Source organism: Flavobacterium foetidum (genome assembly GCF_004634245.1).
In the GTDB taxonomy this organism is placed as follows: Bacteria; Bacteroidota; Bacteroidia; order Flavobacteriales; family Flavobacteriaceae; genus Flavobacterium; species Flavobacterium foetidum.
Genome location: NZ_SJTF01000003.1, coordinates 1 through 57,671, shown reverse-complemented (window position 1 = coordinate 57,671; position 57,671 = coordinate 1). Strand labels below are relative to the sequence as shown.

The window sequence follows — 57,671 nt, the reverse complement described above, 5'->3', positions numbered from 1 at the left end:
TTTTTAGTACTCTTCGTGGAGCGGGAGCATTTTTTTTTAAAGTTCAGCTCTGTAAATATTGATAGTTATTTGTTTGAGATCATCACCCTCATCTGTTTTAATTTCAATACTGCCTTTTTTTTGAAATGTAATTTTGTTAGTCATTTCGATGATTGTAGAATTCAGAGATTTACTATTTCTTTTCTCTATTTTCCAATTCTTAAAAGTTCCATTTTCGTTTAACCATGCTTTTGCCACTTCAAATTCGTTATCTTCTTCAATGGCTTTGTATATTGAATTCATAAATTTATATTTAATTTTCAGGATATTATTTTAAATGTATTGTACGTTTCAATTTATTATTATTAATATATTTACCTCATTTTCAAATGTTTGCTGTCTATCATATGCATATTCAAGAAACTGCAAAATTAAATTTTCATCATTTGGTAAAATCACAAACTCATTGGTTTCAAATAAATCTTGTATTTCCTCTTTTTCTGATTTTTTCTTTTCTGATTCGCTTTCATTTGAATACAGATAAATGTCTAAAAATTGTTTTTCCGAATCAGGAACAAATCTTAAGATGAAAAAATCATCTGCTCTTATTTCAGTAATAAATGGCTTTGCATATTTATATTTTCCTTTTCTTGATCCAACAAGAACAATTTTACCTTTTTTATCGATTTGGATGTCTGGATTAGTACCAACTTTATGTTCATAGTTTCTTTTTCCAACTTGATTTAAAATTTGTTGTTTTACTCCGTCAGGTTTATGAAAATCATCTTCATGTTTATTGTCTGAATGATTTTTAGTCTGCCAACGCCCAATTTTAAAATGTAAAATTTCATTAAAATTCATTTTGTGTAATTTTTGCTATTGCTACATCGATATCCCTCCGCTACCTCACGAATCCTTTCGTGTGGTAAGCTTTTTTGTTGTTTAATTAAATGCAAACCGCACACGAAAGGATTCGTGCGGGAGCGGGGATTTAATCAATATCGCTAAATATTGGTTCTTCTTCCTCTTCTACTATAATTTCAATTACTGGTTGTTGATAATGTCTTTCAATTCCCCAATTTTGAATTATCCAGTTTGTTAATTCGTCACGCCTTTTGTTGCAGCTTTCAGCAACCCACTCATCATATTCAGCTATTTTTCTTTCTTGTCTTATGTCTGAATTTGAATAAGAAAAGCCAGTGCCTGCTATTCCTTTTTTTCTTTCAAATTCAAAGTTACTATAGCGTGAATTATCTTTAGTAAGTACTAGGTTAGATAGGTCATGAGTAAACTTTTCTCTTTCTTCTTTGGTCCATTTGATAAGCCAGTTTGAATTTGGATCAGGATTTTGTGGTAGAATATGTTCGATTGTTGAGTCTGTCAAATCTTCCCAATTTAATTTTGGCGGATTTTTGCCTTGTAGTAAAAAGAGCTCATACTCAAAAAGAGTGTATTTCAATAATCTTCTGTGATGATACCATGTAAAAAAATGATCTGTTAAAGATTTTCTGAAATCATTTTCGGGAGAATACCAGTTAATTGTTCCATAAATCCAGTCTGTAACTGATTTTAGAGAATGCTTAGAATGAAATACGTCATCAGACCATCGGTAGAATTTTGATAAAGCGGCATTGCTTCGTTTTCCTTCCCAAAGAAAAACTCTGTAAGAAAAGATTTCTATTGATTTTAAGAAATCAATATAATCGGTATTTTGTACTTCACCATTTTCATATTTGATTCTGGCAGCCACCAACAAAGGAAGATAGTTTGCAATATTTCCTGCATTCTTAATTTTGGTAAGCAGATTGAATTCACTTTCTTTAAGAGGAATATTGATAGGTTTAATAATTGCTGAATAATGTTTTGAGATTAATGCAAGACCATTTAAAAATTTTAAAAGAAAGTCTTTTACTTCATTTTTACTCTTAATTGAAAAATTTCGTAAAGGAATTACGTCATCAGTTTTAAAACCGCTGTAGCCTTCCCAGTTTTTTGGAGTATAGCTTACAAATAATGTCCATGCGATGCGTAAACACTGGCTTTCACTACCACTACATTTTGCTATATTTACATAAACTTCTTTCCAGGTTTTATTTATTAATTTAGTATAGTCTTCTTTTTCTGAAGCATCTGGAATGTTTCTATATACCCAATACATAAGATAATTTTTGAGTAGTTCCATTGAGGATAAATCTTTTCCTCTAGAATTCATAAGCTCAAAGGTCATTCCTATTTCACTTTCTACTTCGATAGGATAAAACGAAAAGTTTAATTTACGAATAATAGCATCAAATAAATCTCTTAAATAATTTTCACCTTTTTCTGCTCTTAATTCCAGCTGTTCTTCAATGTGTCTTTTCAAAAAAGAATATGCATCGTAAACTCTTTGTTGATGAATAGAATTTGGTTCCAAATTGCTAACTCCTTTTGATATTAAATCATAGTAGAAATCAGCTGTATCATTATTTAAGTTTAGTTTACATTTGCTTCCGGAAAAAAGATAAATAGGAACTTCAGAATTAAAATCAGCAGATATTTTAATAAGTTCTTTTAGAATAATTGATAAGTATATGCTGCAAGTTGTTAATCTTTGCTGTCCGTCAACTATGTCTACTATTTCAAGTTTTTTTGTACCATAATTTTCAGTTGGTTTGAAAATAGGCTGGTAGATAACAATAGTTCCTGTGTAGTGGTTAATAATCTTGTCATCGATTAAGGCATCAATATCTTGAACAAAATCTTTCCATTGTTTTATCTCCCAAGCATATCCTCTTTGGTAATCAGGTATTTGAAAAATCTTTCCTTCCAGAATATTTGATAAAGTTTTTTTCTCCATAAATTTCTTGTGTATGCATTGTAATGGTTGTTATAATAATGTTTATTGCGACGATAAAAAGAAACAAAAATCGTATTTTATTTAAACAAACTTCTGAGTAAAAACCCCCTGATTTGTTAAAAAAAGTAAAGCAAAGTTTATGTAGTTGAAACTTATTTAATCTTCTTCAACATTGCAAGCAATTCAGGAATTTTATTTACTTGAGATTCTGTCCAGAAATAGCGTCTATAATCGGTCAAACCATTATCTTTAAGATATATTGATATTCTTCTAGAGGTATTTTGAATATAAAAGCTAAATGTTATTTCTTTGGAATTAAATATATATGTGGTTGATTGATTCTTTTCGGTTTTATCTTTTAGATTTGGAATAACGTACTGTTCAAGAAATAAAACAAATTCTTCAACTTCATTTAAATCAATCCAAGAAGATTTAAAATAATTGTCGGTTAATGCCATTTCTACTTGCAATGCCTTTATTTTATTGTGTGATTTTAAATCAATTGCTTCAACAGGAAAGAAAACTAACACTTCTTTCAATCCAGTAGTAAATTCGGCTTTTATATTCCAATCCTTATTTATTTGCATGATTTCTGCATTCTCGATAAACTGTCGGGCTTCAGAATTCTTATTTTGAGAATAATTTTGGGTAATTATAAAAATAAGCAAGAATGTGAATAGCTTTTTCATTTTAAAATTTATGGTTGTTAGTTGAGTATGGTTTTCAAAACTAAGGACTTAAAATCTAAAAACATTACGGAAAACCATAATCGTTATTTTAAAAACCAAAACCCTAGCCCTGATAGCAGCGGCATCCTTTTTAGGCAAACGAAAAAGAGCTTATTAAACCGTAAACCTTCTGCCTAAAAAGATATAGCGGATAGCAGGAACTTGCTCCTAAAAACCAACATAATTCCACTAAATAGTCAACTGAAATCCCTCAAAAAATAACCACTAGAATTTTCCACAAAAATTTTGTAATTTTGCCGTCCAATAAAAGGAATTAGAAAATGTTAGATAGACTTCAATATGTAAAGCAGCGTTTTGATGAGATTTCGGATTTGATCATCCAGCCGGATGTTATTTCTGATCAAAAACGTTATAAACAGCTTAATCAGGAATATAAAGGCATAAAAGCGCTGGTTGAAAAGAGAGAAGAATACATTATAGTTTTGGCAAATATCGAGGAGGCTAACGAAATCATTGCAGACGGTAGCGATGCCGAAATGGTGGAAATGGCCAAAATGCAGCTGGATGAAGCAAAGGAGCGTTTGCCGGAGCTTGAGGAGGAAATCAAATTTATGCTGATTCCGAAAGACCCTGAAGATGCGAAAAACGTTATGGTCGAAATCCGTGCCGGAACGGGTGGAGATGAAGCGAGTATTTTTGCTGGAGACTTGTTTAGAATGTACACGAAATACTGCGAAACAATGGGCTGGAGAACATCTGTTGTAGATATGAACGAGGGTACTTCTGGTGGTTTTAAAGAGATTATTTTTGAAGTGACAGGAGAAGATGTGTACGGAACTTTGAAGTTTGAAGCGGGCGTACACCGTGTACAGCGTGTGCCACAAACCGAAACGCAAGGGCGTGTGCATACATCGGCTGCAACGGTTATGGTTTTGCCAGAAGCTGAGGAGTTTGATGTTCAGGTAGATATGAACGACGTTCGGGTCGATTTCTTCTGTTCGTCTGGACCTGGAGGACAGTCGGTAAATACTACGAAATCGGCTGTACGTTTAACGCACATTCCAACCGGATTGGTGGCGCAGTGTCAGGACGAGAAATCGCAACACAAAAATAAAGATAAGGCTTTGACGGTTTTACGTTCTCGTTTATACGAAATGGAATTGGCCAAAAAGCAAGAGGAAGATGCTAAAAAACGTAGTTCTCAGGTAAGTTCTGGAGACCGTTCGGCTAAAATTCGTACCTACAACTACGCACAAGGTCGTGTGACGGATCACAGAATCGGTCTTACGCTTTACGATTTAGGAAACATCATGAACGGTGATATCCAGAAAATCGTTGCCGAACTGCAGCTGGTAAATAATATGGAGAAATTGAAGGAAGCTTCGGAGGTTTACTAATTTTTTTAAGCTTCTAAGGTGCTAAGTTTCTTAGGACTAAGGTTTTTCTTAGATTCTGAAATTTTATCAGTTTTTTTTAAAAAATATTTAAGCCGGATAATGTCCGGCTTTTTCATTTTAATTTAAGGACAATACTACACTTTTTTATCACGAAGTAAGATTTATTAGTTTTTTCTAAAACTTAGCAACTTAGAAGCTTCGTACCTTAGCATCTTTAAAAAAAGACAGCCGATTTGTAAAATCGGATTGTCTTTTTTTTTGACTTTTTTTAGTTCATATTTGTTAATCCTATTTTTAAAAGTAAGAATTAACAGCCAACCAACTAAAAGAATTTTATGAAAAAAACTTTACACTTTTGCTGCTTCTTATGCGGCTTTTTTTATGCGCAAGGTCAGTCTTATTTTGGATTTCGTGATGATAATTATGCCGGTATTCAGGGCGTGTTATTCAATCCATCCGCTATTGTAGACTCGAAGTACAGGGCCGATGTTACTCTTTTTTCTGCCAGCGGTACCGCACAGAACGATTTATACGGAGTTAATTTTAACGATTTCCTGAAAAGCAATTATGATATTGACAAGCAGGCGAGCAAACATTTCAAGAGCAATAACAACGGAAATATGAATATTGATATTCTGGGACCTTCGTTTATGCTGAATATCACGCCAATACACAGTATTGCGGTTTTTTCGAGGGTTAGGAGCATTACCAACGTTGTAAACGTAAATGGCGAACTCATTGATGAGGTAAACAAAGATATCGATGCTTCGAACAGTTTTATGCTTTCGGGCGGGAGTCCGAATGGTGTTACGAATTCGTGGGCAGAGATTGGCGTGGGCTACGGAACGGTTTTAATGGATCGCGACGAGCATTTTATAAAGGGTGGAATCACACTAAAATACCTGATGTCGGGTGTAAACGGCTACATCAGCGGAAGCGATTTAAGCGTAGCTTTTACTAGAAACAATGCTTTTCCGGAATTGAGCGAATATTATTCGACTGGAACTTTAAAAACCGCTGCGAGTTATGATTATGCGAGCGGAAACGATCCAAAGTTTGACGGCAGCCCTGCTGGTATTGGTGCCGATTTGGGTTTTACTTACGAATACCGCACCAACTGCCATACTTGTATCGGAAACCGCTATAAATTTAAAGCCGCAGCCTCGATTACTGATATTGGAAAAATCAATTACAAAAACCTCGTTGAAAATACTTATGATCTTACAGGACGTGTAAATCAACAAGATATTGATGATGCCGACGATATTTTTGAATTTTTTGATGAAAATTATACTAAAGTTTCTTCAAGAAAAGGGGTAAAGGCCAACCTGCCAACAGCACTGCACACAAGTTTTGACTGGAATATCGATAATAAATTTTATCTGAACCTGAGCGGCGATTTCAGCTTGGTTGATGCCAACAAGGTAAACAGAATCTCGATTGCCAATTCGATTACTTTTACGCCAAGATACGAAACTCGACAATTCAGCTTTTATGTTCCTGTAACCTGGATGGAATACAGCGGTACGCAAATTGGAGCTGGTTTTAGGGCTGGCCCGCTATTTGTAGGTTCTGGTTCTCTGGTTTCTAATTTCTTATCAAACAATTCTAAAGCTACGAATGTCTATATAGGGTTGAAACTTCCTATTTATCAGAATTATAAGTAGGGGTTTTAAAGCTGCTAAGGTTCTAAGCTTCTGAGGTTCTAAGTTTTTGAGCTTCTACTAGACTAAATGATAATCATTTTGCATGAAAAACATAGCCCGTGGTTTCAACCACGGGAACGTGTAGTGGGTTGCGTTCCAATTTGAAGTAATACATTATGCTGCATAATTTCGTGTTATATTCGTTTCGTACAATGTTTGAAATTATTGTTTAAGCTGCTAAGCTTCTAAGTTTCTAATACACTAAATGATAATCATTTTGCATGAAAAATATAGCCCGTGGTTTCAACCACGGGAACGTATAGTGGGGTGCGTACCAATTGGAAATAATGTATTACACTACAAGATTGCGGTCTATATTGCGTCGGAACCACGAGGACTGCGTATTAAGGAATAGAACATTATCCGTGGTAAGTCAAAGATAAAAAACTCAGAAACTTAGCTCCTCAGAAACTTATCATCTTTAAAATAAAAAAAAGCAAAATGTACTAAAAAGTTCATTTTGCTTTTTCTCTAAGGCTCTAATTATAAAATTAGATTTATAGTGATGGTCTTATCTCTATTAACCGTTTTTCTAGAACGTATAATAGATGTTAGATTCCCAGAAATACTCTTGTATATTCAAAACATTTATATAGGTTAGAGTAGATTGTTACACCATTTTTGATAATTATTGTATTTAACTTTTCCATAATGCATGTATTTAAGTTAGACAATTACTCTTGCGATGGTTCGTATTTAGATGATTCTTCTTCATCTTCGGAAGACTCATGCGGTTTCGAAACCAGGTTAGTAACAATCAGCTGCACCACAGATCCTAAAATTCCTTTAAACATAGAATCTCCTTTTCCGACTATAAATCTCTTAGCCAGATAGCCGATTGCGATACTAATTGCCGACTGTGCCATATGGCTTTTAAAACCAACAGTTTCGTTGATTTCCTCAACCGTGTTTCTGATTAAGTTAAGAGGTTTTAGATTCTCTTTAATTTCATCAACATGATTTTTGATGGCGCACCATTCGGCATCTTGGCGGGTTTCTAAATATTTAATTCTCTGATTCAACTGATCAATAGTGTAAATAGGCTCCATAGACTTTTTAGATATTAATTAGCAAATCAGTTTTGTTTCTCTTTTAAGATACTCGATATAATCGAGTTTCCGATTGGAGTCTTAATTAGTCTATGATGTGCTTTGTGCACTATAACGGCTACAATCAGATAGAAAAGCGCCATTACAAAAAAGCCTAAATAATATTCTCCAAGTTCCTTTCCAATCCATAAGCTCAATCCCACATTCAAGAAAAGAGTGAAAAATGCAACAACAATACCGACTGCTATCTTAGAAGCTAATGATGAAACACCATCGGCTACTGAACATACCGTTTTAAGTTTGAGTAATTCTAAACTCGTTTTTGTATAATTTTCAGCTTTTTCATAAAGATTTAAATTCTCGTTTGTTGTTGCATTTGGTTCCATGATATAGGGTTTTATGGTTTGAAAAAATCACTTATATTTTAGTAGTTCGTTTTTACAGCTTTCGCTTCATCTTTGATAGAATTGAAATCGTCTTTAACTTGGTTAAGTTTAGATTTTCCTTCTTCAATGATTTCTTTACCGTTAGAAGTGATTGTGTTTACAATACCATCAAATTTTGTTTTGATATTATCGCTGTAATCTTTCGATTTATCTTTGATTTTTTTTCTTGTGTTAGAACCTTTGTCTGGAGCAAATAAAACTCCTAATAATGCTCCTGCTGCAGCGGCTGCTGCTATTCCTAAAATTGTGCTACTAGCTTTCATAATAAATTGATTTAATGATTAATATTTAATATTTGTTGATATTTTTTAAACTTCCCTGCCTTTGATAAGTCTAAGCAGAATTGCGATGATCGCGATAACAAGCAGTATATGGATAATGCTTCCAAAACTGTACACAAAGAACCCAAGAGCCCATAGTATAACCAGAATTACCGCTACGGTGTATAATAAGTTTGACATGGTTTTTATATTTTAGGTTAATAATTAATTTTGCGGTATGCTATTAGTTTAACTTATACGATAAGTATAATGTTAAGTTGCTGTTTTTTGCATCAGGATAAGTAAAAGTTGTTCCCGCAACTGTTCTTTCTTTCCCCACGGTTGTTAAACCATAATTGTAACGTAAACCAATACTTACTGGGTTAAAATCTACTCCTATACCTGCAGAAATACCAGCGTCAAATTTGTTTAAATCGTCAGTGTCGATATCTTCATCAAAATCAAAGGTTCCGCTTCCTGTTACTTTAGAACTTACTAAATACGAGGCATAACCACCGGCGTGTATATTAAAGTTTTTCGTAACATTTACTCTAACCAAAAGAGGAAGTTCGATATAATTCAATCTGAATTTGGCGTCTCCGCTTGCAAAAGCGTTGTTGTATTCTAATTCAGCACCTTTTGTAGTAAACAAAAGCTCTGGCTGAATGGCTACGAAATCTGAAATAGGCAGCGTAGCATAAACCCCGGCATTAAAACCGTATAAAATATTATTGTCATCTACATCTTCACCGCTTCCGTATAGGTTAGACATGTTGAAACCTCCTTTTACACCAAACTCTGTGTTTACATTATTGTCTTGAGCGTGCAGCATTCCAAATGAAGCTGTCAAAAAAAGTGTTAAGGCGCATAAAAAATTTGATTGCATTTTCATAGTTAAAAAATTTAGTTAATTAAATGTTGGCTTTTACTTGATTCCTGAGGCTCTCGGTTTCCCTTAAGAGCTTATAATGTTCAGGTAAATAATGCAATACTAGCTGTAAAATCGTTTTATCATTTGTTTCTTTAGAAATGGACTCAAATAATTCAATCTGTTCACTCAAAGACTTTGTCAGAGAATCTAAATATTCGTTATTAAAATTAGATCCATCGGCATCGATAAGATCATATAAATATCGTTTGTGCGTGGCGTTGATTTCTGTTATGACAATGAGCCTTGATGTTGCCATCTTTGATATTTCTCCCAGTAATTGATTCTCATGAATTTCGATTTTTCTGCTCAATTGTTGTATTGTACTGTCTGAACTTTTTTGTTGTGCAATTTGACTTTTAGAAATAATAGACTTACTCACATTTGCGGTCGAAATGAAAAAAAAAGCTTCTACTTCTTCTTTATCATTTTTAAAAAAAACGTCATTTTTTAAAGAGCTTTCTATCGTGCTGTTTTTTCTGCAAGACGTGATGCAGATAAGTATCACAAATAAAAAAAAGACCTTACAAATTGCCGTCTTAAATAGAGGACCTGCTTTCATTTTTACTTCTTAAAGTATTACATTACAAAGATGCTAACGAATACAAGATTTTGCTTTACACCATAAAAAAGAAACGTTATATAATTCCCATAACGGATTTATATAACGTTTTTTATGTGTTTTTAAAGGGGTTTTAATCGGGAAGGAATACCGTAAAAACAGAACCTTGATCGAGTGTACTGTCGGCTGTAATATGACCTTTATGGTTCTCTACGATTTTCTTACAAATTGCAAGTCCGATTCCGGTGCCAGGATAATCTGTTTTAGAATGAAGTCTCTGAAAAAGAATAAAAATGGTTTCTTTGAACTGAGGATCAAATCCCATTCCGTTATCGGTAAAAGTTATTTTGTGGAATTTCTTTACAGTTTGCTCTAAGATTTCAGGATAGTCGGCAGCATTTACTTTTTCGCTAGAAATCGTAACTTCTGGTGCAACATCTGGTCGGCTGTATTTTAATGAATTTCCAATTAAATTAATGAATAACTGTTCAATCTGATACGGAATAACCGATAGTTTCGGAAGTTTAGAAGCTGTAATTACAGCTTTTTTTTCTTCTATAACCTCTCCAAGTTCAGATTCGGCATTGCTCAAAAGTTCATTGAGATTTACTTTAATAAATTCTTTTTTGGTGGTATTTGTTCTAGAGAATAACAAAAGATCGTCAATAAGCACACGCATTCTTTTGGCAGATGCCTCTATTTTGGTAATATAATTTTTGCCGCTTTCAGACATTACCGCCTTGTCTGCATCGGAAACTCGAGAAATAAAAGTTTGGATTTTTCGAAGCGGTTCTTGCAAGTCATGACTGGCAACATGATTAAAAGAAGCCAGTTCTTTATTGCTTTTTTCGAGTTCTTTGTTTCGTTCCTGAAGTTCAATATTCAATAGATGCTCATCGGTAATATCAAAATTGATTCCGAGAAGTATTTTGCTTCCCTGTTGATCGGTAAGTAATTTTCCGGTCGACTTAAAATATCTGATTTCATGATCCGGACGCACTATTTTATAGTATACAAACGGAAGAGTGCCTTTTTCGATAATGCCGTCCATAGATTCGGCTACAGTCTGTTTGTCGTCTTGATGCACAAAATTCAGGAATGTTCCTTTTTCGGGTACAAAAGAGCCAGGCTCAAAACCCAGTAATCGATATTGGTTATCAGAATAGTCAATTTTATGAGTGTCTAAATCCCATTGCCAAGTGCTAAATTTACCAATGGTTTCAGATTCTGCAATCAGGCCGCTAGAGATAAGAAGTTTTTTGTTGTAGATTTTAAGGCGTTCAAAATCACGGCTGATTTGTCTATAAGCCAATAAAATAAAACTCAGCGCAACCAAAAATAAGGAAATCGAGAAAAGCGGACTTAAAGATATTTCGGCATCGTAAATTTTAAGCCTTTTTTTTAGATAGGCTTTTTCGATGTCGTTCATTTCATCGACTTTGAAACGAATGTTTTCCATCAGAATTCGTCCTCCAAACATATGATTGTCGAGTTTTCTTTTGTCATATGTTTTTGGGTCACTGTATTTCAGGCAGTTTTCAAAAGAAACAAAACGCTGATTAATGAGTTTGAATAGTTTTTCGAGATTTTTCTGCTGTTCAGGATTATCAGCAGTAAGCTTTTTTAGAGTGATAAAAGAGGTGTTTACTTTATCACGAGAATAAATGTAAGGCGTCAGGAAACGGGCATTGCGCGTTATGATATAGCCGCGCTGGCCCGTTTCTGCATCTTTTATGGCCGACATGAGTCGTTCGAGCTGAATGTTTATTTCGTAGGTATGCATCACCAGCTTACTCGATTCATTCAGATCCTGATTGTGTTTGTAAGCAATGGAAGAAAGAAATAACAGAATGAAAACTGCGATTACAAAAATAACTCTCAAAGAGTTTGAAGAATTAAAATTTGGTATCCATTTCATTATTTGGCTCTTATTTTAGTCGCAGCAAGAAATTATCACGGTTTAAACCAGATGTGTGATAGTGCCAGTTTACTGTCACGACTTCATTAATTATTTTTTTGAGTGTATTAAAATCACTAGGCTTTTTAATATATATATTGGCACCTTGTATAAAGGTGTCTTCAATATCTTCTTCTGAAGAAGATGTTGAGTAAATGGCAATAATAATATTTTTTAAATGTTCTGTTTTTTTAATTTCGATCAGACATTCCTTTCCTGTTTTTTTCGGCATATTCAAATCCAGAAACAAAATATCCGGAAGTTTATTGTCGGGATTTAGTAAGTGGTCCATCAGTTGCATTCCATCATGTACGAAATTAACATTGGTTTGGATTTTGATTTCTTCAAAAGCATCTTTAAAAAAAAGACGGTCATCTTCATCATCATCCGCCAATAAAATATTTAATGCGTTTTTCTGCATTTTAGTGTAGTATTTGGTTTTTTATTTTAAATTTTCTCTTCGTTTCTTAATTATTCTCTGAAAAGCCGACGGTGTAATTCCTGTAGTATTTTTAAATTGTGTGCTCAAATGCGCCACACTAGAGTAGTTGAGTAAGAATGCAATCTCGGTCAAACTCATTTCATTAATAATAATCAGTTGCTTGGCTCTTTCTATTTTCTGTAAAATGATAAAATTCTCGATAGAAGAATAGGTTACTTCTGAGAAAACGTTTGATAAATAACCATAGCTGTGGTTTAGTTTTTCGGCTAGAAAAACAGAACTTTTGTAGTTGTTGCTGTCGTCCATAAATACCAGTTCCGTAATGGCGTCTTTTATTTTCTGGACAAGAACACTTTTCTGATTTTCAACAATCTCAAAACCGCAAGGGGCGAGTTTGTTTTTTAGTTCTTCTAAAGCTTCTGCATCAAGATTATTTTCAATATCAATTTCTCCAAATCCGAGTGTACTAAAACTTATGTTATTTTCTTCTAAATTTTGTTTCAAATAAAGAGAACAGATTGTGTTAATGTCGAATTTTATGAATAGTTTCATTATATAGAAATTTGGTTAAAGATACTTAATTTATTTTTTGTTACAGCTTTAATAGTGGGCAGAATTTGCAGAATCATGTATTTTTTTAATAAAAGCTTAAAAAAATACCGCCTAATATTTTTACTAGACGGTATTTCCTGATTGAGTTATAAGGATTTACAAATCTGAGAGGATTTGATGAAATTCTTCTTTTGTTTTTCCTAATTTTTGCTGAAGTCTTCCGTACATTTCGTCTTCTTTTCCTTCAGCAAACATCAAATCGTCATCAGTTAACTCTGCGTACTTTTGTTTTAGTTTTCCTTTTAACTCATTCCAGTTTCCTTTTATTTCTGTAGTATTCATGATATTTGTCTTTTGTTTGTTATGTAAAATTCGATATTTGATCGCGACTTTTCGTTATATGAATTTTAAAAGTCGCTGCATAATTCACATTTGTGACTTGGAAAGTTTTTTGAGTTTCAAGTTTCAGGTTTCAAGTTTGAAGTTTCAAGTTTGAGGTTGAATCTAAAATCTTAAAAACAACTCATTCCTGATAACGTCTTAAAATCCAAGCCATTTTTTCGTGTTCCTGCAATAATCCAGTTACGAAATCTGCAGAACCGGCATCGTTTGTCTCGTCAAAAGCAGGAATATAACCTCTAAACTCGGTAACGAGCTGTTCGTGGTTTTCTAGCAATTCAGACAGCATATTTTTTTGAGAAGCGTATTCTTTTGGAGATTCTTTCAGGGTAGAATTTTCGATAAATTCTTTCATGGTCCCAATTGTTTTTTCGCCTAGCTGACTGATTCTTTCAGCAACTTCGTCAATATTGGCTTCAAGGATTCTGTATTGCTCTTCAAATAATTTATGAAGTTCCATAAAACTGTTTCCTGAAATGTTCCAATGAAATTTTCTGGTTTTCACATAAAGAGTCATTTCATTAGACAAAATCGTAGCTAGTATGGTAGCGCTTTTTTTTAGGTTTTTTGGAGTAATTCCGATATTGGGAGTCATAATCTGCTTTATTAATGTTGTTTTTTCAAAGTTACAGGCGGCGTTCGTAAATTTCTTTATATAATTTTTTTAAGAAATTACAGGAATTCAATGTTAGCCTAAATTCGCATTCCAATTATATTATTTGTAATTTTGCCGCACTAGCGAAAAACGATATGACAACACAGCAATTACACGAGCAGATTCTTCAAAAAAAATCATTTCTATGCGTTGGATTAGATCCTGATTTGACCAAAATACCGTCTCATTTGTTAGACAGCGAAGATCCTATATTTGAATTCAATAAAGCGATAATCGATGCAACACATGACCTAACTGTAGGTTACAAACCCAATACAGCATTTTTTGAGGCGTATGGAATAAAAGGCTGGATGTCTCTGCAAAAAACAATCAATTATATCAACGAAAATTACCCTGATATTTTCACTATTGCAGACGCAAAACGCGGCGATATCGGAAATACATCAAGCATGTATGCGAAGGCTTTTTTTGAGGATCTGAATTTTGATAGTGTCACTGTTGCTCCATATATGGGAAAAGATTCTGTCGAGCCTTTTTTGGCTTTTGGAAATAAGCACACTATTATGCTGGCCCTGACTTCTAACGAAGGGGCATTTGATTTCCAGACTTTAAATACAAACGGAACCCGAGGCGAAGCCGAACAGAGCGGAGCTAAAGAACTGTACAAACAGGTTTTGGAAACTTCTAAGACATGGAAGAACAGCGAAAACCTTATGTATGTGGTGGGAGCGACAAAAGCTGAATATTTTACCGAAGTCAGAAAAATTGTTCCGGATAGCTTTTTATTAGTTCCGGGTATCGGCGCTCAAGGCGGAAGCTTATCTGAAGTCTGCAAGTATGGAATGAATGATAAAGTCGGACTTTTGGTAAATTCTGCAAGAGCAATCATCTATGCTTCTAAAGGAACTGATTTTGCCGAAAAAGCCAGAGAGGAGGCTTTAAAGGTTCAGAAAGAAATGGAGGAAATTATTGGCGTAAAGTTTCAGGTTTAAAGTTTCAAGTTTTCTTTACTTTGAAATTGAATTCAACCGCAAAGTTCGCAAGGTTTTTTCGCAGAGTTCGCAAATTTTTGTGCGTTCATAGCATAAATCTGAGCGAACTTTGCAGTAAAAGACACCCAATAAACCTGAACTTGAAACCTGAAACAAAAAAATAAATGAAACAATTAACCGATCAAATAGGAACGATTCACTCTTTTGCAACTGCTCCAAAACGAATCATCTCTCTTGTGCCTTCGCAAACCGAATTGTTGTACGATTTAGGTCTGCAAGACAGAATTATCGGAATAACCAAGTTCTGCGTTCATCCGTTTCATTTTAAGTCGACTAAAAAGATTGTTGGCGGCACTAAGAAGATTCATTTTGAAAAAATAAAACTTCTGGAGCCGGATATTATTATCTGTAATAAAGAGGAAAACACTCCTGAAATTGTCGCACAGTTGAGCGCCATTTGTCCGGTTTGGGTAACCAATATCATTTCTATCGAAGATAATTTTCAGATGATCTCAGATTTTGGACAAATGTTCAATTGCAGAACCGAAGCTCAGAAGTGGAATGACAAATTAGCTTTCGCCTTGAGCGATTTCAAAAAATATGTAGAGAATATTGAAATCAGAAAAGTGGCTTATTTTATTTGGAAAAATCCTTATATGGTAGCAGGAAATGACACCTATATAAATGAATTGCTAAAGCTAAATCATTTTAAAAATATTTATGAAGATAAAGGTCGTTATCCAGAAATCGAATTGAAAAAAATGCGTCTCGATGGCGACCCCGATATTGTTTTGCTTTCTTCTGAACCTTATCCTTTTAAGGAAGAAGATGCTTTTGAAATAGGAAGATTTACCCATCACGCCAAAACGATATTTGTAGACGGAGAAATGTTCTCTTGGCACGGAAGCAGGTTGTTGAAAGCTTTTACGTATTTTAAATTACTTCATGAGAGGATAAAGAATTAGTTTCAGGTTTTAGTTGGTTTCAGGTTGGCTTTAGAATAATTTGATTTAACCGCAAGGCACGCTAAGATTTACGCAAGGTTCGCAAAGTTTTTATACAAAGCTTTGCGAACTTTACGTTTTAATATTTTAAAATCTAAATCTCGGTTTTGCTTTACCTCAAGGCACCCCAAGTTTTTCGCAAGGCACGCTAAGTTTTTACACAAAGTTTTTATACAAAGCTTTGCGAACTTTGCGTTTATAATCGACAGTACTTGGCAAAAAATCTTAGCGTGCCTTGCGGTTAATCAAAAAAGCGTGCCTTGCGGTTAAATAAAAAAAATGCCGACATCTCTAAGACGCCGGCATTGTTTAACTAACCAAAACCAAAATAATAAATAACCAGTTTATTACATTACAAATGTCCGACATAAATCAATATAATGTTGTTAAGGTCCTGTTATTACTTTGTTGAATATAAGTTAATGTCTGAAGAAGAGATTCTAATATTTAATTTCAGTTTTTGTTAACCGCAAGGTACGCTAAGTTTTACGCAAGGCACGCAAAGTTTTGACACAAAGTTTTGACACAAAGCTTTGCGAACTTTGCGTTTATAATCGGCAGTACTTGGCAAAAAATCTTAGCGTGCCTTGCGGTTAATCAAAAAACAGAGCCGACATAGCCACAAGGTACGCTAAGATTTACGCAAGGTGCGCAAAGTTTTTACACAAAGCTTTGCGAACTTTGCGTTATAATCGACAGTACTTGGCAAAAAAATCTTAGCGTGCCTTGCGGTTAATCAAAAAAGCATGCCTTTCGGTTAAATCAAAAAAAATGCCGGCATCTCGAAGACGCCGGCATCATTTAACTAACCAAAACCAAAATAATAAATAACCAGTTTATTACATTACAAATGTCCGACATATATCAATCTTTTGCTGTTAAGGTTTTGTTATTACTTTGTTGGACTAAAGTTAAGATTTGTAAATCACGCTTTTTGAGCATTCTACAGCATTAAATAATTTTTGATTATTAAAATATAATAACAATCAATTTTGTTTATTAGTCTTCTAATGATTTGTTTGTATATTTGATAAAACATTAAATATCAGCAATATGGAATCAAACAAAAAATTAACAACCGTAACGGGTGCACCCGTTCCAGACAATCAAAACATTCAGACAGCTGGCCCTCGTGGACCTGTTTTACTCCAAGATTTTTGGTTTTTAGAAAAAATGGCACATTTTGACCGTGAAGTGATTCCAGAAAGGAGAATGCACGCAAAAGGATCTGGAGCTTACGGAACTTTTACCGTAACACATGACATCACTAAATACACCAAAGCCGATATATTTTCGGAAATTGGAAAAAAAACTGAAATGTTTGTGCGTTTCTCTACTGTTGCAGGAGAGAGAGGTGCAGCCGACGCCGAAAGAGATATTCGTGGTTTTGCCATGAAATTCTATACTAATGAAGGAAACTGGGATTTGGTCGGTAATAATACCCCTGTGTTCTTTTTCCGCGATCCTATGAAATTCCCAGATTTGAACCATGCTGTAAAACGTGATCCAAAAACCAATTTAAGAAGTGCTGATAACAATTGGGATTTTTGGACCTTACTGCCAGAGGCGCTTCATCAGGTTACGATTGTAATGAGCGATAGAGGAATTCCGAGGTCATACCGCCAAATGCATGGTTTTGGGAGCCACACTTTTAGTTTCATAAATGCACAAAACGAAAGACACTGGGTAAAATTCCACCTAGTTTCGCAACAAGGAATTGAAAATTTATCTGATGAAGAAGCGGCCGTGCTCGTAGGAGGAGACCGCGAAAGCCATCAGAGAGATTTGTTTAATGCTATTGAAGAAGGAAACTTCCCAAAATGGAAAATGTTTGTTCAGATCATGTCTGAAGAGCAGGCGAGAACATATCGTTTTCATCCTTTTGATTTGACTAAAGTTTGGTTAAAAGGCGATTTTCCGCTTATACCAGTCGGAGAATTTGAATTGAATAAAAACCCTGAGAATTATTTTGCCGAAGTAGAGCAAGCGGCTTTCAATCCGGCGCATGTAGTTCCAGGAATTGGCTTTTCTCCAGACAAAATGCTTCAGGGACGTTTGTTCTCTTACGGAGATGCACATCGCTACCGATTAGGAGTAAACAATTATCAGATTCCGGTAAATTCATCAAGATGCCCTTACAACAGTTTCCACAGAGATGGTGCGATGCGAGTAGACGGCAATTTTGGAGGAAGAAAACACTACGAGCCAAACAGTTTTGGTGAATGGCAAGAACAGCCAGAACACAAAGAACCACCATTGGCAATTTATGGTGATGCTTATGCACACAATTTCAGAGAAGACGATAATGATTATTTTACGCAACCAGGACTTTTGTTCAGACTGCTGACCGATGAAAAAAAGCAATTATTGTTTAAAAATACAGCAGCACAGGTAGGAGGAGCACAGAAATTTATTCAAGTGCGTCACATCAGAAACTGTTATCAAGCCGACCCTGCCTACGGAGAAGGAGTTGCAAACGCTCTTGGCATGACAATGGAAGAAGTAAATGCTTTTGATGATCCTAGATTGGCGATTAGAGCGAGATAGTTTTTTTTAAAGTTGCTAAGTTTGTGAGCTTCTGAGGTTCTAAGTTTTGAACTTTACCTATAAAACATACCCGACAGTTTTAGCCTGTCGGGTTTGTTAATTTGTATTGAAAGTAAAAAACTGCATTCTCATTAACAAGTAAAAATACTCGTAAAGATTTAAAAATTCAGAAGCTCAGAATCTTATCAACTAAAATACACAAAGATCTAAAAACTTAGAACCTCAGAACCTCAGAAGCTCAGAACCTCAGAAGCTCAGAACCTCAGAAGCTCAGAACCTCAGCAACTTAACACCTCCTAAGAAAAAACCACCGTCTTATTGCTATAAACCATCGTTTTTCTTTCTGCATGAAGTTTGATTGCTCTGGCTAGAACGATCCGTTCTAGATCACGACCTTTCATGATGAAGTCTTCAACAGAATGAATATGAGAGACTCTTGCGATATCTTGCTCAATAATCGGACCTTCGTCGAGTTCTTCTGTGACGTAATGACTTGTTGCCCCGATAATCTTTACACCGCGTTTAAAAGCGGAATGGTATGGTTTTGCGCCTGGAAAGGCTGGCAAGAATGAATGATGAATATTGATAATTTTATTTTCGTAAAGCGAAATCAATTTAGGGGTTATGATCTGCATGTAGCGCGCCAAAACTATAAAATTGATTTCATATCTTTTGAGCAATTCTATTTGTCGTGCCTCTCCTTCTTCTTTATTGTCTTTCGTAAAAGGAACATAGTGAAACGGAATGTCAAAGCGTTCCGCCACAGAGCGTAAATCATTATGATTGCTGATGATTAAGGGAATTTCGACACCCAGTTCATCGGCACTGTAACGTCCTAAAATATCAAAAAGACAATGGTCGTATTTGGAAACAAACAAAGCCATTTTTGGTTTTTGTTCCTGATTGTACAAGTCCCAAGACATATTAAAATCACTCGCCAAAGTCTGGCTGAATTCTTCTTTTATGTTTTCGATGCTTCTGTTGTGATTTGAAAATTCACATTCCAAACGCATAAAAAATACATTTTGCTCTCGATCAACATGCTGGTCGATGTAGATAATGTTTCCTTCAACTTTGGCAATAAACGTAGTCACTGCGGCAATAATACCTTTTTGGTCTTTGCAGTGAATTAAGATGGTTATTTTTTGCATTTTTTTGGTTAGTTTTTTTGGTTAGCCACAAAGGCGCTAAGACACTATTTTTTTGAGTTAAGAAACTTAAGAAACTTAGCATCTTAGTAGCTTAGTAGCTTAAGAATTACTTCCCATCCTGCATTGCAAAAACCTTTTGCAACAAAGGCGTTGTTCGTGCAGAAATGTCGTTTCTAATTTCTTTTTCTTCAACAGCAATCATTTTAAATACACCTGTTAGGGCTTGATTTGTGGTATAGTCCGTCAAATCCGGATTTATTTTTTTCACAAGTGGGATAGTGTTGTATTTGGTTATAATTTTTGTCCAGACAGCATCTGCACCTACCTTGGCAAAAGAATTCTTGATTACCGGACTAAATTTTCCGTACAAAGCTGTTGTTGTGCTGTTTTGTAGATAACTTGTAGCGGCGCTGTCGTTCCCTAAAAGGATGTTTTTAGCGTCAGTAAAAGTCATATTCTTAACTGCTGAAACAAAGATTGGAGTAGCTTCTTTTACGGCATCTTCGGCGGCGCGGTTCAGCATTTTGATTCCTTCATCGGCCAGCGAGCTTAAGCCGACTTTGCGCAAAGTGGCGTCAACTTTCTGTAATTCTTCGGGCATTAAGATCTTAACGGCTTCGTTTTTATAAAATCCGTCAACAGCAGTTAATTTGCTTACTTGTTCTGTAATTCCTTTGTTTAGAGCCTCTTTAAGGCCTGCGGCAATGTCTACGTTTCCAGCAGGAAGCTGAGAAGCAATCTGCGGTAACTGATTTAGAATCTGCGGAACCTGAGCACAGGAGTTAAGAGTAAAGGCTATTAAAAGAATAATAATTTTTTTCATTAGAAATGGAGTTTTTATAGGTTTCAAAAGTAACACTTATTCAAAAATAAAGCCATAATTTTATTATTTGTAATGCAAGATTTTGTTTAATAAATAACAGATTTGATTCTAAACAAAAAATCATCTTAAGAAAGATGATTAGATGCGTATTCTAAAATGCTTTTGTTTAGGATTATTTCATGAGCAAATCAATTTCGTCGTCCGTTTTTTCAATATAAACAACCATTTCGCTGTATTTCCATTTCACGCGTTTTGTTCCGGTAACAAAGATGATTCCCGTGCCTTTTGGTCCTTTTATCGGAATTTGGATATTACAGTTCCCAGAATGGTCGTTCACTTGAATTTTTCCTGAAACCATACCGTCGCCTTCTATGGGAGTTCCTAATTGAGCAATAACTTCTTTGTTGATTTTGGCTTTTGCCATTGCATCTTTATAGGCATCCGATTCCTTCATTAGAGAGGTCACGCCAAAAAATATTCCTCCAACAAATAGAACAAAGAGCACAATAATGCTCAGACATCCTGTAGGAACAAACCATTTCCAGTTTCTGTCCCACCAGCTTTTCTTAGGTTGATAATCTTCTTGCATAAATTAAGGGGTAATTAATAGATTTGGGATTTAAGTTTGAAAGATAGTTTTTTCTCTCAAAATTATAAACCAAATTCTTTTAAAATTACCCCTAAAGTTTAAATAAAACTATTTTGAGTGTTTATTGTTCTAATGCTACGCTTAATTCTTTAGTTAATTCAGCATCTTTTTCGTAAACATCTTTAAAGAAACCAATTTCTCCTTTATCATTTACCAACGAGGTAAAATAGGTAATGTAAATAGGCACTTTTTTAGACAATTTAAAACTGTTTTCTACTTTACCAGCCATAGCTTTGTCAATTTTAGCCTGAGTCCATTCTGGATAATCTTGAAGCATAGCCACCGCTAGTTCCTTTGCCATTTTTACGTTGATACAACCATGACTGAACGTTCTTTTTTCGAAATCGAACAATGTTTTAGACGGTGTGTCGTGCATGTAGATATCGTCTGGATTTGGAAACATAAATTTTACCAATCCTAAAGAATTGTCTGGACCTGGTTTTTGTCTTACTTGTCCGTTAACCATTTCCATATTTTTTTCTGCCAGATAATTAGGGTCAGCAGCAATTTTAGACTTCAATTCGTTTTGTACAATACTTTGAGGAACTGTCCAATAAGGGCTGAAAACGATTCGGTCGATTTCACCATTAAAAATGGTTGTCTTAGTTAATGGCGCTCCCACAAATACTGGTGAAGTCAACTGTACTTTTCCGTTTTTTACATACACCAATTCATAAGATGGCACATTTACAAGAACATACTCATCGCTGTTTGCCATTTGCGCTGCAATGGTACGGCATCTCTCCATATTAAGTTTTAAAGTCTGCATTTTTTCAGAAAGTGGCGTATTCATTTCCTGAATATGTTCTTCCGCAAGAATGTAATTCGGTTTAAATCCGTTACGAACTTTATATTTCATGACAGCATCCATCAGCTCGCGATCATAAACATTGCTTTTAGAGTCGCTTTTTAAATCACCCATTAAATACAAATGAGTTCTTACTTGTGCAATAGTGCTAGAAACAGCGTCTGGTCGTAAATCTTTATAAGGACTTTCTTCCGGAACAATGGCTTTCCATTTATGAGATCGATCAAGCTTTTTGTATTTCTTAAGAACATCTTCTAATTTGTAATATTGATCGTACTGCACTTTAACGTCTGCAGAGTTTGAAGCTGTAGCTTCTTCGATTGTACTGTAATTCAAAAAGTCTTTTAACATGGCATCGTATGAGACCTTTTTCTTAGTATCGGAAATGTTTTTTTTGGCGTACACTATATATAATGAACTTAAAAGCATGTCGGCATCTGTTTTAGAAATGCTGTTTTCTGACGAATTGTCAAAAAGTTTATCAATTTCGGCTTGGTACGGAATCGACAAATCATTTGTCTGTTTTGCTTTTTCGTATAAAACAGTACCAAATTCGTTGATTTCATTTTCGTCGTGCCAAATGCTTCCAAGGCTTCTGTGTTTGTATAAAGACATTACATCAGACTTGTATTTTTTTAATTCAGAATACCTCTTGAAGAAGTCATTAGAAATACTTTCTTTTACATTATCATTGTCTGAATTGTAAGAAGAAGTTTTGTTTGTGTTTTTATGTGAAGTATTGTTTTCAATTCTATTAAAAGAAGATACAAAAAAACTCAAACTTAAAATTACGGTGAATAAATTAAATGTTCTCATTTTTTAAAATTTTTACATTATTACTTTTCATTTTCATTACTACTTTTTCATTTAAGTGCCAGGTAAAAATTTGGGGCTTTTCTACAATGCTAAATTACTTTAGGAGTGCTCAAAAGGTGTTTTTTGATTTTATTTAAATGTTTCGAAATTGCCATGTCTTTAAGCTTTCTTTAACTAAATCAATCAGTTACCGGAATTGTTACCCTTTTGGCGTGCGAAATCGATTTATTTTTTGTTAACATAAAGCTATAGTATCAATCAAATGTTAAAATATTTTGTAAATTGCCTCCATAAAATTATCATATTCATAAAATGGAACAACAAATACCATATATTCCTAAAAATAAAGTAAGAATTGTTACTGCTGCTTCGCTTTTTGACGGACATGATGCTGCCATTAATATCATGCGCCGTATCATTCAGTCCACAGGAGTTGAAGTAATTCACTTGGGTCACGATAGAAGTGTTGAAGAAGTGGTAAACACCGCCATTCAAGAAGATGCGAATGCTATTGCGATGACTTCCTATCAAGGAGGACATAATGAATACTTTAAATATATGTACGATCTGCTTCACGAAAAAGGAGCAGGACACATTAAAATCTTCGGAGGAGGAGGAGGTGTAATTCTGCCAAGCGAAATTGAAGAATTACATGAATATGGTATTACCAGAATTTATTCTCCGGATGACGGCCGTTCTCTTGGTTTACAGGGAATGATTAATGATTTGGTACAACGTGCCGATTTTCCTATTGGAGATAAATTAAATGGAGAAATCGATCATATCGAAAGCAAAACGCCAACAGCCATTGCCCGTTTGATTTCTTCTGCAGAAAATTTTCCTGAAATTGCAAAAACAGCTTTTGATAAAATTCACGAAATTAATTCTAGTTCTAAAATTCCGGTTTTAGGAATTACAGGAACGGGCGGTGCCGGAAAATCATCTTTGGTTGACGAATTAGTGCGTCGTTTTCTAATTGATTTCCCAGAAAAAACAATCGGATTGATTTCTGTCGATCCTTCTAAGAGAAAAACAGGAGGAGCGCTTTTAGGAGACAGAATCCGTATGAATGCGATTAATAATCCTCGTGTATATATGCGTTCGCTGGCGACACGTCAGTCGAATTTGGCTTTGTCTAAGTATGTAGCCGAAGCAATTCAGGTTTTGAAAGCGGCAAAATACGATTTGATTATTTTAGAAACTTCAGGAATCGGGCAGTCTGATACGGAGATTATGGATCATTCAGACGTTTCTTTATATGTAATGACACCCGAATTTGGTGCAGCAACACAATTAGAGAAAATCGATATGTTAGATTTTGCCGATTTAGTGGCTTTAAACAAATTTGATAAACGTGGAGCGCTTGATGCATTGCGTGATGTAAAAAAACAATATCAGCGCAATCATGGTCTTTGGGATAAAAGTCCAGACGAAATGCCGGTTTTTGGAACAATTGCTTCGCAGTTTAACGACCCAGGAATGAATACGCTTTACAAAGCGATTATGGATAAGGTGGTTGAAAAAACCGATTCTGACTTAAAATCGACTTTTGAAATCACCAAAGAAATGAGCGAGAAAATATTCGTGATTCCGCCAGGAAGAACACGTTATTTATCTGAAATCGCTGAGAATAATAGAACTTATGATGAAACGGCAACTGCACAGCAAAAAGTTGCTCAAAAATTATACGGAATTTTCAAAACCATAGAATCGGTTTCTGGAAAAGTTCCTCAAATTACAAAAGCGGGAATCGACGATTCGACTGTTTTACCAAGCGGAATTGCGGAACACGACGAAAATAGAATCTTCTTAAATCTTTTACTAAATCAATTCGATAAAGTAAAAATGGATTTGGATCCGTACAATTGGGAAATTATCCTGAATTGGGCAGATAAAGTAGCGAAATATAAAAATCCAGTTTATTCGTTTAAAGTTCGTGATAAAGAAATCAAAATCGCGACACATTCTGAAAGTTTATCACATTTACAGATTCCGAAAATTGCTTTACCTAAATATGAAGGTTGGGGCGATATTCTGCGTTGGAATCTACAGGAAAATGTTCCTGGAGAATTTCCTTTTGCTTCGGGACTTTATCCGTTTAAACGCGAAGGCGAAGATCCGTCAAGAATGTTTGCGGGCGAGGGTGGACCAGAAAGAACCAATAAACGTTTTCATTATGTAAGTGCAGGAATGCCGGCAAAACGCCTTTCAACCGCTTTTGACAGTGTAACCTTATACGGAAATGATCCAGATTTGCGCCCAGATATTTACGGGAAAATTGGTAATGCAGGAGTTTCGATCTGCTGCCTAGACGATGCTAAAAAACTGTATTCAGGTTTCGATTTGGTTCATGCTTTGACTTCGGTAAGTATGACGATCAACGGACCTGCGCCAATGCTGTTAGGTTTCTTTATGAATGCCGCAATAGATCAGCAATGTGAGATTTACATTAAAGAAAATGGTTTAGAAAAGGAAGTTGAAGCCAAAATCGGCAAACTCTATAAAGAAAAGGGAATCGATAGGCCGAAATACCAAGGCGAACTTCCAGCAGGAAACAATGGTTTAGGATTAATGCTTTTGGGTGTTACGGGAGATCAGGTTTTACCTTTGGAAGTTTATAACGAAATAAAAGCCAAAACCTTATCACAAGTTCGTGGAACAGTTCAGGCCGATATTTTAAAAGAAGATCAGGCACAGAATACTTGTATTTTCTCAACTGAATTTGCATTACGATTAATGGGCGACGTTCAGGAATATTTCATCAATAAAAACGTTCGTAATTTCTATTCGGTTTCGATTTCAGGATATCATATTGCCGAGGCAGGAGCAAACCCAATTACACAATTGGCATTTACGCTTTCAAATGGTTTCACTTACGTGGAATATTATTTGAGCCGTGGCATGAACATCAACGATTTTGGACCAAACTTATCATTCTTCTTCTCCAACGGAGTAGATCCAGAATATTCAGTAATTGGTCGTGTGGCACGTAAGATTTGGGCAAAAGCCATGAAAAATAAATACGGAGCCAACGAAAGAGCACAAATGCTGAAATACCATATTCAGACTTCGGGACGTTCGTTACATGCTCAGGAAATTGATTTCAACGATATCAGAACCACATTACAAGCTTTGTATGCGATTTACGACAACTGTAATTCATTGCATACCAACGCTTACGATGAAGCGATTACAACACCAACAGAAGAATCGGTGCGTCGTGCGATGGCCATTCAGTTGATTATCAATAAAGAATTAGGTTTGGCGAAAAACGAAAATCCAATTCAAGGTTCGTTTATCATCGAAGAATTAACCGATTTGGTTGAAGAAGCCGTTTTACAGGAATTTGACAGAATTACAGAAAGAGGAGGAGTTTTGGGCGCAATGGAAACGATGTACCAGCGTTCTAAAATCCAAGAAGAGAGTTTGTATTACGAAACCCTAAAACACAACGGAGATTTCCCAATTGTGGGTGTAAACACTTTCTTGAGTTCAAAAGGTTCGCCAACTGTAATTCCGGCAGAAGTTATTCGTGCTACAGAAGAAGAAAAACAATACCAGATTACGATGCTGGATAATTTGCATAATTTCCACGAAGCAAAAGTAAACGAGCATTTAAATGCTTTACAGCAAGCAGCCATTAAAAACGAAAACTTATTCGATTATTTAATGGAAGCTACAAAGGTTTGTTCTTTAGGACAGATTACTTCGGCGTTGTTTGAGGTTGGTGGGCAGTATAGAAGGAATATGTAGAAATTTCTTTTATGAAGATGGTTGGTTTAGTCAAGATGCTAAATTAGAAATATTTATTTGGATAACTGATAAAAAGAAAAATGAGTAAAAAAGTAATAGTATTTCTTAGTTTGATATTTCTTTTTGGTTGTACTAAAGAGAAAAGTGATATTGTTCCTAGTGAATATATACCGATTGATAATGAAAATAAGATTTCAGCTTATAATTATAATGGAAATTTAGAAGTTTATATTCCTGTAAATTTAGATAATGAACAGTTAGTTTTAAAAAAATACTCAGAATTAATATTAATTGTAAGAAATAAATGGAAGTTTTCAACTATAAATATTGAAGTTTTAAATGGATCAATGAACGTCAATTTTGTTAATAAAATAAAAAAAATAAATAGTAAATTGTTTTTGATTAATGACTTGCTTTACACTTATGATGCAGATGGAATTTTTATAAATTTCCCCGCTAGCGCGAGCGTCCCGCTCGTGAACGCAATGTAATGAACGAGCGTGACACTCGCGCCAGCAAAAAAAATCCCATTGTCAAATATAGCCCGTGGTTTCAACCACGGTTACACAAAGATAGAAAGACAATATTGCGTTCCTGCGGTTGAAACCGAAAGCTATGTTTTCAATTTGGGCTGAAAAATTTTGAGAAACTCCGCAAAAGTATTTAGCCAATCTTTGTAGAGTGTGATTTATCCCTTCTTTCGATGACAAGATTGCGTAAAAACTTAGCAATTTAGCGCCTTTGCGAGATTTAAGCGTTAGAATTTTCATTTAACATCTACAACTAAAAATAATTCAACAGTCTCACTCACTGCAGCAACACAAAAAATCCTATTATCAAATATAGCCCGTGGTTTCAACCACGGGGAGACAGGGAAGGAAAGACAATATTACGTTCCTGCGGTTGAAACCGCAGGCTATGTTTTTAAATTGGGCTGAAAAATTTTGATAAACTCCTCAAGTATTTAGCCAATCTTTGTAGAGTTTCTCTTGTGATTTCTCCTCCGTCGAAATGACAAGATTGCATAAAAGACTTAGCGGCTTAGCGCCTTTGCGAGATTTTTAGCGTTAGAACTTTCACCTTTGCATCTACAAATAGAAATAATTCAACAGTCTCACTCACTCCAGCAACATAAAAAATCCTATTATCAAATATAGCCCGTGGTTTCAACCACGGGTACACAAGGAGGGAAGCGATAGTATTTAAATTGTAAATTAACTAACTTTAAGTTCTATCTTAATTAGATTATGACAATCCAGCAATATATAGAACAAATCAAAACTTCAGGAAATCTAAATCAAAATACTGATTTGGAGAATATCGTTGTTAAAATCAAAGGTTTTCAATTCAGGATAGAAAATCTTATTGAAAATCAAAAGCTAAACCCAGAAATTATTTCTAAAATAGAAAAAGCGTTAAACCTGATTTACATAAAAGAGGAAAATACAAATGTCTGTTTAGCCAATAGCGATGAGGTAAGACCAGAGTTCAGGCAAAGTTTCAAAACACTAGATTTATTGGATTATATTAATGCTTTCGCCCGTTCTGCATTATACAAAGAATTACATCAAATAATTATGGGGCGGGAAACAGCAGTCTTTTGGAAAATAGCTAAAATGGGATCTGATTTAAGAAAAGCAGAAAAATAAAAAAAGCATTGGCCGAAACCAATGCTCTTTTAAATCTTTTTCAGGGCAAAAAAAGTGGCTTAACGACGGAATCCTGGACTTTCGTTTACAGATTCATCTAACTTAACTGTTTTTACCTTTTTGGCAGCAACTTTAATTTCGTGTTTCGAAACTTTGTCGTTTGCTTTCACTTCTAGAACATAAGTCCCAGCAGGAAAACTTTCTAAACTAATCGTTTTAGAAACTTCCAATTTGTTTGCTGCAGACTCTCCAGCATAAAGTAAATTGTGATTTTCGTCATAGATAGAAAAAGAAGAATTGTCAACCGTAAAGCTGACTACTTTTCCGTTTCCGGTTTTGATGTTTAAAATATAATCACCTTTTCCATCAATGGCATAAGTAAATACTGTTGCTAAAAAAAAGGCAGCAACTAAACCTGTTTTGGTAAATTTTGTCATGTTTTTTTTTATTGTTATTACTAAATGTGGAACGTCCAAAACTACAAATACAAATTTAATTTTTAGCAAAAAAAGCACCTTTTTTGAGCGATAAAATGCTGAATTAAAACTGTTTCTGAGCTTTGTCTACGCTATGTACGTAAACACGGGGCTTGCGGATTTACTTGCGATGAAATTTTTTTTAACATAAAAAACAACTTCAAAACAATTATTAAGAATAATTTTTCAAAATGTTAAAGAGGGTATTTTTTTATTCGATTAAAAGCAAAAAAAAACAGCTCAGTAACCACAAAGAGCTGTTTTAAAACTTTCAAAGTTTTTTAACTTACTAACTATCTAACCTCATTATACTTTATGAGAGTATAATATTTTTAGCGTGCTGCCACACTGCTATTTTTTACAAAACCTGGCTTGTAAACAGATGAAACAGCATTTCTTGATAAAAGAGATTGCTCGTCGTTTACTGTGATTTCGTATTTCGCTTTTTTAATATTGTCTTCTACTTCCAAATAGTAAGTTCCTTCTGGAAACTCTTCTAAGCTGAAAGTTCTTAGAATTCCTTCTTTACCAGATGCGTTTTCAGCATAAAGTAATGTTCCGTCTTTGTCATAAATAGCTAAACTGGCTTTCTGCGTTTTGTTAAGCGCGAAAGTGATCATTTTTCCATTAGCTTTTAATACATGAAGATTAAACTCTCCAGTTCCATCAATTGCGTAAGTGCTAATTCCTGAGAAAAGCAACGCTGCCGCTAAACTTAATTTTGCAATCTTTTTCATGGTACTTAGTTTTTAAAATTAATAGTTCTAATTCTCTGATGCTAAATTACTTATGTTGTAAGTAAAAAATCACAACTGTATTTTCCGATTTATATGCTATATTCTCATTTACGAAACCGTTATAGGTTAAAATTTGAATTATATCTATCGTTTTGGCTATTTAGGCTATTATTTTTCAACGTTTTTGGTGATTTTTAGTTTACATTGAGGTAATGATTTCTTTAAAAATGTAGGAATTTCGTTTTTTTGGAGTTACTAAGGTTCTAAGATTCTAAGTTGCTAAGTTTTTTATCTGTCTGATGATTTAACCGCAATGGCGCAAAGGAAAAGCGCAAAGTTCGCAAATCTATAACTTGCGAACTTTGCGCCTTTACATAAAAAAAACACAAAGTCCGCAGAGCTTATAATAACTTTGCGGACTTTGCGTAAATTTTGAGCCTGTACGGTTTAAAAAAACTTTGCGCCTTTGCGCCTTCGTGGCAATAAAAAAAAGCAAAAAAAAACAGCTCAGTAACCACAAAGAGCTGTTTTAAAACTTTTGAAAGTTTTTAACTTACTAACTATCTAACCTCACTTTTATACTGTATTAGAGTATAAAACTTTAAAGTGCTGTGAAGAGTACACTTTATTTTTGAACCGCTGCAATTAGTAAAGAGTCGCTGTACCTTTAGAAGACAATACAGAACTGTTTGCATTTACAGTGATTTCATATTTTACTTTTTTGAAGCTGTCAGCCACTTCAAGGTAATATTTTCCTTGTGGGAATTCCTCCAGGCTGAAGTTTCTTAAGATTCCTTCTTTTCCAGAAGCGTTTTCAGTGTATAATACGTTTCCGTTTGCATCATAAATACTGATAACCGCTTTTTGCAGTTGGTTGATTCCAAAAGTTATCGTTTTTCCGTTTCCTTTCAATACATGAAAGTTAAGAGCTTCGTTTCCATCAATTGCGTAAGTACTCATTCCTGTAAAAAGCACCGCGCATACTAAACTTAATTTTAAAACCTTTTTCATATTCTTTCTTCTTTAAATTCTTAGTTCATTTTTCTGATGTAAAATTACTTCAGAAGCTGTGTTATTTTAACAACTGTATTTTCCGATTTATATGCTATATTCTCATTTACGAAACCGTTATAGGTTAAAATTTGCGTTTAATGTGATGTTTTTGTTAATTCGCTTGTTATTCTTCAAAGTTTTTGTAAAATTAAATGTTCCGCAATTGTCCCGATTTCTTACAAAAATGATTTATCCATATAAAAAATGATTTGAAAATGCGATATCTTAAAAAAATCTCCAATAAAAAAATGAGTCGTGTAAAAAAGGATCTTTTTAAAGAAAAGAGACAATTCGCCTAAAACTTGAATTCCGTGCAATATTCTCAGTTTTGAAACGCTGAGAAGCTGAAATTTGAATTATTTTTATCGTTTTGCTTAATTCGATTGTTATTTTTTAATGTTTTAGCGTGGTTGGTTCTGAGGTTCTTAGTTCTGAGGTTCTGAGGTTCTTATTTCTGAGGTTCTGAGGTTCTGAGGTTCTCAGTTCTGGGATGCTGAGGTTCTGAGATTGCGCTTTTTTGCTTTTTATGCTTGGATATAAAAAGGCTGCGTTTTAACCCATTGTGCGAAACTATTTTTCAATCTACTAAATCAGCTTATACATAAATCGGTCTAAATCTGCTTCAATCTGTTTAGATCTGCGTGAAAATTTATAAGTAAAGGATTTCGCGCAGATTTTAAGGATTTAAGCAAATCAAATTAGATTTTTAATTCCGAAATGAAGCTATTTTTGTTCTATTTCAAACACAAGTTGCGTTTTAAAAAAAAAACTTAGCGCCTTTGCGCCTTCGTGGCAATAAAAAAAAGCAAAAAAAAACAGCTCAGTAACCACAAAGAGCTGTTTTAAAACTTTTGAAAGTTTTTAACTTACTAACTATCTAACCTCACTTTTATACTGTATTAGAGTATAAAACTTTAAAGTGCTGTGAAGAGTACACTTTATTTTTGAACCGCTGCAATTAGTAAAGAGTCGCTGTACCTTTAGAAGACAATACAGAACTGTTTGCATTTACAGTGATTTCATATTTTACTTTTTTGAAGCTGTCAGCCACTTCAAGGTAATATTTTCCTTGTGGGAATTCCTCCAGGCTGAAGTTTCTTAAGATTCCTTCTTTTCCAGAAGCGTTTTCAGTGTATAATACGTTTCCGTTTGCATCATAAATACTGATAACCGCTTTTTGCAGTTGGTTGATTCCAAAAGTTATCGTTTTTCCGTTTCCTTTCAATACATGAAAGTTAAGAGCTTCGTTTCCATCAATTGCGTAAGTACTCATTCCTGTAAAAAGCACCGCGCATACTAAACTTAATTTTAAAACCTTTTTCATATTCTTTCTTCTTTAAATTCTTAGTTCATTTTTCTGATGTAAAATTACTTCAGAAGCTGTGTTATTTTAACAACTGTATTTTCCGATTTATATGCTATATTCTCATTTACGAAACCGTTATAGGTTAAAATTTGCGTTTAATGTGATGTTTTTGTTAATTCGCTTGTTATTCTTCAAAGTTTTTGTAAAATTAAATGTTCCGCAATTGTCCCGATTTCTTACAAAAATGATTTATCCATATAAAAAATGATTTGAAAATGCGATATCTTAAAAAAATCTTCAATAAAAAAATGAGTCGTGTAAAAAACGGCTTTTTTGTAAAAAATTGATAATCGCTTAAAACTTTAATTTCATGCAATATTCTTAGTTGCGAAACCGTTGTAGGTTAAAATTTGAATTATTTTAGGTATTTTTGTTAATTTTGCTATTATTTTTTAAAGAATTTTATCATGAAGACAATTGCCCCAGCTCTTGAAGTGATAACTAACTCCTACGGAAGTTCTTTTACCTACACGAAACACGCCGAAAAGACCAATAGCAAAGCTCATTTATGGCATTATCATCCTGAGATTGAGTTGGTTTATATAAACGGTGGAGCGGGCAAAAGACAGATAGGAAGCCATGTTTCCTATTACACAAATGGAAGTTTGTTGCTTATTGGAGCCAATTTGCCGCATTGCGGCTTTACGAATGAACAGACGGGTAACACAAACGAAACAGTTATTCATATAAAACCTGAGTTTTTGGGAAGCGATTTTTTTGCCGCTCCCGAAATGAAAAAAGTTCAGAATATTCTAAATCAGTCCAAGGGCGGCATTGCGTTTGGCGGAGAAACCAAAAAGCGAATTGGAAAGAAAATCGAAATGATGGAAAACCAACTCCCGTTTGAGCGTTTGATGACGCTTTTGTCTGTCTTAGATGAATTGGATTCTTCTGAAGAATACACGGTCCTAAACGCCGACGGATTCTCGCTTGAAATGAAAACACAAGATAATGACCGTATCAATGTGGTCTTTAATTATGTAAAAGATCATTTTCAAGAATCGATTTCTATCGACGAGGTTTCGAGTCTTGTAAGTATGACCACGCCTTCGTTTTGTCGTTATTTTAAAAAGATATCAAACAAAACTTTTACAGAATTTGTAAACGAATACCGTTTGGTGCACGCATCTAAACTTTTGGCAGAACAGCCTTTAAGTATAAACGAAGTTTGCTACGAAAGCGGTTTTAATAATTTCAGTCACTTTAGTAAATCGTTTAAACAATATACGGGTAAAAGTGCTTCTCAATATCGTCACGAGCATAAGATAATAATCAGCTAGTTTTCTGTTTAGCCACGAATTACACGAATTAGCACGAATTAAATTTGTAATTAATAAAAAAGATAATCCGATCAATCCACGACTGATCGGATTTTTTATTTCATTTAAGGAGTTGTTGTTATTTGTTTTGCTTTTAGAGTAACTCAAGTTAATTAGTGGAAATTAGTGTAATTCGTGGCATCAAAAACCAGTCGGATTTTTCATATATTCTAATCTGAAAAAAGGTATATTTACAAACCCTAATCAGAAAAAAAGAATAAAATGAGAAAAATCAAAATGCTCCTTGTTGTATTTTTGCTTTGCATGTCATCCACTTATGCCGCAAAGGTAGATACGTTACAGATTGCTAGTACAGCCATGAGTAAGACTTACAAATCGGCGGTAGTTTTACCAAATTCCTATTCAAAAAGTAAAACCGCTTTTCCGGTAATGTATCTGCTTCATGGTGCTTACGGACATTTTGGCGACTGGCTGAAAAATACTCCAAACAAAAAACTGGTTCACAATTTATCGGATCAATACAATATTATTATCGTAATGCCAGAAGGAGAAACATTTAGTTTCTATTTGGACAGTCCGGTGAATACGGAAAGTCAGTTTGAGACTTTTATCACTCAAGAAGTAATTCAGAAAGTAGATAAAACATATAAAACTATTGCCAATAAAAACGGAAGAGTCATTACTGGACTTTCGATGGGAGGCCACGGAGCGTTATATCTTTCTGCGAAACATCCCGATTTGTTTTGCGCGGCCGGAAGCATGAGCGGTGCCGTAGATATGAGTACGATGCTAAACAGAGATTCTTCTGCTCAGGTTGTGAAATTAATGCAACCTGTTTTTGGAGACAAAAGCAGCAGTACAGAGATGTATGAGCAACACGCCGTTTTAAGAATGGTCGATAAAATCAAAGCCAACAAACTTCCTTTAATAATTGATTGCGGCGTAGACGATTTCTTGATAGAGCCTAACAGAGAATTGCACAGAAGGCTGGTATATTCAAAAGTAGATCACGACTATACGGAGCGTCCTGGAGCGCATACTTGGGAGTATTGGGAGAATTCTTTACCGTATCATGTATTATTTTTCAATAAAATATTTCTTAAAAATCAACAGGTTGCAAAAAAATAAAGTGCTTTCTAATGTAAAATTAATCAGAATTGCTTTTTTTGGTTTGATTTTTGGAATACCTTTATATATATAAACCTTAAAAAAGATATAATTATGAAAAAGATACTTACCTTATTTGCTGTTGTTGGGTTATTTGCATTTTCAAGTTGTTCGGATGATGATAATGTTGTAGATACAAATACAATTAGTGAAGTTTTTCAGCTTAATAATGTTGATTTTGGCTATAATGCTCAAGATGGATTTAATATTTATACAGATTTAAATCCTTTGCTTTTTAATGAGGATGTGATTTTAATTTACAGAAGAATTGGATCAATAAATGGTACTGGCGCTCCGATATGGCAACAAATTCCGCGAACTATTTATTTGCCTCAAGGGGAGCTTGATTATGATTTTGATTTTAGTAATGAACATGTTATAATTTACGCCAGAGGAAATTATGATTTGGAGTTAACTCCACAATATTTAGATAATCAAACTTTTAGAATTGTTATTGTTCCTGGTTCTCCTAATGGTTCTGCTAAATCAATAAATAAAGAAGATTTTTCAGATTACAATGCTGTTATTAAAAGATATGGAATCGATGATAGTAAAGTGAAAGTTTTAAAATAACAAAAAAGGAAATCGAAAGATTTCCTTTTTTGTTTTTTATTTAATTACTTTTTATAAATGTTACTTTTGTGCTTCTACGGTCTCCAGTATCAAAATTTACAAAATATGTTCCTAATGGTAGGCTGGATACATCCATGCTGATTTTGGTAGGACTGATAATAGAATAGTTATTTGAGTTTACTACCATGCCATTTACGTCAAAGATGGTTACTGATTTAGAGCTTATATTAAAAAAAATGTCTCCCTTCTTATTTTCAATATTAATAACTGAAGTGGCTGGATTTGGGTAGGCAATTAGGCTTGGCTCCGTACTTTGATTTGTTGAGGATGATAAATTTATTTCGTTGCTGTAAGAATATTTGCCATTAGACTTTTGCGGCTCAGTCACTCTTCTATAATTATATGTGATTGGAGTTGTCCATGTTACTTTGCCTGGATTACGACGGTCACTAACAGAAACAACTGTGAGAGAAGGTGGGAGATAATCTTTTGATGTTGCTCCAGGGATGTTTGTCCAATTACTCATTTTACCACCATCATTATTGTCAATCGATTGACTTTGCCATTGATATTTTAAAAATTGATCTACTTCTGGTGTAGCTTGTGAACCGTTAATAAGCTCAGGAGATTCAATTGTTCCTGAATTTATCATTAGAGTCTGGTCACAGCAAATTGTATTGTTATTGCGTATTGTTCTATATACTATTTTTAAAGTGTTGCTAACTTTTTTAATATTTTGATAAATAGCAATTCTTCTTACCATGTAATAATTGTCTTCTGTAGTAGATACATCTGATGGCGTAAAGAATTCAAGCGAAGCATTATTTTCGCCACTGATTATTGTCCAGTTTTTTAATCCTAAAGCAACATTTGTTTTGGTATATTCCCATTCGAATTTTTCTATTCGGGCAAAATTATCACCTCTTTGAGGTGTGTGAAAAGGATTCTGTAAAATATTTAAATTTACTTCTGCAGGCTGGCTTGTTCCAATTATTTTTTTGGGATTAGTATCAGTGATTTCGAAAAAATCATTCTCATTTAAAGATGCATCTAATGATATTTCATTTTTGACTATTGGAGAGGGAACAACTGTTACTGTTACTGTATTGCTTTTGTTAGGATATTCGTTACCATAAACATAACCAAGGCTTCTTGTATAGGTAAAGCTTCCAAGAGAATTCATGTAATCTAGTGTTAGGACTTGATTAATAAAGTCTATTCCTGAAGTTTGTGTATCACTTTCCCATTTGGCATTAATTCCATATGGTAATCCATTATAAGGATTTAGGTATTGAGTTCCGGTAATTGGTTGTGGTTTTTCGCCTAGTCTAATGGTTTGATTACAACATAAGGTATTTGTTATGTTTCTAGGATTTGGAGCGTCAGCAGGAGGGTTTAAAGTTGTTCCTGATGTCATTGTTGAGTTTTTGATAACTGCTAAATTAGAGCTTCGGTAAACAACACCGCTAGGTGTTTTGTATTCAGCGAAGATAAATCCTCCAGAAATAAAAAAGTCATTCCAATGTAAATTTATTGTAAAGCTTGCGTTTGCAGTTTTTCCTCCTCCAAAATAAAGACTTCCTCCATCGCCTCCAGCTGCTATGTTTGCATTTGAGGTGCCGAGAATCGAATAGTAAATTTTAAGTGTTCCCTGATCTCCGACAGCTACATTGCTGGGAATTTGAACTTTAACGCCTAAGGTAATAGTTGAAGTTGGTACAGAACCTAAATTGATTGGGCCAGAACTTACATTTGCGCCATTTACGCCAGTAGGGGTTAGTGTAACTGTTTGAGAAAATAAAAAATTGTTGAGCATCAATATTAATGCTAGGATTAAGTAATTTTTTTTCATGATTGTAATTTAAACTAAAATTAAAAGCCTAAAGTAGTTGTTTTTAGTGTAAATTACATCGTTTTATAATTTAAATTACAAGAAAAATACTATTTTGTGTTTTGATGCTACTCTTCACTAGAATCCGTCAAAACCTTTTCTTCTCCAAATTGCAGCGAAACCAAAACCCCTAGTAAAAGCGAGAGTGCTATAAATCCTAAAGAAGCCCATTCGGGAACTTCTATGTAATCGTGAAGCAACATCTTTAGTCCGACGAAAGCAAGAATTGCTACCAAGCTATATTCCAGATAACTGAATTTTGCCAGCATATTGGCCAAGAAAAAGTACATGGAGCGTAACCCTAAAATCGCAAAAATATTAGAACTGAATACCAAAAACGGGTCAGAAGTAATGGCTAGAATTGCCGGCACACTGTCTACGGCAAATAAGACATCCATAACTTCAATTACAATTAAGGCTACAAATAAAGGTGTAGCGGCTTTTTTAGCAGTATTAGTCGCAATAAAAAATTTTTCGCCCTCCATTTCAGAGGTAAGCGGCATAACCCTTCCTAATGTTTTGTATATAAAGGAATCTTTAGGGTGGAAATTTTCATCTTCGCCGGAGAATAACATTTTGATAGCAGTAAAAATCAGGAAAATTCCAAAAATGTAAGTTGTCCAAGTAAATCTGTTAATCAGCATCACGCCGAAGAAAATCATTAAGCCGCGGAAAACGATGGCGCCTAAAATTCCCCAAAACAAAACCCTATGCTGATATTTTTGCGGTATTTTGAAGGAAGAGAAAATAATGGCAATGACAAAAATATTGTCGACACTGAGTGATAATTCAATTAAATAACCTGTGATAAATTTCATTGATGCCGCAGCGGGCTCTAGTTTATCAGGGTTTGCAATATAATTGGTGGTGTAAAGCCAATAAATGACTCCTGAAAACAAAAAGGATAAAGTTACCCAAACCAATGTCCATTTGCTGGCTTCTTTGGTGCTGATAATATGTGGTGTTTTGTTGAATACGCCTAAGTCTAAAGCAAGAATAAAAACTACAGCAAGTAAAAATAGAGACCAGACTACCATAATTCTTTGATTTAATAATGAATAATGAGGTTGTTGTTTATAATTTTTTTTATAAACGCCTCTCAAATTTAAGAATTTATAAGTCCTTGATTTAACTCAAAAACTTAAAATATTATCTCGGAAAGGGAGTAGGTACTTTCTAAAAACCATGTTTTTTTTTTAAGTCACTGAAAAAAAGGCAAAAAAAATGCCATCGATTACGATGGCATTTAGATAAGCTATAAAGAGAATTATAATGCTGAATTAACAGTTTTGATAATTCTTGCTGCAATTTTGTAAGGGTCTCCGTTTGAAGCTGGTCTTCTGTCTTCTAACCAACCTTTCCATCCTTTTTGAACAGTCATCAAAGGAATTCTGATAGAACATCCTCTGTCTGAAACTCCATAAGAGAAATCGTTGATAGAAGCAGTTTCGTGTTTACCAGTTAAACGCTGATCGTTGTAAGCTCCGTAAACCGCGATGTGCTCTTTTGTAACAGGACGGAAAGCCTCACAGATTTTCTCGTAAGTTTCTTGAGAACCACATGTTCTAAGAACAGAGTTAGAGAAGTTAGCGTGCATTCCAGAACCGTTCCAGTCTGTATCTCCTAGAGGTTTTGGGTGGTATTCAATATAGTAACCATATTTCTCAGTCAAACGGTCTAATAAGTAACGAGCAACCCAGATTTCGTCTCCTGCTTTTTTAGCTCCTTTAGCGAATAATTGGAACTCCCATTGTCCGCAAGCAACCTCTTGGTTGATTCCTTCAAAGTTGATTCCGGCAGCGATACATAAATCAGCATGCTCTTCAACTAATTTTCTACCGTGAGTGTTTTTTCCACCTACTGAGCAGTAGTACATCCCTTGTGGAGCAGGGTATCCTCCAACTGGGAAACCAAGTGGAAGTTGAGTTTTGGTATCCATGATGAAATACTCTTGTTCGAATCCAAACCAAAAATCATCATTATCATCATCAATTGTAGCTCTACCGTTAGAAGGGTGTGGTGTTCCATCAGCATACATAACTTCGCACATTACTAACCATCCGTTGATACGAGTTGGATCTGGATAGATTGCAACTGGAACTAATAAACAGTCAGAAGATCCACCTTCAGCTTGTCTTGTAGACGATCCATCAAATGACCAGTTTCCAAGCTCCTCTAATGTTCCTTTGAAGTTTTCATGTTCTTCAACTTTAGTTTTACTTCTAAGATTTTGAGTTGGTTCATATCCGTCTAACCAAATGTACTCTAACTTAATTTTAGCCATAATAATATAAATTAATTTTTTTGTTTTTTTTCGTTGGGTCAAATATAGATTTATTTTTTTAGTCCTAAAAATTAGGGGGCTATTTTGTTTTGCGAAGTATTATTTTTTAGATAAGCGCAATTTTGGCAGGGGTATATTTTAAATTAAGCAATTTTTTATGGGGTAAAAATTAAAATTCGTAATAATTATAGGTGATTTTTGAATTTTAGAGTTAAGAAATTATGAAAAAATGTTTATTTAATGAAGAATATTGAGGTTTTTTGTTATATTTCTTTACAACAGATTCATTATTCTTTAAAAAAGGCTTTATATCTTGAATTATTCTTGTGCAAAATTCTACAAATTAAGTTTAGAATAGGGAGATTTATTGTATATATTTGCCGATCCATTTTTAATGAAAATTATTACGAATTTTTAAATTTATTGACATGTCAACATTACGTTTCCAAGCTCTACAAGAAGCTTCTAACAGAAAGCCAGTGCATTTTGAAGAAATTGGCCGAAAATCAAATCTTTTCGGTTCAAATGTGTTTAATGAAAAAGCGATGAAGCAATACTTGACTTCTGATGCTTTTAAAGGAGTAAGAGATGCGATTCAGCACGGAACTAAGATAGACAGAAAATTGGCAGACTATATTGCCATGGGGATGAAAGAATGGGCGCTTGCAAAAGGTGTTACACATTATACACACTGGTTTCAACCTTTGACAGGAACGACTGCCGAAAAGCACGATGCTTTTTTTGAAACTTCATATGACGGAAGTGAATCTGTAGAAAAATTTGGTGGCGCTCAATTAGTGCAACAAGAACCAGATGCTTCAAGTTTCCCGAACGGAGGAATCCGTAATACTTTTGAAGCTAGAGGTTATACAGCCTGGGATCCGACTTCGCCAGCCTTTATATACGGTACAACTTTATGTATTCCGACAGTTTTTATTGCTTACACAGGAGAAGCTTTAGACAACAAAATACCTTTATTAAGAGCCTTATCTGCAATCGATGAAGCAGCTACAGAAGTTTGCCGCTATTTTGATAAAAACGTAAAAAAGGTTACAGCAACTTTAGGATGGGAGCAAGAATATTTCTTGATTGACAAAGCTTTAGCAAATTCTCGTCCTGACTTAATGATGACGGGAAGAACATTATTAGGACATACTTCTGCAAAAGGACAGCAGTTAGACGATCACTATTTTGGATCTATCCCGACTCGTGCTCTCACATATATGAGAGATTTGGAACAAGAATGTATGTTGTTGGGAATTCCGGTAAAAACACGTCATAACGAGGTTGCACCAAATCAGTTTGAATTGGCGCCGATTTTTGAGGAAACAAACTTAGCCGTTGACCACAACTCTTTACTGATGGATGTAATGCAGAGAGTGGCAGAACGTCATGATTTTAAAGTTTTATTCCACGAAAAACCATTTAAAGGAGTAAACGGCTCTGGAAAACACAATAACTGGTCATTGGCTACAGATACAGGGGTTAACTTGTTGAGTCCGAGCAAAACACCAATGAGCAATTTGCAGTTTTTAACTTTCTTTATTAATACAATTAAGGCAGTTAACGATAACGAAGCTTTGTTAAGAGCGTCTATCGCAACTGCAAGTAACGATCACAGATTAGGAGCAAATGAGGCGCCACCAGCGATTATGTCGGTATTTATTGGAGCGCAGTTAACCAAAGTTTTGTCTGAGTTAGAAGGTGTAACCACTGGAAAATTATCTCCAGAAGAAAAAACAGATCTTAAACTAAACGTAGTTGGAAAAATTCCAGACGTACTATTAGATAATACTGACCGTAACAGAACTTCGCCTTTTGCTTTCACAGGAAATAAATGGGAATTTAGAGCTGTTGGGTCAAACTCAAACTGTTCTAATGCAATGACAACTTTGAATGCCATTGTTGCCAAACAATTAATCGACTTTAAAAACGAAGTAGAAAACTTGATCGAGTCGAAAGACATGAAAAAGGATGATGCAATTTTTAATGTCTTAAGAGAATACATCAAACAATCTAAAAAAATCCTTTTTGAAGGAGACGGTTACAGCGAAGCTTGGGAAAAAGAAGCTGCTAAAAGAGGTTTGAGCAACTTTAAAACAACGCCTGAAGCGATTAAAGCCAAAGTTTCTAAACAAGCTTTAGAATTGTTTGAGCAATTAGGAATCTTTAATCATGTTGAGGCCGAAGCACGCTACGAAATCGAATTGGAAGAATACACTAAGAAAATCCAGATTGAAGGAAGAGTTTTAGGGGATATTTCTAGAAACCACGTAATTCCGACTGCGATTCGCTACCAAAATACATTAATCGAAAATGTAAAAGGATTAAAAGAAATCTTCGGAAAAGAGTTTGAAACGATTGCAAGAGAGCAGATTGTTCTAATTAAGGAAATTTCGGGTCATATTGAAGGAATCAATTCTAAAGTATTGGCGATGACAAACGAAAGAAAGAAAGCCAATCAGCTGACAGATGCTCAAAAAATGGCCGAAGCGTATTGCAATAATGTGAAGCCTTATTTTGATGAAATACGTAATCATTGTGATAAGCTGGAGCTTTTGGTTGATGACGAAAGCTGGACATTAACAAAGTACAGAGAATTGTTATTTACGAAGTAAAAGTTTTTTGCTAGATATTTTTTTGCCACGAATTACACGAATTCGCACGAATTTATTTTTTTTGATAATCTGATTTAGATGATTTTATAGAAAGAATAAAAATTTGTGAAAATTAGTGCAGTTCGTAGCAAACTTTTTTTGAATCAAGCATACGAATCATTCAAAGAATTGAAAAAAGGGATTATCTTTGCACCACATCAACACAAACTAATTTTCATGAGTTCAGATTCTAGCAAAAGATATGCACAAAGAGGTGTTTCGGCATCAAAAGAAGACGTACACAACGCTATAAAAAACATCGACAAAGGTTTATTTCCGCAGGCTTTCTGTAAAATTGTTCCTGATTATCTAACTCAGGACAACGAACACTGCTTGATCATGCATGCCGACGGAGCGGGTACAAAATCATCTTTGGCTTATATGTACTGGAAAGAAACTGGAGATCTTTCGGTTTGGAAAGGAATCGCTCAAGATGCCTTAATCATGAATATTGATGATTTATTATGTGTTGGAGCAACTGATAATATCTTGCTTTCATCAACAATCGGAAGAAATAAAAACTTAATTCCGGCCGAGGTTATCTCAGCAATCATCAACGGAACAGAAGAGTTGATCAACGAATTAAAATCGTTTGGTGTTACGATTCATTCAACAGGAGGAGAAACTGCAGATGTTGGAGATGTAGTTCGTACTATTATTGTTGATTCAACAGTAACAGCTCGTATGAAACGATCGGATGTTGTAGACAACGCAAATATTAAAGCAGGAGACGTAATTGTAGGTTTAGCTTCTTTCGGACAAGCAACTTACGAGAAAAGCTATAACGGTGGAATGGGAAGTAACGGACTTACTTCTGCACGCCACGACGTTTTCGGGAAATATTTGGCAAAAAAATACCCAGAAAGTTATGATGCTGCTGTTCCAGAAGAATTAATCTATTCTGGACAAGTTAATCTTACGGATGAAGTCGAAAACAGTCCGATAAATGCTGGACAATTAGTGCTTTCTCCAACAAGAACTTATGCACCGATTATCAAGAAAATTTTAGATAAATATACGCCGGAAGATATCCACGGAATGGTGCATTGCAGCGGTGGTGCGCAAACTAAGATTTTACATTTCGTAAAAGACTTGCACGTTATAAAAGACAATTTATTTCCAGTTCCTCCATTGTTTAAATTGATTCAGGAGCAATCTAAAACCGACTGGAAAGAAATGTACCAAGTTTTCAACTGCGGCCACAGAATGGAGCTTTACGTTCCTGAAAATATTGCTCAGGATATTATTGAGATTTCAAAATCATTCAATGTAGACGCGCAGATTGTAGGTAGAGTAGAAGCTTCAGATTCTAAAAAGCTGACAATTACAAGCGAATACGGAACATTCAATTATTAAAATAAATTAACCATATAAGCGATATAAGTTCATTTTAAGTAGGTTTTATTGTCAGGCTGAGCGAAGTCGAAGCCCTTTTTGATTTGACCGCCTTCAATTTCGTTCAGGATGAAATTGATTTTAAAGCACTTATATTTTCTTATATCTCTTATATGGTTTTAAAATATTACTATGTACGAATTACTTTTTTGGAAATATCTAGACGAAATGTACCTGAATAATCAGGAAGTTTATGAAGCTCTTATTGAAAAAGAAGAAGTAGAAGGTCTGGCTGTTCTTCAAATAGATGTAATCGTAAATCGAATAAATTCCGTTTTTTCTGAATGGGAAAGAGTAGATGAAAACAGCTGGAAAAATCCAAAAGGCCGAGGTGCTTTTCAAGTAATCACAACACCTCAAAGCGTCAAAATAGACTGCTACGGAACGGAAGGAAAAACCATGAACAAATTAGTAGACATCATGGAAGAATTCAAATGCCCGCTTTACGACCCTCAAGTTCCAGAACGTTACGATGAAATGAGTGAGTAGTTTTGTTTAGGGTTTCAAGTTTCAGGTTTAAAGTTTCAGGTTTAAAGTTTCAGGTTTCAAGTTTCAAGTTTCAAGTTTTTGGAATTTGGACTCGAGCGATAGCGAACAGACGAAGTAATTTCTAAGTTTTGGAGTTTCTAAGTTTTGGAATTTCTAAGTTTTTGGAATTTCACTTATCTATCCATTTTTCAAAAGCAAATTCTGTTCTTTTCTAAGTTTTGTTACTAGCTGATCAACATACGTTTTTATTTTCTGAGGCAGCGTATTCCAATTTTGATCCTTTTTAAAACTTCTGCAATCGTCTAAGTCACATTCTACAGCGCGGATTGCATATTTTTTGTTTTTATAAACCGTTATAATTTTAAGACGTCTTATTTCTCCATATTCTGTTTTGCTTCCATATACAATAACGGGATCAGTATAGCCATCGCCATCAAGATCTTTGGTGCTGCAATATTTTGTCCAAAACCAAATTGTGGTTTCTTTCGGAACATAATCTTCCAGTAAATCATTAATTCTCCATTTTTCCAAGAAACCACCATGATCATTCATCACGCATATTGCTTGGATTTTCGTATTTAAAGTGTCTTTTTTAGAAATTATTTTTTGATTTTCGGCAAAAATCAAGTCATACACGCCGCTTTTATCTTGAAATTCAATCGCTTTGTAAATAGGAAAATCCGAAATGTTTTCCAGATCTCTATCTTTAATTTCTTGTTTGCTAAGTTTACGGCTTTCATTTTTTTGAGAGAAAATGAAGATTGAATAAAAGGAAAACAGAAGTAGAAGATACTTTTTCATAGTGGTTTTTGGCTAGTAATAAATTCAAAGATATTTAAAAGCTTTCGAGTTGCATTAAAAATAATGTTTTTTAAAAACAGTTTTTATTGTACTTTTCTAAATTAAAACAAAAAATAAGAAAAACTTTAAGATGATTACAATAAATCGCAGCAATTTTCTTTTCGGAATATCACTTTTTATGCTTGGTTTAACTATAAATGGACAGCAAAAAATAAATGAAAAACGAAATTTGATTCAGTACGTAGACCCTATGATTGGTACGGCAAGAATGGGACATACTTATCCTGGCGCTACAGTTCCATTTGGAAGCGTGCAGCTGAGTCCCGAAACCGATACGATTGCTTACAGTCTGAATGGCAAATACAACGGAGAAGTTTATAAATACTGCGCCGGTTATCAGTATGAAGACAAAACGATTGTTGGTTTCAGCCATACGCATTTCAGTGGTACCGGACATTCGGATCTTGGAGATTTCCTAATCATGCCGACAGTAGGCAAACTTCAGCTAAATCCGGGAACTGCTTCTAAACCAGAATCAGGTTATCGTTCTGTATTTTCGCATAAAACAGAAAAAGCCGAACCAGCCTATTACAGCGTGCTATTAGAAGATCACCAGATTAAGGCAGAGTTTACAGCTACCACGCGCGTCGGAATGCATCAATACACTTTCCCAAAATCTAATGAAGCACATATTATTCTGGATTTAACTGCCGGAATCTATAATTACGACAAAAAAAATGTCTGGACTTTTGTACGTGTAGAAAACGATACTTTAATTACAGGTTACCGTCAGACCAATGGGTGGGCGAGAACCAGAACGGTTTATTTTGCCATGTCTTTTAACAAACCAATAAAAAGTTATGGTCAGCAGGCACAGGAAAAAAGTGTTTATGGAGGTTTTTGGCGAAAATTTGATCAGACCAAAAATTTTCCAGAAATGGCAGGACAAAACTTAAAATTGTTTTTTGATTTTGATACTAACGAAGGCGAAAAAATCAAAATCAAAATGGCTTTATCTCCAGTAAGTTCGGCAGGAGCATTGGAAAATATGAAAAAGGAAACTCCTGACTGGGATTTTGAAAAAGTAAAAAAACAAAGTCAGGAAATTTGGAATCGTGAGTTGAATAAAATTCAGATTGAAGCTATTCAGAAAGAAGATTATGTAAACTTTTACACCGCAATGTACCATGCGTTTCTAGGTCCCACAGAATACATGGATTTAGACCGAAATTATAAAGGTTTGGATATGAATGTGCATAAAGCAGAAAACTTTACCAATTACACTAGTTATTCGCTTTGGGATACGTATCGGGCTTTGCATCCGCTCTTTAATATTGTGCAGCCAAAACGAAATAGCGACATGGTAAGTTCGATGTTGGCACATTCTGATCAAAGTGTTCATAAAATGCTGCCTATTTGGTCGCACTATGCCAATGAAAACTGGTGCATGATCGGGTATCATTCGGTTTCGGTTGTGGCAGATGCAATTGTAAAAGGCAATGTAAATTTTGATGCTGCAAAAGCGCTTCAAGCCTGTGTCAATACTGCAAAAGTGCCTTATTACGATGGACTCGAATACTACCTAAAACAGGGTTATGTGCCAGAAGACAAAAATGGTTCTTCGGTTTCTAAAACTTTAGAATATGCTTATGATGACTGGGCAATTGCGCAAGCGGCAAAGAAACTTGGGAAGACGGATGTATATAATGAATTTATTAAAAGATCGGAGAATTATAAAAACGTTTACGATGCCAAAACGGGATTTATGCGTCCAAAATTAGCTGATGGAACTTTTAAGAAAGAATTTGATCCTTTAGATACGCATGGGCAAGGTTTTATTGAAGGAAATTCATGGAATTACAGTTTGTATGTGCCTCACGATCCATCAGAAATGGTTAAAATGATGGGAGGAAACGATCAGTTTAAAGTCCGTTTAGATTCGCTGTTTACTATGCATCTTCCGGACAAATATTTTGAAAATACGGAAGACATTACCAGAGATGGAATCATTGGAAATTACGTTCACGGAAACGAGCCTTCGCATCACGTAGTTTATTTGTACAATTGGACAGATTCTCCATGGAAAGCACAAGATAAAATTAGAATGATCTTAAAAAAAATGTACAGAAATGGAGCTGATGGCTTAGGTGGAAATGATGATTTCGGACAAATGAGCGCTTGGTATATTTTCAGCAGTTTAGGATTTTATCCAGTTGCGCCAGGTTCAAACGAATACGCTTTAGGAAGTCCGTTAATGAAAAACGCCATTTTAAATTTGGAAAACGGAAAAATCTTTGAAGTCACAACCGTTAATCAATCTGATAAAAATGTATTTGTTTCAAAAGTGCTTTTAAACGGAAAAGAGCTTTCGAGACCTTTCTTAAAGCATGAAGATGTTGTGAATGGCGGAAAAATTACGTTTTATATGAGCAGTAAACCGAACAAGAAGAATTTTAAAAGTTAAGGGTCGATTTTAGACCTAAGAGGTTTTAAAAACCTGTTAGGTCTTTTTGTCTAAGGATATAATTTAATTCGAGAAAATTTGTGCAATTCGTGGCAGAACAAGAAAAAACTTTACGAAATTTGCCCTTCAAATAAAGACAAGTAAATATGAAGATAAATTTAAAATCAGGAATTGATAAACTGCTTTTCGGAATGAAGCAGCATGATGTAACAGCGGCTTTAGGAAAACCTGATAAAAACTATAAAGACGAAGATGAGAACGTGATTTTTGTGTACAATGCACTAAAAGCACGATTGACATTTTATCAAGAAGAAGATTTCAAATTGGGTTATATAGTAGCATCAAGTGCCGATTTAGAAGTTTTCGGATTTAAATTAATCGGAAGAAATATTGCTGATGTAAAAAAGGATTTTGCTGGTAAAGGAATTACAAAATACACCCAAGAAACTTTTGACACTTTTGAAAATTACTTTAACGAAGACAACTGGTTTATTCTTCAAACCGAATTTAATGAGGTTGTGAAATTTGAAATAGGTGCCATAATCAACAGCAAAGACGAATTTGACTGGAAATTTCCGGTGAAGAAATAGATATCTAAAACTTTGTTTAGTTCTTAGAACTCATAAAAAAAACCGACAATCACTTGTCGGTCTTTTTATGCTTTTAAAAGAAATTATCCCTTTAACCATGCATTTTTAAGCTTATCTCTAGAAGCATCAACTGCTTTAAAAGTTTCGGCTTCTTCGTATGGCAATTTTACAGTTCCTTTAATAGTTTCTTCTTTCCCATTACGCTTAACTTTTAAAGAGATTGGGTCGTTTTCTTTCCAGTTTTCACTTTCTGTAATCAAATCATAGATGTTGTCCAGATTGTAAGATTTGTTGTTTACAGCTAGAATGATGTCGTTGCCTTTAAGATTTAAGTTTTTAAAGAAATCATTTATTTCGATGTCAGGACGAACAGCGATTTCTTTTGTCGCTTTATCCACTTTGATGTAAGGAGTTTGACCTTTCAAAAACGGATTGCCTGGTTTTTTCTCTTTCGCTTTAGCAACACCCACTTTTGCCAGATAAAAATCGTAAGGTATCGGAGTTGTTCCTGCAACATATTTTGTTAAGAATTCACCAACTTCAGGATAAGTCAATGAAGTGATTTTTGCAAAAAGCTCGTTGTCGTTAAATGGTTTTTCTACACCATATTCGTTAGATAATTTATGCATCAAATCAAGAATTCCTCTTTCGCCGTTGCTTTTTTCTCTTATGATGATGTCAATGCACATTCCGATTAAAGCACCTTTCTGATAAACATTCAGATATTGGTCTTTATACGGTTGCTCCAAGACATTCGCACTCATTTTGGTAAACGACATTGTATCATCTAAACTTTTAGACTGTTGGATTTTGTCTGCAATACGAGTGTAGAATTCAGCTTCGTCAATCAAGCCTTGATTGATTTGGAAAAGATTGGCAAAGTATTCTGTTACACCTTCGTACATCCATAAGTGCTCAGACATTTTTGGGTCGTTATAGTCAAAAAACTGAATTTCTTTAGAATGAATCGTTAATGGAGTCACGATATGGAAGAATTCGTGCGAAACCACATCTTTCATCGATTCAACCAATTTTTCTTTTGGCATCGATTCAGGCAAGACAACTGTTGTAGCGGTAGGGTGCTCAAGTGCTCCAAATCCGTGCGCATCGTCTTTTGCCATACTTGAAAGATACAATAGAACCGTATATTTTTTAGTAGAATTTACTTTTCCTAAAAAGTTTTTCTGAGCGGTCATCATGGTTTTCATCTCTGGAGTAATGCTTTCTGCAGTAAACTTTCCAGTCGGAGAATAAACAGCAATCAGAATATCCATTCCGTTTACGTTAAAAGTAGTGTAATCCGGTTTAGAATACATGATCGGATTTTCGACTAAAACGGCATAACGTGAAGTCTTAAAAACATCCGAAGTTTTACTGTCATCTTCATCTGTCATAGAAGTTGCGCCCCAAAGCGTTTCTGGATGCGTAATTGTAACTTTATAAGGAACATCTAACTTATCCTGAAAATAGCCTACAAATCCGTGAGTATTAACCATAAAGTTTACACCAGCATTGATGTTTGTTCCGGCAGGAGAAAATACATCGTCATTTCCGAATCCTGTACCTTTTTCAGTATCAAAAGTATCGTTTACCAAATAGGTTATTTTGCTCAAAGTCTTTGCATTTGAGATAGACCAAGAGTTGTCATTAATTCTCTTTACTGTAAGAGCGTTTCCTTTGGCATCAAAAGCCTTGAAATCTTCTGAATATTTACCGTAATTGTCTGTAGAATAAGTTCCAGGAACCGTTTTAGGAATGCTGTAAACAATTTCGTCTGTTTTAATGGCTGGAGGAGTAACAGTTACTAAAACTTTATCGTCTTTTACGTCAGTTAAATTAATGTTCACTTCTACCGTATTGCTTTTAGCGGATCCAGTGCTACCTGTTTTACAGCTCCAAAAGGTTACCGCCAGAGCTAGGGTGTAAAGTATTTTCTTCATTTGTATATGTTTAGTTAATTGTATTTGTCACAAAATGTATCGAAAAGTTACTAAAAAATTACATTAAATTAAAAAATAAAAAAAAGCTCCTGAAAACAAGAGCTTTAAATTTTAGTCGAATTTATTTTTTATATAATACTTTCCATCCAAATCTTCGTCAAAATCATCTATTTTTATCGGTTTCGGTTTCGGTTTATTTGCAATTGCCTTCTTTTTCCACATCTCAAATTTTTCAAGAGGCATTTTCTTCTTCATAATTTCCAGAACTTCTTTTTCTGCCAATCCAAATTCTTTTTTTATAATTTCAAATGGATTTTTTTCTTCTAGAGCCAGCGAAACAAGTCTTTCAGTTTGCTCCCAAGTCAATTCTTTACGGTTACTCTTTTTCATCTCGTGAAAATTAATTCAAAATAGGGGGTTAATGATTAATAGATTGATTTTCAATTTCTGTATCAATATTAAAAAAAAAAATAATAAGTTGTTTCGGTAAAGAAGCTTTTTTTTATTGATTTTGTTTGTTTTTTGGAGATTTTGATTTTTGAAACGGAATTTTTAACAAATTCTTCAATTGATTGTTTTCTTCTGCTCGCATATGGGTGTCTACTCCATATACAAGCTCTTCTTTTGGGAGATAAGTAAAAGTCCCGAAAATTCGATCCCAAATAGAAAATATATTACCGTAATTACTGTCGGTATACGGCAATACATAATGGTGATGCACTTTATGCATATTGGGAGAAACTATAAAATAGCTTAGATAGGCGTCTAATTTTTTGGGAAGAGAAATATTTGCATGATTGAACTGCGAAAAAACGACCGATAAAGATTGGTACAGGAAAACCATCCACATCGGGCTGCCAACAATCAGCACTCCTAGAACCGTAAATATAAAACGCATTACACTTTCACCGGGATGGTGACGGTTGGCGGTTGTTGTATCAATCCAAGTGTCAGTATGGTGGATCAAATGAAAACGCCATAAAAACTTCACTTTATGTTCGATTAAATGCACTAAATAAGCTCCTATTAAATCTAACAGCAATAAACCGATTAGCGCATAAAGCCAAAGAGGCATTTCTGGAAGCCATTGCAGAATGCCAAAATTATTTTTTGTTGTCCAGTCTGCGGCTAAAAGTAAGATGAAAGCCAAAATAAAATTCACCACAATAGTAGTAAATGTAAAAAAGAAATTTATGCCTGCATGATGCCACTTTTTATATTTCATCTGAAAAAGCGGAAAAGTATTTTCGACTAACCAAAAAAATGTGATGCCGCCAACCAGAATAAGGCTTCTGTGAGAAGACGGAATAGTGCTGAAATAATTTACAATCTCATTCATAATAATACTGTCTTTTGGGTCAAATTTAGATAATTCAATAAAATGACATAATTATTTTTGTTAAAATTGTAATGAGTGGTATTATTTGTTAGAATTCTTCTTAGCGCTAAAAAAAGAGAAAAGTAATAGCGACTTTTCTCTTTTTTTAGTTTTTAGAATAGACAATTATTTTTTGAGGACTATTTTTTAGGCCTCTGCATGATTTTGTAGTAAGGTCTTATACAGAAATCCCGCCGCAAGCGCACCCAGAATTGGCGCTGCCCAAAAAAGCCAGACTTGTGATAATGGCTCTCCACCAGTAAAAACAGCCTGAGATAAAGATCTTGCCGGATTTACAGAGGTATTGGTTATAGGAATACTGATTAAATGAATTAAGGTAAGCCCAAGTCCAATTACAATACCGCAGAAACTTGTATTGGCAAATTTATCTGTCGCACCGAGTATAATTAATAAGAAAAATAAAGTCAGTACAAATTCGGCTATAAAAGCGGCTTGCAAGCTGTAACCATCTGGAGAAAAAGCTCCAAAACCATTTGATGCAAATGCTCCTGCTTTTGTATTATCTATAACGAAGCCGGCTTTTCCAGAAGCGATTGTATATAAAGTTCCCGCTGCAGCAATTGCGCCAATACATTGTGCGATAATGTACGGAATGAGGTCTTTTGCTGGAAATCTGCCACCAGCCCATAAACCAAATGATACGGCCGGATTAAAATGTCCGCCAGAAATATGACCGACTGCGTAAGCCATCGTCAGAACGGTTAAACCAAAAGCTAAGGCTACGCCAGCAAAACCAATACCTAATTCTGGATATGCGGCGGCAAAAACAGCGCTTCCGCAGCCTCCAAAAACAAGCCAGTAAGTTCCGAAGAACTCTGCAAACAATTTTTTCATAATAAAATTTATTTAATGGTTAATGTTAGAATGTATAGAGATATGCCCAATACATCAATACTATTTGTAAGGGCAAACGTACAAATAAAATCCATTTAGGTAAACCAAAACCTGCTTTTTTATTTTGAAACATGTATAAGTTGGCAGGGAATACCGCAACTAAAAGCAGTATAATTCCCCATGCGGCATAAGGGCTTGTAAAAGGAAAGACAAGCAAAAGGCTTAATATTATTTCGGCTGCTCCGCTTAGGTAGTTTAGTAGTTTAGGGTTTTTAAATACAGGCGGAATGATTTTGATGTACATTCCTGGTTTTCTAAAATGATTGATCCCAGCCAGTAAATAAAGTAACGCCATTAAATACAGATGCCAAGACAGGTTCATGATATGTAATTGTTTATCACGAAATTATAAAAAATTAACCATTCTTCTGCTACAGTTTTTATTTTTTTGCTGAAAAGTATTAGTGCTGTTTTCTTCTGAAATTTAAATTCATGATTATAATTGCCAAAATGATCAGAATAATTCCAATCCATTGTGATAGAATTACTTTTTCATTAAGTAGGATATAAGCCATCATTACCGATACCGGAAGTTCAAGAGCAGAAACAATGCTTCCTAAACCGATACCAGTAAGCGGGAAACCGGCATTCATGAGCATTGGCGGAATTATGGTTCCAAACAACGCTAGAACTATTCCCCATTTCATAAAAATATCCAGATTGAATGGAGCAGTTTGCGTACAGAATGCAAACGAGAAAACAATAACAGCGCCGCCAGAAAGCATGTATAAACTTCTTTGAGCGGAAGAAATGCCTGTTGCCACACGATTGGCTGTAAACATCGTTGTTGTAAAAGACGCCGCGGCCAAAAAGCCCCATACAATACCGCGCCAATCTAATCTGATTTCATTGTTAAGAATATTGGTTGCGAGCACCGTTCCGAAAAGAACTATAAATACGGCAACAACTTTTTGTTTTGAGGGTAGTTTTTTTTCCAGGATCATTTCTAGAATAACACCCATCCAAACAGTTTGCATCAATAAGACAATACCAATAGAAACGGGGATATATTTTACCGCCAGATAATAAAACAAACTAGTCATTCCGAGAGAAGTTCCGGCTAGCATTAGGCTGAAAATATTTTTTGGAGTTGCTTTTGCACTCGTATTTTTATTTTTTATTTTCTGAAATGTATTAATCAGCAAAATTCCAATTAGTCCATAAACAAATTGAGAGGTTGTCACTTCTGCAGTTGTAAAACCTTCAGAATAAGCAATTTTTACAAAAGTAGCCAACATGCCGTAAGTCGCAGCTCCGATGGCAACCAGAAAAACCCCTTTTAATACATTGTTTTGAGACGTCATAATTTGTTTGTTTTTAAAAAATTCAAGCCGGCAAAGATACGCTATTTTATTTGGGATTTAATGTGAAATCGACGCAAAGATCGTATTATGAATATTTGAAAGGCATTTTAAATCTGTTTTTTAAAGATTTGACAAATTATGATAAAATAAAAAACCACCAAATTGCTTTGGTGGTTCTGTTATTTTTTGCAAAACTATTACTTTGTTGGTTGCGTTTGATAAGTTTCAATTTCGAAAATTAAAGATGCATTTGGCGGAATCACGCCGCCGGCACCTCTTTCTCCGTAAGCTAAGTTTGAAGGCAAGAAGAAAATTGCTTTTTCTCCGTCAGTCATCATTCCTAATGCTTCTATAAAACCTGGAATCATACCGTCTTTTTTTCCTACAGTAAAAGGAAATGCTTGATATCCTTTTTGAGAATCTCTTGCAGCATTATATTGTCCGTAGATTTTCGCAACGCTTGTGATACTGGTATCAAATAAATTTCCGTCTTCAAAATATCCAGCGTAATGAAAGTAAATTGTAGATCCCTCAGCACCTTTTGCGCCAGTTCCCTTTTGCGTTACCAGATATTTTAATCCTGATGGCGTTGTTGTCGCTTTTGCTTTCGCAGCTGCGAAATAAGCCGCTTTATCAGTGATTACTTTTTTATCATCGCTCAAAACTTTTAAAGCATCAAACTTTTTAGCGGCCGCACCTTTACGAGTAATGGTGATTTTAGTCATAACATCGTCCTGAACAATTTTATTTACATTGTCCATCCCAGAAACTACATGACCAAAAATAGTATGCTTTCCATTTAGCCAAGGAGTATCTTTATGGGTGATAAAAAACTGGCTTCCGTTTGTTCCTGGTCCTGAGTTTGCCATAGCCAAAACACCGCCTTTTTCAAAACGCAGATCATCAGCAAATTCATCCTTAAAAGAGTAACCCGGACCACCAGTTCCGTTTCCTTCAGGATCACCACCTTGAATCATAAAATCATTGATCACACGGTGAAACTTCAATCCATCATAAAATGGCTTTCCTTTTAGTCTTTCTACTGTAACATAAGGGTTTTTTCCTTCGGCTAAAGAAATAAAATTAGCTACAGTTATAGGCGCTTTTACATATTCTAATGAAAGAACGATATCTCCTTTGGTAGTAGAAATAGTGGCGAAAATGCCTTCATTTGAATCTGTTTTCACAGCTGTTTTAGCAGCAGCTGGCTTAGGTTTTACGGGAGCTGGTTTTTTAACCTGCGCCTGAATATTTACAAACGCCAAGCAGAATAAAAATAGAAATTTAAATTTCATTTCTTTCAAATTTAAGTCTTTAATAAATGTTTAAAATTAAGGTTTTTCTAAAAGCTGCACCTCAAAAATGATATTCGCATTTGGCGGAATTACGCCTCCAGCTCCAGTTTCTCCATAAGCTAAATGCGATGGGATAAACAAGATTGCCTTATCACCAAATGAAAGCTGTTCGATTCCTTCAATAAAACCAGGAATCATGCCGTCTTTTTTACCAGCTTTAAACGGAATTGGTTGATATCCGTTAGCTTCAGCTCTTTGAGGATCGTATTTCCCAAATGCTTTAGCTACATCCTGAACACTGGCATCAAATAACGTTCCGTCTTCTAGAAAACCTGCATAGTGAATGTATATCTGAGTTCCGATTGCAGGTTTTTTACCGCTTCCTTTTTCAGTAATTACATATTCTAAACCACTTGTTGTTTTAGTTGCTTTAGTTCTTTGAGCAGCGTAATAAGCTACCTTTTCTTTTTTAACAGAAGCGTATTTGCCTTGTTCTTTGGCAATGTCTGCAAAATAATCGTGAAAAACTTTTACGGCATCAAATTTTTTAGCTGCCTCACCATTTCTGATAATAGTTACTGCAATAATAGTATCTCCCTGAATAACACTATTTACAACATCCTGTGTTTTTTGATCTACTACATGACCGAAAATAGTATGTTTTCCCTCTAACCAAGGAGTTTCTACATGGGTGATAAAAAACTGACTGCTGTTTGTTCCTGGGCCGTTGTTTGCCATTGCAAGAACTCCAGCTTTATCAAATTTTAAATCTGAAAATTCATCTTTAAATTTATAGCCAGTGTCTCCAGAACCAGTTCCGAGGGGATCACCACTCTGAATCATAAAATCAGCGATTACTCTATGGAATTTCAGGCCATCAAAAAAAGGTTTCTTTTTAAGGTTTTCGTGTGTTACAAATTCATTTTTACCTTCTGCAAGAGTCACAAAATTGGCAACTGTAATGGGCGCTTTTTTATAGTCAAGTTCTACGATGATATGACCTTTATTAGTCTCAATGTCGGCATATAATCCATCAGGTAAATTACTATGGTCGTTTTTGCAAGAATAAAAAGAGCTAATGGCAATTAGTAATAATAAAATAATCTTTTTCATTTTAAAATGCTTTTTTTATGGAGTTAATGTGTCTTTTTTCGCTGTTGTTGCCGGTTTTGCAGCTGGTTTTGGCGTTGTCGGTTTTGGGTCCTGAACCGTCGGAGCAGTATTTGTAGCTGGAGCATTAGTTGCCGGTTCGCTGTTCTGAGAATTTGTGTCGGGAACAAAATTTCGTAGTGTAACCGTACAGATTAATGACTGGTTTGGACCAATTTTTTTATTATCACCATGATACCCGTAAGCCATATGAGACGGGAACAAAAAGGTTACAACCTCATTTTTGCGCATTCTTTTTATACCGTCACGCAGTCCCATCATGATATCTTCTTTATCGATATAGTAGGTTTGTGGACCCAAATCGGATTCCGAATAAATGATTTTTCCGCTGATATCTTTTATTTCGAGATTAAAATAAGCGATATCTCCTTTTCTTGGTGTTGCGGTCTCGTTATTGTTTCTTTCATCATAATAAAACCAATACCCTTTTGGAGTTGCGTAGTATTTTATTTTCGGATTGCTTTTGATGATTTTTTTAATAACATCTTCTTCATTTGCCACGAGCTTTTTGTTTCTGTCGATAGACTTTTTCATAAAACTGCCTGAAGAAACATTTTTAGGCCTTCGAGCTTCCTCAGGATGCTTGCAGCTTACTACCAAAACTGCCGCAGCAAATACAGAAATACTAAATTTCAAATAGTTTTTCATTGGGGTTAGATTTTTAGTTTAGTTACTAAATCTTCAAATTTTTTCACCGTTTCTTCCATAGAGTTTTCGGATCTTCCGCCTGCGGCATTGCTGTGTCCGCCGCCGTTAAAATGATCTCTAGCAAATTGGTTTACATCAAAACCGCCTTGCGAACGGAAAGAAATCTTAATGATGTTTTCATCTTTATTTTCAATAAAAATAGCTGTAAAAACAATTCCTTTTATGCTTAAGCCGTAATTAACGATTCCTTCTGTATCTCCTTTTTCATAATTAAACGAATCCAGTTCTTCCTGGGTAAGCGTCATGTACGAGGTTTTATGCTCTTCAAAAATTTTCATGTTTTGTAAAGCACGGCCTAAAAGCTGTAATCTGCTGAATGAGCTGTTGTCGAATAATAATACTGGAATTTCAGTATTTTCTACTCCTAAATCTATCAGTTCTCCTATAATTCTATGTGTATTTCCTGTAGTTCCAGGAAAACGGAAAGAACCCGAATCTGTCAAAATTCCAGTGTAGATGCATGTGCCGATGGTTTTGTCAATATCTTCTTTTTTGTTTAAGAAATTGATGAAGTTGTAGACCATTTCACAGGTTGATCCATAAGAGGTATCCGAGTAAGTATAAATGGCATAGTCATCAGGTTTTTGATGATGATCTATCATTATAAAGGGAACTGTAAGCTTTTTCAGTGCCTGTTCCATTAGATCGCCTGTACGGTGAAAAGCATTAAAATCGAGCGTGAAAATTAATTCAGCTTCTTCTAAAATTGTGGTACAGTTTTGTGTGTCTTTTTCAAATATTTTAACGGTTTCTGATCCTGGAAGCCAAGCCAAAAAGTTAGGAAAATCATTTGGGGCGATGACAGTTGCCTGATGATTATTTTTTATTAAAAAGTGATATAAAGCTAATGTTGAACCCATCGCATCTCCATCTGGTCCTCTGTGCGGAATGATGGCTATTTTCTTTGGGGATGCGAGTAATAATTGAATCGCTTGAATGTCTTGTATTTTCATAGTGTGCGAATTTACATTTTTTTAATGTAATGCTGAAAATATTTTTAGTATTCGGTTGCAGAGGTCAGAGGTCAGTTTTTTTAGTGTTCAGTTGGGTTTTGCAATTGTCTGAGTGATTTTGTTTTGAAATTTGATTTTCTGTATGAATTTAGTACGCTGATGAAACGGATTTGCTTTCGCGAAAACGCTGATTTAAACGGATTTTTTTATCTGTATTTCCTAGAATGAGTTGTTTTATATTAACTCGTTGGGTGAAATTATTTTCAACACATAGAAACATAGTTTAACTAAACTTAAAAAAAGGCGTTTCACTAGTTTTGAATGCACATAGTTAGCTATGTGTGGAAAGTTGTTTCTTCCATTTTCTTTTTCGCCACGAAAAACTATGCCTCTATGTGTTAAAATGCTTCTACTTTTTAATTACACCCAACGGGTTTATGTTAATGAATTTCAATCTCTAGATGTTTTTTTGGGTTTCAATTAAAGTTCCATAGGAACGAGGCATTTTGTAGCAACGGATTTTAATCCGTTGGAAATTTTAGTGATCAGTTGAGTTTTTGTAATAGTCTGAGTGATTTTGTTTCGAAATTTGATTTTCTGTATGAAGTTAGTACGCTGATGAAACGGATTCGCTTTCGCGAAAACGCTGATTTAAACGGATTTTTTTATCTGTATTTCCTAGAATGAGTTGTTTTATATTAACTCGTTGGGTGAAATTATTTTCAACACATAGAAACATAGTTTAACTAAACTTAAAAAAGGCGTTTCACTAGTT

53 protein-coding genes are annotated in these 57,671 nt (G+C 34.7%); 16 read left to right on the top strand and 37 right to left on the bottom strand.

The genetic code is table 11. The features are described from left to right. Positions 1-36: 36 nt before the first annotated feature. The 4 genes from E0W73_RS05005 to E0W73_RS04990 form a co-directional block, all read right to left on the bottom strand. Entirely contained in the window at positions 37-282 is a 246-nt protein-coding gene (locus tag E0W73_RS05005) for a hypothetical protein (RefSeq protein ID WP_135220995.1), read from the bottom strand. Positions 283-330: 48 nt separating this feature from the next. Next, a complete protein-coding gene (locus E0W73_RS05000; protein ID WP_135220994.1) occupies positions 331-840 on the bottom strand; it encodes a hypothetical protein in 510 nt (169 codons plus the stop codon). A 130-nt stretch (positions 841-970) separates the two neighbouring features. Then, positions 971-2,815: a DUF262 domain-containing protein gene (locus E0W73_RS04995; RefSeq protein WP_135220993.1), complete on the bottom strand. Its 1,845-nt coding sequence runs from the start codon at positions 2,813-2,815 to the stop codon at positions 971-973. Positions 2,816-2,967: 152 nt separating this feature from the next. Further along, positions 2,968-3,504, bottom strand: a complete 537-nt coding sequence (locus tag E0W73_RS04990; protein ID WP_135220992.1) for a hypothetical protein — start codon at positions 3,502-3,504, stop codon at positions 2,968-2,970. A gap of 320 nt (positions 3,505-3,824) precedes the next feature. Between E0W73_RS04990 and prfA the strand changes: the two genes are divergently transcribed. Then, positions 3,825-4,901, top strand: coding sequence for a peptide chain release factor 1 (prfA, locus tag E0W73_RS04985; RefSeq protein ID WP_135220991.1), 1,077 nt, complete (start codon positions 3,825-3,827; stop codon positions 4,899-4,901). 335 nt (positions 4,902-5,236) lie between these two features. After that, positions 5,237-6,568: a DUF5723 family protein gene (locus E0W73_RS04980; protein ID WP_135220990.1), complete on the top strand. Its 1,332-nt coding sequence runs from the start codon at positions 5,237-5,239 to the stop codon at positions 6,566-6,568. A gap of 713 nt (positions 6,569-7,281) precedes the next feature. Here the strand turns inward: E0W73_RS04980 and E0W73_RS04975 are convergent. The 11 genes from E0W73_RS04975 to E0W73_RS04925 form a co-directional block, all read right to left on the bottom strand. Continuing rightward, positions 7,282-7,656: a hypothetical protein gene (locus E0W73_RS04975; protein ID WP_135220989.1), complete on the bottom strand. Its 375-nt coding sequence runs from the start codon at positions 7,654-7,656 to the stop codon at positions 7,282-7,284. 26 nt (positions 7,657-7,682) lie between these two features. Then, positions 7,683-8,042, bottom strand: a complete 360-nt coding sequence (locus tag E0W73_RS04970; protein ID WP_135220988.1) for a hypothetical protein — start codon at positions 8,040-8,042, stop codon at positions 7,683-7,685. 38 nt (positions 8,043-8,080) lie between these two features. Then, the gene (locus tag E0W73_RS04965) at positions 8,081-8,365 is read right to left on the bottom strand and encodes a YtxH domain-containing protein (protein WP_135220987.1); all 285 of its coding nucleotides are present in this window, start codon (positions 8,363-8,365) and stop codon (positions 8,081-8,083) included. 45 nt (positions 8,366-8,410) lie between these two features. Further along, positions 8,411-8,563, bottom strand: coding sequence for a lmo0937 family membrane protein (locus tag E0W73_RS04960; RefSeq protein ID WP_128414821.1), 153 nt, complete (start codon positions 8,561-8,563; stop codon positions 8,411-8,413). 43 nt (positions 8,564-8,606) lie between these two features. Further along, the gene (locus tag E0W73_RS04955) at positions 8,607-9,254 is read right to left on the bottom strand and encodes a porin family protein (RefSeq protein ID WP_135220986.1); all 648 of its coding nucleotides are present in this window, start codon (positions 9,252-9,254) and stop codon (positions 8,607-8,609) included. Between the two features lie 19 nt (positions 9,255-9,273). Then, on the bottom strand, positions 9,274-9,852 hold the full coding sequence (locus E0W73_RS04950) for a DUF4142 domain-containing protein (RefSeq protein WP_135220985.1): 579 nt from the start codon (positions 9,850-9,852) through the stop codon (positions 9,274-9,276). 133 nt (positions 9,853-9,985) lie between these two features. Then, positions 9,986-11,770 carry a sensor histidine kinase gene (locus tag E0W73_RS04945; RefSeq protein ID WP_135220984.1) on the bottom strand — a complete coding sequence of 595 codons (1,785 nt, stop codon included), beginning with the start codon at positions 11,768-11,770 and terminating at the stop codon, positions 9,986-9,988. A gap of 10 nt (positions 11,771-11,780) precedes the next feature. Beyond that, on the bottom strand, positions 11,781-12,230 hold the full coding sequence (locus E0W73_RS04940; protein ID WP_135220983.1) for a response regulator: 450 nt from the start codon (positions 12,228-12,230) through the stop codon (positions 11,781-11,783). A 21-nt stretch (positions 12,231-12,251) separates the two neighbouring features. Beyond that, the gene (locus E0W73_RS04935; protein ID WP_135220982.1) at positions 12,252-12,803 is read right to left on the bottom strand and encodes a helix-turn-helix domain-containing protein; all 552 of its coding nucleotides are present in this window, start codon (positions 12,801-12,803) and stop codon (positions 12,252-12,254) included. 156 nt (positions 12,804-12,959) lie between these two features. Continuing rightward, positions 12,960-13,145 carry a CsbD family protein gene (locus tag E0W73_RS04930; RefSeq protein WP_012024385.1) on the bottom strand — a complete coding sequence of 62 codons (186 nt, stop codon included), beginning with the start codon at positions 13,143-13,145 and terminating at the stop codon, positions 12,960-12,962. A gap of 181 nt (positions 13,146-13,326) precedes the next feature. After that, positions 13,327-13,797: a Dps family protein gene (locus tag E0W73_RS04925; RefSeq protein ID WP_135220981.1), complete on the bottom strand. Its 471-nt coding sequence runs from the start codon at positions 13,795-13,797 to the stop codon at positions 13,327-13,329. Positions 13,798-13,952: 155 nt separating this feature from the next. Between E0W73_RS04925 and pyrF the strand changes: the two genes are divergently transcribed. The 3 genes from pyrF (at position 13,953) to E0W73_RS04910 (ending at position 18,361) form a co-directional block, all read left to right on the top strand. After that, the gene (gene pyrF, locus E0W73_RS04920; protein ID WP_135220980.1) at positions 13,953-14,810 is read left to right on the top strand and encodes an orotidine-5'-phosphate decarboxylase; all 858 of its coding nucleotides are present in this window, start codon (positions 13,953-13,955) and stop codon (positions 14,808-14,810) included. Positions 14,811-14,974: 164 nt separating this feature from the next. Then, entirely contained in the window at positions 14,975-15,775 is an 801-nt protein-coding gene (locus E0W73_RS04915) for an ABC transporter substrate-binding protein (protein WP_135220979.1), read from the top strand. A 1,092-nt stretch (positions 15,776-16,867) separates the two neighbouring features. Continuing rightward, positions 16,868-18,361 carry a catalase gene (locus E0W73_RS04910; RefSeq protein ID WP_135220978.1) on the top strand — a complete coding sequence of 498 codons (1,494 nt, stop codon included), beginning with the start codon at positions 16,868-16,870 and terminating at the stop codon, positions 18,359-18,361. Positions 18,362-18,657: 296 nt separating this feature from the next. On the opposite strand, the gene purU is transcribed toward E0W73_RS04910, so the two are convergent. The 4 genes from purU to E0W73_RS04890 all read right to left on the bottom strand — a co-directional run bounded on the left by purU (position 18,658) and on the right by E0W73_RS04890 (position 22,608). Continuing rightward, positions 18,658-19,512: a formyltetrahydrofolate deformylase gene (purU, locus tag E0W73_RS04905; protein ID WP_135220977.1), complete on the bottom strand. Its 855-nt coding sequence runs from the start codon at positions 19,510-19,512 to the stop codon at positions 18,658-18,660. Positions 19,513-19,618: 106 nt separating this feature from the next. Continuing rightward, on the bottom strand, positions 19,619-20,335 hold the full coding sequence (locus E0W73_RS04900) for a DUF4197 domain-containing protein (protein ID WP_135220976.1): 717 nt from the start codon (positions 20,333-20,335) through the stop codon (positions 19,619-19,621). A 172-nt stretch (positions 20,336-20,507) separates the two neighbouring features. Further along, complete coding sequence (locus E0W73_RS04895) at positions 20,508-20,924, bottom strand: cytochrome c oxidase assembly factor Coa1 family protein (protein WP_135220975.1); 417 nt, start codon at positions 20,922-20,924, stop codon at positions 20,508-20,510. Positions 20,925-21,045: 121 nt separating this feature from the next. Beyond that, on the bottom strand, positions 21,046-22,608 hold the full coding sequence (locus E0W73_RS04890; protein ID WP_135220974.1) for a L,D-transpeptidase family protein: 1,563 nt from the start codon (positions 22,606-22,608) through the stop codon (positions 21,046-21,048). Between the two features lie 312 nt (positions 22,609-22,920). Between E0W73_RS04890 and E0W73_RS04885 the strand changes: the two genes are divergently transcribed. The 3 genes from E0W73_RS04885 to E0W73_RS04875 all read left to right on the top strand — a co-directional run bounded on the left by E0W73_RS04885 (position 22,921) and on the right by E0W73_RS04875 (position 28,010). Next, positions 22,921-26,361 (top strand): methylmalonyl-CoA mutase family protein, encoded by a 3,441-nt coding sequence (locus tag E0W73_RS04885; RefSeq protein ID WP_135220973.1) that lies wholly within the window; start codon positions 22,921-22,923, stop codon positions 26,359-26,361. Positions 26,362-26,441: 80 nt separating this feature from the next. Further along, entirely contained in the window at positions 26,442-26,852 is a 411-nt protein-coding gene (locus E0W73_RS04880; protein ID WP_135220972.1) for a hypothetical protein, read from the top strand. Between the two features lie 819 nt (positions 26,853-27,671). Beyond that, positions 27,672-28,010 carry a hypothetical protein gene (locus E0W73_RS04875; protein WP_135220971.1) on the top strand — a complete coding sequence of 113 codons (339 nt, stop codon included), beginning with the start codon at positions 27,672-27,674 and terminating at the stop codon, positions 28,008-28,010. Positions 28,011-28,069: 59 nt separating this feature from the next. On the opposite strand, the gene E0W73_RS04870 is transcribed toward E0W73_RS04875, so the two are convergent. The 4 genes from E0W73_RS04870 to E0W73_RS04855 form a co-directional block, all read right to left on the bottom strand. Next, positions 28,070-28,447, bottom strand: a complete 378-nt coding sequence (locus E0W73_RS04870) for a secretion protein (protein ID WP_135220970.1) — start codon at positions 28,445-28,447, stop codon at positions 28,070-28,072. Between the two features lie 371 nt (positions 28,448-28,818). Further along, entirely contained in the window at positions 28,819-29,223 is a 405-nt protein-coding gene (locus E0W73_RS04865) for a secretion protein (RefSeq protein ID WP_135220969.1), read from the bottom strand. 645 nt (positions 29,224-29,868) lie between these two features. After that, positions 29,869-30,234, bottom strand: a complete 366-nt coding sequence (locus E0W73_RS04860; protein WP_135220968.1) for a DUF3244 domain-containing protein — start codon at positions 30,232-30,234, stop codon at positions 29,869-29,871. A gap of 1,000 nt (positions 30,235-31,234) precedes the next feature. Beyond that, positions 31,235-31,600 (bottom strand): DUF3244 domain-containing protein, encoded by a 366-nt coding sequence (locus E0W73_RS04855; protein ID WP_135220968.1) that lies wholly within the window; start codon positions 31,598-31,600, stop codon positions 31,235-31,237. Positions 31,601-32,049: 449 nt separating this feature from the next. On the opposite strand from E0W73_RS04855, the gene E0W73_RS04850 reads away from it, so the two are divergent. From E0W73_RS04850 to E0W73_RS04840, 3 genes are all read left to right on the top strand, one after another. Beyond that, positions 32,050-32,922 (top strand): AraC family transcriptional regulator, encoded by an 873-nt coding sequence (locus tag E0W73_RS04850; protein ID WP_135220967.1) that lies wholly within the window; start codon positions 32,050-32,052, stop codon positions 32,920-32,922. Positions 32,923-33,183: 261 nt separating this feature from the next. Next, entirely contained in the window at positions 33,184-34,050 is an 867-nt protein-coding gene (locus E0W73_RS04845; RefSeq protein WP_135220966.1) for an alpha/beta hydrolase, read from the top strand. Positions 34,051-34,143: 93 nt separating this feature from the next. Further along, positions 34,144-34,662 (top strand): hypothetical protein, encoded by a 519-nt coding sequence (locus E0W73_RS04840; RefSeq protein ID WP_135220965.1) that lies wholly within the window; start codon positions 34,144-34,146, stop codon positions 34,660-34,662. 40 nt (positions 34,663-34,702) lie between these two features. Here E0W73_RS04840 and E0W73_RS04835 read toward each other — a convergent pair whose 3' ends face one another. From E0W73_RS04835 to E0W73_RS04825, 3 genes are all read right to left on the bottom strand, one after another. Beyond that, positions 34,703-36,514, bottom strand: a complete 1,812-nt coding sequence (locus tag E0W73_RS04835) for a T9SS type A sorting domain-containing protein (RefSeq protein ID WP_135220964.1) — start codon at positions 36,512-36,514, stop codon at positions 34,703-34,705. Between the two features lie 107 nt (positions 36,515-36,621). Then, the gene (locus tag E0W73_RS04830; protein WP_135220963.1) at positions 36,622-37,590 is read right to left on the bottom strand and encodes a TerC family protein; all 969 of its coding nucleotides are present in this window, start codon (positions 37,588-37,590) and stop codon (positions 36,622-36,624) included. 230 nt (positions 37,591-37,820) lie between these two features. Continuing rightward, positions 37,821-38,837, bottom strand: coding sequence for a glutamine synthetase beta-grasp domain-containing protein (locus tag E0W73_RS04825; RefSeq protein WP_135220962.1), 1,017 nt, complete (start codon positions 38,835-38,837; stop codon positions 37,821-37,823). Between the two features lie 428 nt (positions 38,838-39,265). Here E0W73_RS04825 and E0W73_RS04820 point away from each other — a divergent pair, with 428 nt between their 5' ends. From E0W73_RS04820 to E0W73_RS04810, 3 genes are all read left to right on the top strand, one after another. Then, a complete protein-coding gene (locus tag E0W73_RS04820; protein ID WP_135220961.1) occupies positions 39,266-41,455 on the top strand; it encodes a glutamine synthetase III family protein in 2,190 nt (729 codons plus the stop codon). Between the two features lie 216 nt (positions 41,456-41,671). After that, a complete protein-coding gene (locus E0W73_RS04815; protein WP_135220960.1) occupies positions 41,672-42,850 on the top strand; it encodes an AIR synthase related protein in 1,179 nt (392 codons plus the stop codon). 171 nt (positions 42,851-43,021) lie between these two features. Continuing rightward, the gene (locus E0W73_RS04810) at positions 43,022-43,378 is read left to right on the top strand and encodes a hypothetical protein (RefSeq protein ID WP_135220959.1); all 357 of its coding nucleotides are present in this window, start codon (positions 43,022-43,024) and stop codon (positions 43,376-43,378) included. A gap of 177 nt (positions 43,379-43,555) precedes the next feature. Here E0W73_RS04810 and E0W73_RS04805 read toward each other — a convergent pair whose 3' ends face one another. Next, positions 43,556-44,179: a M949_RS01915 family surface polysaccharide biosynthesis protein gene (locus E0W73_RS04805; protein WP_135220958.1), complete on the bottom strand. Its 624-nt coding sequence runs from the start codon at positions 44,177-44,179 to the stop codon at positions 43,556-43,558. 130 nt (positions 44,180-44,309) lie between these two features. On the opposite strand from E0W73_RS04805, the gene E0W73_RS04800 reads away from it, so the two are divergent. Together E0W73_RS04800 and E0W73_RS04795 are read left to right on the top strand one after the other, a co-directional pair. Next, positions 44,310-46,643, top strand: a complete 2,334-nt coding sequence (locus E0W73_RS04800; RefSeq protein ID WP_135220957.1) for a GH92 family glycosyl hydrolase — start codon at positions 44,310-44,312, stop codon at positions 46,641-46,643. A 146-nt stretch (positions 46,644-46,789) separates the two neighbouring features. Continuing rightward, the gene (locus tag E0W73_RS04795; RefSeq protein WP_135220956.1) at positions 46,790-47,233 is read left to right on the top strand and encodes a hypothetical protein; all 444 of its coding nucleotides are present in this window, start codon (positions 46,790-46,792) and stop codon (positions 47,231-47,233) included. An 83-nt stretch (positions 47,234-47,316) separates the two neighbouring features. On the opposite strand, the gene E0W73_RS04790 is transcribed toward E0W73_RS04795, so the two are convergent. The 10 genes from E0W73_RS04790 to E0W73_RS04745 form a co-directional block, all read right to left on the bottom strand. After that, positions 47,317-49,173, bottom strand: a complete 1,857-nt coding sequence (locus E0W73_RS04790) for a M61 family metallopeptidase (RefSeq protein WP_135220955.1) — start codon at positions 49,171-49,173, stop codon at positions 47,317-47,319. Between the two features lie 111 nt (positions 49,174-49,284). Then, positions 49,285-49,563 carry a DUF2805 domain-containing protein gene (locus E0W73_RS04785; protein ID WP_135220954.1) on the bottom strand — a complete coding sequence of 93 codons (279 nt, stop codon included), beginning with the start codon at positions 49,561-49,563 and terminating at the stop codon, positions 49,285-49,287. 112 nt (positions 49,564-49,675) lie between these two features. Further along, positions 49,676-50,512 (bottom strand): sterol desaturase family protein, encoded by an 837-nt coding sequence (locus tag E0W73_RS04780; protein ID WP_135220953.1) that lies wholly within the window; start codon positions 50,510-50,512, stop codon positions 49,676-49,678. A 186-nt stretch (positions 50,513-50,698) separates the two neighbouring features. Beyond that, positions 50,699-51,406 carry an aquaporin Z gene (aqpZ, locus tag E0W73_RS04775; RefSeq protein WP_135220952.1) on the bottom strand — a complete coding sequence of 236 codons (708 nt, stop codon included), beginning with the start codon at positions 51,404-51,406 and terminating at the stop codon, positions 50,699-50,701. A 25-nt stretch (positions 51,407-51,431) separates the two neighbouring features. After that, entirely contained in the window at positions 51,432-51,788 is a 357-nt protein-coding gene (locus E0W73_RS04770; protein WP_135220951.1) for a DoxX family protein, read from the bottom strand. Positions 51,789-51,867: 79 nt separating this feature from the next. Beyond that, a complete protein-coding gene (locus tag E0W73_RS04765) occupies positions 51,868-52,770 on the bottom strand; it encodes an EamA family transporter (protein ID WP_135220950.1) in 903 nt (300 codons plus the stop codon). Positions 52,771-52,967: 197 nt separating this feature from the next. Then, positions 52,968-54,065, bottom strand: coding sequence for a peptidylprolyl isomerase (locus E0W73_RS04760; protein ID WP_135220949.1), 1,098 nt, complete (start codon positions 54,063-54,065; stop codon positions 52,968-52,970). Between the two features lie 36 nt (positions 54,066-54,101). Further along, positions 54,102-55,178 carry a peptidylprolyl isomerase gene (locus E0W73_RS04755; protein WP_135220948.1) on the bottom strand — a complete coding sequence of 359 codons (1,077 nt, stop codon included), beginning with the start codon at positions 55,176-55,178 and terminating at the stop codon, positions 54,102-54,104. A 15-nt stretch (positions 55,179-55,193) separates the two neighbouring features. Next, positions 55,194-55,883, bottom strand: coding sequence for a gliding motility-associated peptidyl-prolyl isomerase GldI (gene gldI, locus E0W73_RS04750; RefSeq protein WP_135220947.1), 690 nt, complete (start codon positions 55,881-55,883; stop codon positions 55,194-55,196). 5 nt (positions 55,884-55,888) lie between these two features. Next, positions 55,889-56,896, bottom strand: a complete 1,008-nt coding sequence (locus tag E0W73_RS04745; protein ID WP_135220946.1) for a DHH family phosphoesterase — start codon at positions 56,894-56,896, stop codon at positions 55,889-55,891. Positions 56,897-57,671 lie beyond the last annotated feature (775 nt).

Coding starts and splice junctions, on each gene's coding strand:
- E0W73_RS05005 (WP_135220995.1), bottom strand. CDS start 282: ATGAATTCAATATACAAAGCCATTGAAGAAGATAACGAATTTGAAGTG.
- E0W73_RS05000 (WP_135220994.1), bottom strand. CDS start 840: ATGAATTTTAATGAAATTTTACATTTTAAAATTGGGCGTTGGCAGACT.
- E0W73_RS04995 (WP_135220993.1), bottom strand. CDS start 2,815: ATGGAGAAAAAAACTTTATCAAATATTCTGGAAGGAAAGATTTTTCAA.
- E0W73_RS04990 (WP_135220992.1), bottom strand. CDS start 3,504: ATGAAAAAGCTATTCACATTCTTGCTTATTTTTATAATTACCCAAAAT.
- prfA (WP_135220991.1), top strand. CDS start 3,825: ATGTTAGATAGACTTCAATATGTAAAGCAGCGTTTTGATGAGATTTCG.
- E0W73_RS04980 (WP_135220990.1), top strand. CDS start 5,237: ATGAAAAAAACTTTACACTTTTGCTGCTTCTTATGCGGCTTTTTTTAT.
- E0W73_RS04975 (WP_135220989.1), bottom strand. CDS start 7,656: ATGGAGCCTATTTACACTATTGATCAGTTGAATCAGAGAATTAAATAT.
- E0W73_RS04970 (WP_135220988.1), bottom strand. CDS start 8,042: ATGGAACCAAATGCAACAACAAACGAGAATTTAAATCTTTATGAAAAA.
- E0W73_RS04965 (WP_135220987.1), bottom strand. CDS start 8,365: ATGAAAGCTAGTAGCACAATTTTAGGAATAGCAGCAGCCGCTGCAGCA.
- E0W73_RS04960 (WP_128414821.1), bottom strand. CDS start 8,563: ATGTCAAACTTATTATACACCGTAGCGGTAATTCTGGTTATACTATGG.
- E0W73_RS04955 (WP_135220986.1), bottom strand. CDS start 9,254: ATGAAAATGCAATCAAATTTTTTATGCGCCTTAACACTTTTTTTGACA.
- E0W73_RS04950 (WP_135220985.1), bottom strand. CDS start 9,852: ATGAAAGCAGGTCCTCTATTTAAGACGGCAATTTGTAAGGTCTTTTTT.
- E0W73_RS04945 (WP_135220984.1), bottom strand. CDS start 11,770: ATGAAATGGATACCAAATTTTAATTCTTCAAACTCTTTGAGAGTTATT.
- E0W73_RS04940 (WP_135220983.1), bottom strand. CDS start 12,230: ATGCAGAAAAACGCATTAAATATTTTATTGGCGGATGATGATGAAGAT.
- E0W73_RS04935 (WP_135220982.1), bottom strand. CDS start 12,803: ATGAAACTATTCATAAAATTCGACATTAACACAATCTGTTCTCTTTAT.
- E0W73_RS04930 (WP_012024385.1), bottom strand. CDS start 13,145: ATGAATACTACAGAAATAAAAGGAAACTGGAATGAGTTAAAAGGAAAA.
- E0W73_RS04925 (WP_135220981.1), bottom strand. CDS start 13,797: ATGACTCCCAATATCGGAATTACTCCAAAAAACCTAAAAAAAAGCGCT.
- pyrF (WP_135220980.1), top strand. CDS start 13,953: ATGACAACACAGCAATTACACGAGCAGATTCTTCAAAAAAAATCATTT.
- E0W73_RS04915 (WP_135220979.1), top strand. CDS start 14,975: ATGAAACAATTAACCGATCAAATAGGAACGATTCACTCTTTTGCAACT.
- E0W73_RS04910 (WP_135220978.1), top strand. CDS start 16,868: ATGGAATCAAACAAAAAATTAACAACCGTAACGGGTGCACCCGTTCCA.
- purU (WP_135220977.1), bottom strand. CDS start 19,512: ATGCAAAAAATAACCATCTTAATTCACTGCAAAGACCAAAAAGGTATT.
- E0W73_RS04900 (WP_135220976.1), bottom strand. CDS start 20,335: ATGAAAAAAATTATTATTCTTTTAATAGCCTTTACTCTTAACTCCTGT.
- E0W73_RS04895 (WP_135220975.1), bottom strand. CDS start 20,924: ATGCAAGAAGATTATCAACCTAAGAAAAGCTGGTGGGACAGAAACTGG.
- E0W73_RS04890 (WP_135220974.1), bottom strand. CDS start 22,608: ATGAGAACATTTAATTTATTCACCGTAATTTTAAGTTTGAGTTTTTTT.
- E0W73_RS04885 (WP_135220973.1), top strand. CDS start 22,921: ATGGAACAACAAATACCATATATTCCTAAAAATAAAGTAAGAATTGTT.
- E0W73_RS04880 (WP_135220972.1), top strand. CDS start 26,442: ATGAGTAAAAAAGTAATAGTATTTCTTAGTTTGATATTTCTTTTTGGT.
- E0W73_RS04870 (WP_135220970.1), bottom strand. CDS start 28,447: ATGACAAAATTTACCAAAACAGGTTTAGTTGCTGCCTTTTTTTTAGCA.
- E0W73_RS04865 (WP_135220969.1), bottom strand. CDS start 29,223: ATGAAAAAGATTGCAAAATTAAGTTTAGCGGCAGCGTTGCTTTTCTCA.
- E0W73_RS04860 (WP_135220968.1), bottom strand. CDS start 30,234: ATGAAAAAGGTTTTAAAATTAAGTTTAGTATGCGCGGTGCTTTTTACA.
- E0W73_RS04855 (WP_135220968.1), bottom strand. CDS start 31,600: ATGAAAAAGGTTTTAAAATTAAGTTTAGTATGCGCGGTGCTTTTTACA.
- E0W73_RS04850 (WP_135220967.1), top strand. CDS start 32,050: ATGAAGACAATTGCCCCAGCTCTTGAAGTGATAACTAACTCCTACGGA.
- E0W73_RS04845 (WP_135220966.1), top strand. CDS start 33,184: ATGAGAAAAATCAAAATGCTCCTTGTTGTATTTTTGCTTTGCATGTCA.
- E0W73_RS04840 (WP_135220965.1), top strand. CDS start 34,144: ATGAAAAAGATACTTACCTTATTTGCTGTTGTTGGGTTATTTGCATTT.
- E0W73_RS04835 (WP_135220964.1), bottom strand. CDS start 36,514: ATGAAAAAAAATTACTTAATCCTAGCATTAATATTGATGCTCAACAAT.
- E0W73_RS04830 (WP_135220963.1), bottom strand. CDS start 37,590: ATGGTAGTCTGGTCTCTATTTTTACTTGCTGTAGTTTTTATTCTTGCT.
- E0W73_RS04825 (WP_135220962.1), bottom strand. CDS start 38,837: ATGGCTAAAATTAAGTTAGAGTACATTTGGTTAGACGGATATGAACCA.
- E0W73_RS04820 (WP_135220961.1), top strand. CDS start 39,266: ATGTCAACATTACGTTTCCAAGCTCTACAAGAAGCTTCTAACAGAAAG.
- E0W73_RS04815 (WP_135220960.1), top strand. CDS start 41,672: ATGAGTTCAGATTCTAGCAAAAGATATGCACAAAGAGGTGTTTCGGCA.
- E0W73_RS04810 (WP_135220959.1), top strand. CDS start 43,022: ATGTACGAATTACTTTTTTGGAAATATCTAGACGAAATGTACCTGAAT.
- E0W73_RS04805 (WP_135220958.1), bottom strand. CDS start 44,179: ATGAAAAAGTATCTTCTACTTCTGTTTTCCTTTTATTCAATCTTCATT.
- E0W73_RS04800 (WP_135220957.1), top strand. CDS start 44,310: ATGATTACAATAAATCGCAGCAATTTTCTTTTCGGAATATCACTTTTT.
- E0W73_RS04795 (WP_135220956.1), top strand. CDS start 46,790: ATGAAGATAAATTTAAAATCAGGAATTGATAAACTGCTTTTCGGAATG.
- E0W73_RS04790 (WP_135220955.1), bottom strand. CDS start 49,173: ATGAAGAAAATACTTTACACCCTAGCTCTGGCGGTAACCTTTTGGAGC.
- E0W73_RS04785 (WP_135220954.1), bottom strand. CDS start 49,563: ATGAAAAAGAGTAACCGTAAAGAATTGACTTGGGAGCAAACTGAAAGA.
- E0W73_RS04780 (WP_135220953.1), bottom strand. CDS start 50,512: ATGAATGAGATTGTAAATTATTTCAGCACTATTCCGTCTTCTCACAGA.
- aqpZ (WP_135220952.1), bottom strand. CDS start 51,406: ATGAAAAAATTGTTTGCAGAGTTCTTCGGAACTTACTGGCTTGTTTTT.
- E0W73_RS04770 (WP_135220951.1), bottom strand. CDS start 51,788: ATGAACCTGTCTTGGCATCTGTATTTAATGGCGTTACTTTATTTACTG.
- E0W73_RS04765 (WP_135220950.1), bottom strand. CDS start 52,770: ATGACGTCTCAAAACAATGTATTAAAAGGGGTTTTTCTGGTTGCCATC.
- E0W73_RS04760 (WP_135220949.1), bottom strand. CDS start 54,065: ATGAAATTTAAATTTCTATTTTTATTCTGCTTGGCGTTTGTAAATATT.
- E0W73_RS04755 (WP_135220948.1), bottom strand. CDS start 55,178: ATGAAAAAGATTATTTTATTATTACTAATTGCCATTAGCTCTTTTTAT.
- gldI (WP_135220947.1), bottom strand. CDS start 55,883: ATGAAAAACTATTTGAAATTTAGTATTTCTGTATTTGCTGCGGCAGTT.
- E0W73_RS04745 (WP_135220946.1), bottom strand. CDS start 56,896: ATGAAAATACAAGACATTCAAGCGATTCAATTATTACTCGCATCCCCA.